The following is a 56,879-nucleotide window of genomic DNA, read 5'->3' as shown; positions in this document are numbered from 1 at the left end:
ATGTGATCAGTAGGATCAGGGCCGCGGTGAAGACCAGCTTGGCGACGAACCAGGCCAGCGGCTCGTCTTCCAGGTTGTGCTTGCGGCGTTCCGCGCGCTGGCGCAGGTCCTGGAACACGAGAGCGGCGGCGGCGACGACGCCGAGGATCACCGTCAGCGGTTCGAGGGCCGATGTTCCTCCGCCGAGGTCCGGGAGGAACCCGCTGCCGAGGGCGCGGAAGGCGTCGGGGAAGGGCGAGATCTGCTGGTTCTGCAGGGCAATCTGGGTCAAGCCGCGGAAGGTGAGCATGCCCGCCAGGGTGACGATGAAGGCTGGAATGCCGAAGTAGGCGATCCAAAATCCCTGCCACATGCCCACGACGGCGCCGAGGGCCAGGCACAGAACGATGGCGAGCCACCAGGGCAGGTGCCATTGGGTGATCATGACGCCGGACATGGAGCCGACGAAGGCGACGACGGAACCCACCGAGAGGTCGATGTGGCCGGCGATGATCACCATAACCATGCCGACGGCCAGAATCAGGATGTAGCTGTTCTGGACGATCAGGTTGGATACGTTGATTGGAGCCAGGGTGATTCCGTGGGTTGTGACCTGGAAGAACAGGATGATCACGATCAGGGCGATGAACAAGCCGATCTGGCGAAGCTGGCCGGCGAGGTAGTTGAGGGCGGTGCGAAGAGCGATCATCGGGCGTCCTGGACCTTTTCTTGAGTCATGAATTGCATGAGATATTCCGCTGTGGCTTTCCCGCGCGGGATGTCGGCAGTGATCCGGCCCTCGGCGAGGGTGTAGATTCTGTCGCAGATTCCAAGCAGTTCCGGCAGTTCCGAGGAAATAACAATGATCCCTTTCCCTTCATCCGCAAGCCTGTTGATGATGGTGTAGATCTCGTACTTGGCCCCCACGTCAATTCCCCGCGTCGGCTCATCGAGGATGAGGACATCCGGGTTGGCGAACATCCACTTCGAAAGAACCACTTTCTGCTGATTGCCGCCCGACAGTTTGCCGGTGATGGCCGCAACCGTTGCCGCCTTGACGTTCATGCTCTTTCGATAACCGTCGGCGACGATATTTTCCTTGTTGCTGTCCACCCAACCCCAACGCGAAATCTTGTCCAGGGCGGCTCCGGAGACGTTGCGCATGATGTTGTCGAGCAGGTTCAGGCCGTAGTGCTTGCGGTCTTCAGTGGCATAGGCGATGCCGTTCTTAATGGCGGCCGAGACGGTGTTGGTCCGGATCTCCTTGCCGTTCTTGTATATCCGGCCGGTGATCCTGGTGCCGTAGCTGTGCCCGAAGATGCTCATGGCAAGTTCGGTGCGGCCGGCACCCATCAGTCCGGCAATTCCGACGATTTCTCCGGCACGGACGTGGAGATTGGCCTGCTTGACCACCTGGCGGCTCTGGTCCACCGGGTGATGGACGGTCCAATCCTCCACCCTCAGGATTTCGACACCGATGCGCGGAGCGTGGTCCGGATATCGGTTGTCCAGGTCCCGACCCACCATGGCCTTGATGATGCGCTCTTCCGAGATCTCATCAGCGTGCATGTCCAGCGTCTCGATGGTCCGGCCATCGCGGAGAATCGTGACCTTGTCGGCAACCGCCTTGATTTCGTTGAGCTTGTGGCTGATGAGGATGGACGTTGTGCCCTGCTCCCGAAGATGTTTGATCAGGGACAGCAGGTGCGCGGAATCCTCGTCGTTGAGCGCCGCGGTGGGCTCGTCGAGGATCAGCAGTTTGACGTCCTTGGACAAGGCTTTGGCAATCTCGACCAGTTGCTGCTTACCCACCCCCAGATCTGTGATCTTGGTAATGGGATTGTCGTTCAGACCGACCCTGGCCAGCAACCGGGAGGCTTCCAAGTTGGTCTTGTTCCAGTCCACAAACCCATGCCTGGCCTGCTCATTGCCCAGGAAAATGTTCTCCGCGATCGAAAGGTATGGACTTAGGGCCAGCTCCTGGTGGATGATGACGACGCCGGCCGCCTCGGATCCTTTGATGTCCTTGAACTGGCAGAGCTGATCTTCGAAGCGAATTTCCCCTTCATAGGAACCGGCCGGATAAACGCCGGAGAGAACCTTCATCAGAGTGGACTTTCCCGCCCCGTTCTCGCCGCAAATCGCGTGCACCTGTCCGCGGACCACTTCCAGGGAAACGTCCTGGAGCGCTTTGACGCCCGGAAAAGTTTTGGTGATGCGGCGCATTTCGAGAATGTTTGATGTCACGATCGGTCCTAGTTCTAGCGCTTGGTTATCCGGAGTCGGCAACGCCGTGCGGAAGCAGGCGGGGGCCGCGGCGGCAACGTCCGCCGCGGCCTGTTGGCTACTTCAGGTCCGATTCCTTGTAGTAGCCGCCGTCGATCAGGATTTTTTTGTAATTATCCTTAGTCACGACCACGGGTTGCAGCAGGAACGTCGGAACGATCTTGGCTTTGTTGTCATAGCTGGTGGTGTCGTTGACCTTGGGCGTCTTGCCCTTGAGCAGGTCATCGGCCATGGTGACTGCCTGCTTGCCTAGCTCCCGGGTGTCTTTGTAGATGGTCGAATACTGCTGGCCGGCGATAATGGACTTCACGGAGGCTGCCTCGGCGTCCTGGCCGGTGATCACGGGCAGGGCATTTGTGGCGTAGCCGGAGCCAGTGAGAGCGGAAATGATCTGGCCGCTCTTGACCACCAAGGCGCCGTCGTCAAGGTACTTCTTCAGTGTCTTCATGGCACCGTTGTAGAAGAACGTGGCGTTGTTGTCATCCGGGCTGCCGGCGAACAGTTCAACGTTGAAGGGACCCTTCTTACCGGTTTCCTTGCCGTCTTTGTCCAAGACGCCAAGTCCGGTCAGCAGCGACGTAGCCTGCTGGACGCCCACTTTTTCGTTGTCGAACGTGGTGTAGTAATCCACGTTCCTATTACCGTTGATCAGGCGGTCATAGGCGATGACCTTGATGCCCGCCTTCGCCGCGCTGTCCAACTGGTCGCTCAACGCGGCTCCATCAATGGATGCGACGATGAGAACCTTGGCGCCCTTCGTAATCATGTTGCTGATCTGCTGAACCTGCTGCGGAATCTTGTCGTCGCCGTATTCGAGGTCGGTTTTGTACCCAAGCTGCTCAAGGGAGGCTTTAATGGCGTCCCCGTCTTTGATCCAGCGCTCCGACGTCTTGGTCGGCATGGCAATGCCCACCAGGGCACCGCTGTTGTCTCCTCCCGCTGCGGGGGCGGCGGCGCCGCGGGTACCGCAGGCGGCGGTTCCCAGGACCAGACCCGCGGCCAAGGCTCCAACGATCAACTTCTGAAATTTCATAGTGTTTCCCTTGATTGCTGCTGAGGATTCCGCAGCGCTGAGATAACCCCTGCGGCTTGCACACACTGGTTGCTGCTGCGAACACCGTTCTGTCCTAAGTGACAGATGACCGAGTGACCCACGCCATATTTGTTAGCGCTCACATGGATAGGCTGCAGTTTAGGCGATGGGCTCCCGCCGGTGTCGATAGGGAGGTCTAAGTTTGTTCGGCTCCGTTACCGGCCACGGACTCCCGCGACCCGCATTCGTGGTTGCCCAACCGGATCCCGCACAATTAGCCCATGACAAAAAGCATCGGGCGAGCGCCGCGGCTTGAGGACGTGGCGAAGCGGGCCGGCGTTTCCCACCAGACCGTCTCGCGGGTGATCAACAACCATCCGAGCGTGAGCGCGGTCACCCTGGCAAAGGTTGAAGCTGCCATCTCTGAACTGGACTACCGCCTCAACAGTGCAGCGCGGAGTCTCGTAACCCGGCGTTCACAGACCATCGGTGTCCTGGGCAGCGAGCTGGCGCAGTACGGGCCGGCCAGCACACTGCTCGGCGTCGAGAAGGCGGCCCGGGACGCTGGTTATTTTGTGAGCATTGCGGCGCTGAGATCTGTCAGCCGAAGGGCGATTTTCGACGCTATCAGGCACTTGATGGTCCAGGCAGTCGACGGCATCGTTGTCATCCTGCCGCATTCCGAAACCCTCCTGTCCCTTACCGAGCTCAAGCCCGGTGTTCCCGTGGTGGCAGTGGGATCGCTTGGAAATGCCGCCGTGAGCGGCGCCATGGTGAACCAGAAACGGGGAGCCCAGCTTGCCGTCGAGCATTTGATTGAACAGGGACATCGCCGCATCGGGCACATCGCTGGGCCTCTCGACTGGATAGACGGCGCCGCAAGGGCCGAGGGCTGGAGCTCGGCGCTGCTTTCCGCCGGTCTGGAAGACGACCTACTGATAAAAGGCGACTGGAGCGCCAACAGTGGCTACGAGATCGGCAGGAGACTCGTCGTCGAACGCTCTGCAACAGCAATATTCGTCGGCAATGACCAGATGGCGCTGGGACTGCTGTGCGCGCTCAATGAATTTGGCGTGCGGGTACCCCAGGACATCTCCGTGGTGGGCTTCGACGATCAGCCTGAATCAGGTTTCTTCACACCGCCGCTCACAACCGTGTGCCAGGATTTCGAGGAACTCGGGCAGCGCTGCATGGACCTTGTATTGACCGCCATCGAGGACCCCGGAGCGACCGGCAGTGTGATCGTTGAGCCACGGCTCGTGATCCGTCGAAGCACCTCCGCCCCGGGCTTCGACGACAAATCGGTACCCGCGGCGCGTTCAGCTAGATCGAATTGCGCCTAACGGTGCAATCACGGCAATGATCCCATCCATCAACTAACCAGGGGACATCTTGACTCAAATCATTCACGACAAAGCTGAGCAGCTCGCACAGATAAACGCGGGCCTGCTCCAGGGTGAAACCGTCTACGCCGTCTACGATTGCATCGGCGTCGGCACCGGCTTCGTCGGTATAACGAACATGCGGGTCATCCTGCAGGACAAGAGTTTCGTCGGCAACAAGCTCGCCATCGTGTCCGTGCCCTACAGGAACATCCGTTCCGTCTCCATGCTCTCCAACAAGTCGATGATGGGACGGTTCGCATCGACTTCCAGCATCGGGATCGATACCGGCGGGAGCGTCAAGGAAGCGGACTTCCGCGGCGACGACAAGGCCAGGCACGCCCATGACCTGATCCTCTGGAACGTGCTGAACACCAAATAGCTGTCACCACAGGAAAGGGCGGCCGGACACTCCGCCGCCCTTTCCTGTTTCCGGATCCGAGGTGGTCCGCGTCTGTAAGGCGACGAGCACCACAACCGGGACAGTCACTGGCTTGCCAGGTTCTGCAGCAACACCTAAAGGGGACAAGGTCTTCAGTATGGCGGGAGCGCGTCCTACCGTCGTTCAACAAACGATGAGTTACCTGCTTCACTCAAAACAGGACATTATCAAATGTGATAAAACGTTTCTATGGTCAAGTCCGATGAAACAAAGCACCGCCGCGGCGCTGACCAGCCCAACGAGGGCCAGTTCTCGGTGGCGGAGCACGCTGAATCGATATTCGTGCTCCCTGCCCGTGCGGCGCTGTACCCGGACCTCGCTGAAGTCTTTGAAACGGCCGCCCGGCTTCAAAAGCTGGTATCCGACGCTGTCCTTGCCGGCGGCAGCGCGGTGGCGTTGTACGTCGGACATAGGGCCTCTTGCGACCAGGACCTGACCATTCTGCGGGAGAACTTGGAAATCGTTCTGGACGCGGGGGAGGCCGACAACGGATGGGCCACCAACAGGCTCACGCCAGGGAAAATCATTCTCGGTGAGCTGGGTGGCATCGAAACGGGCCTCCGCCAGCTCATACGTCGGCGCCCACTGGAAGTCGTCGTCGTCCAGCTCCCGTCCGGCGCGACCATGAGGGCGCCCACGAACCAAGAAACCCTGCGCATCAAGGCTTTCCTCATCACCAGGCGAAACCAGACCCGGGACTACCTTGACGTTGCCGCCATGGCCGCCGGCATGGGGATCGCCGATGCAGCGCGGGTGCTGGGCGGGATGGACGACTATTACGCGGACCAGAACTCCGATGGTGCCGCAGTGTCCACCCAGGTTGTCCGGCAATTGGCCGACCCGTCGCCGAAAGACTCCCGCACGACCGCACAACTGAGCACTTACAAAGGACTGGCCGCGCGATGGCACGATTGGTCCGAAACGGTCTCGGTCTGTCGGCAGTTGGCCGTCACGATAGTGGAAGGAGTCGATGATGGTCCTGAAATTCCGTAACCTCGACATCGATCCCACTGACCCGATCGACACATGGGGCGTTGAAGGCATCCTTGCTGCCATTGACCGCGGGGACTTGAGGGACTGGAGGCGCATTGGCTCCCGCCTGCGCGCTCAGCCACGGGGAAAGGTTGCCGGCGACCTCCAGGAGGTGCTGTCCCTGGTGGAAACCCCGGCCATGGTCAACCTGTTCACCGATCTGCTGGCCCGAGCCAAGAGCCGCCAGCAGCAGCGCGAACGGGAAACCGTGGTGGGACTCCTCCGCAGCGCCCTCCAGTCCAGTGGCCTCACGCGTGCCGACTTCGCTGCACGGCTTGGCACGTCCGGATCGAGGCTTTCCACTTACCTCACCGGGAAGGTGATGCCGTCTGCGACCCTACTTGTCCGGGCGGCCAACGTCGCTGTCCGGGAACTGGAGGAGGCTACTCCGCCTCGACCACAGGGCTAGAGGACGATGTTGCTGGTGTAGCCGATCTTTGCCGCCGCCGCCACAACGTCGGCGAGGATGCCCGGTGAATTCAGTGGGTAGGAGAATTCCGGAGCCGGCGGGATTGCGTCCTCGGTCCAAAGGGTCACGACCCTCCGGCTCAGGGCCATCGCCGACAGGGAGTACACGCCGTCGGCGGCCGGCCAAGCGTCGTGAATGGCGCGTGCCCAGGCGCGCGTCCGGGCCTTCTCCCCGAAGGCGACCTGGGCCGAGGCTCCGGCGGGGAGCAGCCAGTCTCCGGTGAGGTCAACCAACTCCAGGTCGCGGGTTGTGCGAAATGCTGTCACATAGGGGCATCCCGGTCGACGTCGACGAACCGGGTCAATTGGAAGACCTCGGCCAGGCAAGTCAGCACATCTTCACCGAGGTACGCAGCGCCTAAGGGTGCGGCGTTCCCTGGAGGCAGCGGGTGCGGGTCCCAGCGTGAACCCGGAACTGGTCCCCAGGTCCGCAGCCGGTTCCACGGTACAACCCTGGCCGATGCGGTGATGTGCACCCGCCAGAGCACAGTGGAGGCCGGAATGATTTTTGTTTCGCGACCTTGGGCTCGAAGGGCAGCCGTATCCGGCGGGTACTGGTCAGCCATCAGTAGTCGGCCGTCAGGCCCTCGGCTAGACCGACGACGGGCTCCTTGCTACCGCCGGCTTCCAGCCATGTCTTGGCCGACACTGGCTCGCAGTTCAGGACCAGGTCAGGCTGGGGCGTCAGGAAGAACCCGGCCACCGCTTGCGGGTGCATGTCAGCGGAGAGCGAGTTGAGGACGACCTCCAAGGCGGGGATTGATTTGTCTCCGGCGTCGTTGAACTGCCAGTTCGGGAACGCCAGCTTTCCGTTGACGAGGTAGGAGTAGAGCTTCCGCGCCGCCTTGTAGTGCCGGATGGTGGATGCGGACAGGTGCATGCGCTCAGCGACCTCGGCGGCCGTGACGGCAGATGAGTCGGATAGAATCCGGGCGGCGGCGTTCATTACGGACGCGGTGGCGATGGCTGCACCCGCGGTTGCAATTCCTGAATTCCGGGCCCAGAAGCCACGGTCGCGAGCAGGCAGGGCAGCAGCCGTGGTGTTACGCCTCATGTCCTCGAGGGCGGCGACCAAGTCCTCTTGTGAGAAGGAGAGGTCAACGGATGCCATCCACTTGTCCAGGGTGCCGGGCTCCTTGCGCGGCTTCGCCCGGCTGTTGCTGTCTTTGACGGCCATGATGACTCCTTATCGACTCCCACAGGCTATGCCACTGCTGATGATTGTGGGAGTGGGTTCCGGGCTTCGCTGTATCTGCATCAGCCTTGCAGCGCGTCGACCGCCGCTACTGCTGAGCGAATGCTCTTGATGCCGCGCTCGGCTGCGGCGATTGTGCGGGCCTCCAGGGTAACGCCCTTGGAGAGCAGAACGGCCACCAAGGTCGCGTTCACGACGTCCCCGCGGAGTTCAGTAGGCAGGGGCCACGGACGGCTGGCATCGCAGGAATCCGGGCGGCATGGCGAATACCAGCGGGCAGTCCTGGCGCGCAAGGGTTTTAGGGCCGGAAACGGGCTGTCAGGCTAGGACATCCGAGGTCGAACGCCGAAACCTACTCTGGCTTTTCCTTGGACAAGGCGATGATCCAGTCAGGCGTGACGTCGCCGGTGAGCTTGTCCAAAGTGATCCGCGCCTTCGCGGCGGCAATTTGGACCTTGCGGTCCTCCGGACTCACCGATGCGGGGCGGCGTGAGGGCGCAATCGAGTCCACGCTGGATTCAGCGGGCCTGCGACGGGTTACCGGGTGTGCCATAGCCATCGTCGACCTCCTATCTGCCTGTGCCGTCATTGTGGTCCCCTTCATTGTCGCGCGTCGTTCCGGGGCCGTCCACCCTTGTGATCGGTGCCTCGACCGCGTCAGAGATGGCAGCAGTGTCAGCAGCTTCTGCCAGCCGTGCACTGTTTGCTGCTTCGAGTGGGTCCTCGGTGCCGATTTTCAGCAGAGCACCGTCCTCCGGGTTGCCAGCTTGCTCCTTCCCAGGAGATTGATGGCCTCCTGGCCCATCTCGGCCCGTTTCAGCTGGTCGGACATGGAAGCATCCAGGGCCCACTGGGCGCGGCGCCACCATTCCGCCCGGTTGTCCGCGCGGCGTCTCTGCCACAGCGCTGCAACGGCGATGAGTGCCGCTACGATCGCTGCGAGCAACGGAGCGAACGCAGCCCACACCTGCCAGTCGGCGGCAGGAGCAGTATGCACGAAGACATCGAGCGGGCTCGGGCTGGGTGTCGGGTTCACAGACCCAGCCTAAGCCGCCTCACCGACGGCAACCGGGGCGGAGGCCGGCGCGCATGTTCACGACCCCCACAGAGTGGTCACGGGACCAAAGTGACCCCCAAAATGAACCTTTGGCGAAGGCGGAGCAAAAAACCCCGCCTCTGCCAGCCGCTAGGCCAATAAAGACGGGGTTTTCGCTGGTGCACCCCTCGGGACTTGAACCCGAAACCCATTGATTAAGAGTCAATTGCTCTGCCAATTGAGCTAGAGGTGCAGATGGCATATTGCAGAATTTTCGGCGGAATCTCCTCCGCTGACGAACTCCGCAACGACATGTAACTCTACATGGTTTTTTCATTGCCGCGAAATCGGCTCCGGACCATTGTCCGGTGGGCCATCGTCCCGAGCGCGGCGCGCCCGGGGTCCGTTATCAGCCGTTTCACCAGTCGTTGCATCGGCCGCTCCACCGGCCTCTCCGCCGGCCGTCCGGCAGGCAGCTTTCCGACGGTGCCGCCGACAGTTACAGTCGGATCATGGCGCCCCGTTTCCCCGTGATCAAGACAGTCAGTTTTCCGGATCAGCAGCTGCTCGACGCCGTCGGACCGCTGCCGGACGGGCTCACTGCCTGCGTTTGGGATTTCAGCGCGGATCCGCTGGGCGTGCCGCTGCAGGAGCTGGATGTCGCGATCCTGCCCTACATGGCGGATAAAGGGTCGTGGCGCGAGGAGCTTCGCCGCGCTGCGGGTTTAACGCTGGTCCAGTCGCAGTCAACAGGTGTCGACGGCGTCTCAGAGGCGGCGAGGCCGGGTGTGGCGGTGGCGAGTGCGGCGGGAGTGCATGCTGCGTCGACGGCGGAGCTGGCGGTGGGGCTGATGCTCGCCTCGCTGCGGGGAATCGACGTTGCCGCGCGCGATCAGCTCACGGGTACGTGGCGGCAGCAGCGGCGCACTTCGCTGGCGGACCGCCGGGTGTTGCTGGTGGGGGTGGGCGGTATCGGCGCGGAGATTGCCAAGCGCCTGGCCCCCTTTGAGGTCAAGCTCACCCGGGTGGGGAGTACGGCAAGGGAAGACGACGGCGGCCACGTCCACGAGGCGGCCGACCTGCTCCGGTTGGCGCCGGATCACGACATTTTGGTGGTCATCACCCCGCTGACGGAGGCAACCCGGCAGTTGGTGGATGCCCCGCTGCTGGCCGCACTTCCGGACGGGGCACTGGTGGTTAATGTGGCCCGCGGCGCGGTGGTCGATTCCGCGGCGCTGACCAGCGAGGTGGTTTCCGGCCGGCTGCACGCCGCGGTGGATGTGTTCGATCCGGAGCCCATTCCCGCGGACCATCCGATCTGGCGGGCTCCCAATGCGCTCATCACCCCGCATCTGGGCGGAGACACCTCGGCCTTTCCGTCGCGCATCGTCGCACTGCTGCAGCGCCAGCTTGCGGCCTTCGCGGTGGGGGAGCTGCCGGAAAATCTCGTGGTTCCCGGCCCCTATCGCGCGGACCGAGAGTAAGCCGGATCCTCATGGTTCCCGGAACCTGTGGGATGGACGAGGCTAAGCCGCCGCGAGAAACGATTCGATGAATTCGGCGAAGTCTTCCGCGTCGTCTATCTGTTCCAGCTCCCGGGATATGCCGTGCGCGTCGGGTAGCTCGCCGTACGCCTGAACACCGAAGCGGAAGGTCTGGCCCGTGCTGGTGCTGATCTCGACGTCCCCGTTGGCCAGTCTCAGCGCCGAATGCAGGTTGGTCATATTGATGGCGACCGCCGCGCTGCCCGCGGTGAGGGTGGACGCATTGAAGGGGGCGATCACGATTTCACTTGGCCGCCACCGGTATCCGAGGACGTAGCAGCGCAGTTTCATCTCTCCGCCGCTGGCCGCCTCGGCCGCCAGAACCGCGCGGCTGTTGCTGGCGAAAACGAGGTTGTAGTCACCGTAATTGGGGATCTGGGTGTCGAAAATCCGGCGCAGGGATTCCTTGAGCACTTCGCTGGTGGTCACCTCCCCAGTCTACGAACAGCTGCCGCACAACCTGATTCGCCCTGCCGCCAGCCGTAATGTTGGACCGATTTAGGCCGTCAACGCCTTCCAGGTTGGTCCGGCGCCACGCCACAGCCCTAGACTCAAGGCATGAGCGTGGAGACGAATTCGCAGACACAAACGGCCGGTGCGTCGGACGGAAAACCAGACATTAAACCGCGGAGCAGGGTCGTCACGGACGGCATCGCAGCGGCTCCCTCCCGGGGAATGCTGCGCGCAGTGGGGATGGGCGACGAAGACTTCGCCAAGCCGCAGATCGGCGTCGCCAGCTCATGGAACGAAATTACCCCATGCAACCTTTCGCTGAACCGGTTGGCCCAGGGAGCCAAGGAGGGCGTGTTCTCCGCCGGCGGATTCCCCATGCAGTTCGGCACCATCTCCGTTTCGGACGGCATCTCGATGGGCCACGAGGGCATGCACTTCTCCCTGGTGTCCCGCGAAGTCATCGCGGATTCGGTGGAGACGGTCATGGAGGCCGAGCGCATCGACGGCTCGGTGCTGCTGGCTGGCTGCGATAAGTCGCTGCCCGGCATGCTGATGGCCGCGGCCCGCCTGGACCTGGCCGCGGTGTTCCTCTACGCCGGCTCGATCATGCCGGGGTTTGTGAAGCTCGAGGATGGCCAAGAGAAGGAAGTCACCCTGATCGACGCCTTCGAGGCCGTCGGAGCCTGCGCTGCGGGGAAGATGAGCGAGGAGGACCTGGGCCGGATTGAGCGCGCCATCTGTCCCGGCGAGGGTGCCTGCGGCGGCATGTACACCGCCAACACCATGGCCTGCATCGGCGAGGCGCTGGGCATGTCGCTGCCCGGCTCCGCCGCCCCGCCGTCGGCAGACCGCCGCCGTGATGTGTTTGCGCACCGGTCCGGCGAGGCCGTGGTGAACCTGCTCCGCCTGGGCATCACCGCCCGGGACATCATGACCAAGAAGGCGTTCGAAAATGCCATCGCCGTCACCATGGCGTTCGGCGGTTCCACCAATGCGGTGCTGCACCTGCTCGCCATTGCCCGCGAGGCGGAGGTGGACCTGACCCTGGAGGACTTCAACCGGATTGGCGACAAGATCCCGCACTTGGGGGACCTGAAGCCTTTCGGCCGGTACGTGATGTTCGATGTGGACAAGATCGGCGGCGTGCCGGTCATCATGAAGGCGCTGCTGGAAGCCGGCCTGCTGCACGGCGATTGCCTGACCGTCACCGGCAAGACGGTGGCGGAAAACCTGGCAGAAATCAATCCGCCGGATGTGGACGGGAAAATCCTGCGCGCTTTGGACAACCCAATCCATAAGACTGGCGGCATCACCATCCTGCACGGTTCGATGGCTCCGGAAGGCGCCGTGGTGAAGAGTGCCGGCTTCGACGCCGATATCTTCGAGGGCCCGGCGCGGGTTTTCGAGCGTGAGCAGGGAGCCCTGGCCGCACTCAAAGAGGGCAGCATTAACAAGGGGGACGTCGTCGTCATCCGCTACGAGGGTCCCAAGGGCGGTCCCGGCATGCGCGAGATGCTCGCCATCACCGGCGCCATCAAGGGTGCCGGCCTGGGCAAGGACGTGCTGCTGCTGACGGACGGGCGCTTCTCCGGTGGGACCACCGGGCTGTGCATCGGTCACGTTGCACCGGAAGCGGTCGACGGCGGTCCCATCGCCTTTGTGCGCGACGGCGATCCGATCCGGGTGGATATAGCGGCCCGGACCTTTGACCTGCTGGTCGATGAGGCGGAACTGGAGGGGCGGAAGATCGGCTGGGAGCCGCTGCCGGCGAAGTTCACCAAGGGCGTGCTGGCAAAGTACGCCAAGCTGGTCCACTCGGCCTCCACCGGCGCCTACTGCGGCTGACGGGCCGGCGCCTCCCGCAGCTGGGCACATCGTCCGGATGCGGGAGGCGGGAGCGCAAGAGTAATCTCAGATAGTGAGACGAGGAAGTCTCCGGTTGACACCCTGCGGCGGGAACGGAAAACTACAGATATGCAGCTCGTATCTGTAGTCCTTCTTACCAGGCGCGTGATCGGATAGCTTTACAAAAGCTACGGTCCGGCCGGTGATACAGATTTGATCACTGCCACGCGCAAACCCCTCGCAGAGCCCACCGGCTGAGGGGTTTTTTTGTTTCCACCATCAGCGGCGACTTACCAGCAACTCGAACCAGGACCACTCGAACCAGGACTATTCGAACCAGGACCATTCAGCAACCAGTGTGAACGCTTGTTCCATGAAGGAAGAATCCGATGAGTAAAGGATCGCCCATCAGTCCAGCACTGATGGCCAACAAGTCGCCAGGCCATGCCGCTCCCGCCGCGGGAACGCCGCTTACCGGCACGCAGGGAACAGTGGCCGCTGCCTCGCCGGTGCAGGGTCCCAATAACGTCGTCGGACCCACGCAGATGAGTGGCTCGCAGGCCATTGTGCGCTCCCTCGAGGAGCTCGGCGTCAAGGATATTTTCGGACTTCCCGGCGGAGCCATCCTGCCCACCTACGATCCGCTGATGGCCTCGTCCATGAACCATGTGCTGGTCCGGCACGAGCAGGGCGCCGGCCATGCCGCCCAAGGGTATGCGATGGTCACCGGAGAGGTCGGCGTGTGCATTGCCACCTCCGGCCCCGGCGCCACCAACCTGGTCACAGCGATCATGGATGCGCACATGGATTCGGTGCCCATGGTCGCCATCACCGGCCAGGTCTCCAGTTCGGTGATTGGCACCGATGCCTTCCAGGAGGCGGACATCGTGGGCATCACCATGCCCGTGACCAAACACTCCTATCTCGTCACCGATCCCAACGAGATCCCGCGGGTGCTGGCTGAGGCCTTTCACCTTGCCGGCACCGGGCGGCCCGGACCCGTGCTGGTGGACGTGGCCAAGGATGCCCAGCAGGGACAAATGACGTTCTCCTGGCCGCCCACCATCGATCTGCCCGGTTACCGTCCGGTGTCCCGTGGGCACGCCAAGCAGCTGCGGGAGGCCGCCCGGCTGATCGCCGAGGCTAAGAAGCCGGTGCTTTACGTCGGCGGCGGCGTGATCAAGGCGCACGCCTCGGTTGAGCTCCTGGCGCTGGCGGAACTGACCGGCGCACCGGTGGTCACCACGCTGATGGCCCGCGGTGCCTTTCCGGATTCGCATCCGCTGCATGTCGGGATGCCCGGCATGCATGGTTCCGTCTCGGCCGTCACGGCCCTGCAGCAGTCAGACCTGCTGATCACCCTCGGAGCGCGCTTTGATGACCGGGTAACCGGCGTGCTGCACACGTTCGCGCCCTTCGCGAAAATCATCCACGCCGATGTTGACCCCGCGGAAATTTCCAAAAACCGGCTGGCCGACGTGCCGATCGTTGGCTCGGTCAAGGAAATTATCCCCGATCTGGCCGACGCGGTCAGGGCGGAGTTCGAGCAGAAGGGCCGGCCGGAGCTGACCGACTGGTGGGCTTTCCTGACGAATCTCCGCGACACCTACTCGCTGGGCTGGACCGAGCCCGACGACGGCCTCTCCGCCCCGCAGCGGGTCATTCCCGACGCGGTCTATGTTGCAGGCGTTGGCCAGCACCAGATGTGGGCGGCACAGTTCATCAAGTATGAGCGCCCGCACTCCTGGCTGAACTCCGGCGGCGCGGGAACCATGGGGTACGCGGTGCCGGCGGCGATGGGTGCCAAGGTGGGAAACCCGGACCGGGTGGTTTGGGCCATCGACGGCGATGGCTGCTTCCAGATGACCAACCAGGAACTGGCCACCTGCGCGATCAACAACATCCCGATCAAGGTCGCGATCATCAACAATTCCTCCCTCGGCATGGTGCGGCAGTGGCAGACCCTGTTCTACGAGGGCAGGTATTCGCACACGGACCTGAACACCGGGCACAACACGGTGCGCATTCCGGACTTCGTGAAACTGGCGGAAGCCTACGGCTGCGCCGGTCTGCGCTGTGAACGTGACGAGGACATTGACGCCACCATCGAAGCCGCGCTGGCCATCAACGACCGGCCCGTCGTCATCGACTTCGTGGTCAGTCCCAACTCGATGGTGTGGCCGATGGTCCCCTCCGGAGTCAGTAACGATCAGATCCAGGTTGCCCGCAACCTGACCCCGGCGTGGGAAGAGGAGGACTAGAGATGACCAGGCACACACTTTCGGTGCTGGTGGAGGACAAGCCCGGCGTTCTGACCCGCGTGGCCAGCCTTTTTGCCCGGCGCGCCTTCAACATCAATTCTTTGGCCGTGGGCCCCACCGAGATCACCGGGATTTCCCGGATGACGGTGGTGGTCGACGCCGAGGGTGACCTGATTGAACAGGTCACCAAGCAGCTGAACAAACTGATCAATGTAATCAAGATTGTGGAGCTCGTTTCCGACAATTCCGTGCAGCGCGACCACATCATGGTCAAGGTGCGTGCGGACGCCGCCACCAGGCTGCAGGTCACCCAGGCTGCAGACCTCTTCCGTGCCTCCGTGATCGACGTTTCCACCGATTCGTTGACCATTGAGGCCACCGGCCACCCGGATAAGCTCGCCGCGCTGCTGAACGTGCTGGAGCCCTTCGGCGTCCGGGAAATTGTGCAGTCCGGCACGCTGGCCATCGGACGGGGATCGCGTTCCATGAGCGACCGCGCGCTACGGTCCGCCTGAGCACCCCGGCCATCCAAACCACCGCACCCATGTAAGCCATTCGACTCATACAAGCCACACCACCCATTCAAGCCATTCGAAACACCGTAACTATTGAGGGAGTAACAAGTGACCGAGCTGTTCTATGACGATGACGCCGATCTGTCCGTGATCCAGGGCCGCACCGTGGCCGTCATCGGATACGGAAGCCAGGGACATGCCCATGCCCTGAGCCTGCGTGATTCCGGTGTCGACGTCCGCGTCGGCCTGAAGGACGGCTCCAAGTCCCGTGCCAAGGCCGAAGCCGAGGGCCTGCGCGTGCTCAACGTGGCCGACGCCGTCGCCGAAGCGGACCTGATCATGGTCCTCACCCCGGACCAGGTGCAGCGCCATGTTTACGCCGATGACATCGCCCCGAACCTGCAGGCCGGCGACGCGCTGTTCTTCGGCCATGGCTTCAATATCCGCTACGGCTACATAAAGGCTCCGGCCGACGTCGATGTGGCGCTGGTGGCTCCGAAGGGTCCGGGGCACATTGTGCGCCGCGAATTCGAAGCCGGCCGCGGCGTGCCGGACCTGATCGCCGTCGAGCAGGATCCCTCCGGCAAGGCCTGGGAACTGGCCCTGTCCTACGCCAAAGCGATTGGCGGAACCCGTGCCGGCGTCATCAAGACGACGTTCACCGAAGAGACCGAGACTGACCTTTTCGGCGAGCAGGCCGTCCTGTGCGGCGGCGCCTCGCAGCTGATCCAGTACGGCTTCGAGACCCTGACCGAGGCCGGCTACAAGCCCGAGGTTGCGTACTTCGAGGTGCTGCACGAGCTCAAGCTCATCGTGGACCTGATGGTCGAGGGTGGCATCGCCAAGCAGCGCTGGAGTGTTTCCGACACGGCCGAATACGGTGACTATGTCTCCGGCCCGCGGGTCATTGACGCCCACGTGAAGGAGAACATGAAGGCGGTGCTGAAGGACATCCAGGACGGTACCTTCGCTCAGCGCTTCATCGACGATCAGGATGCCGGTGCGCCGGAGTTCAAGGCGCTGCGCCAGAAGGGCGAGGATCACCCGATCGAAAGCACCGGCCGCGAGCTGCGCAAGCTGTTCTCCTGGATCAAGAACGAGGACGACTACACCGAAGGTTCAGTCGCCCGCTAGTCCCGCAACTGCGGACGACGACGACGGCCATCCGCGGGTGCCGATGACTGCCCCGCCCGTCCCCAGCTGCTCCCAACACTCGCAAGCTCGTGTCGGGGCCCTCGCAGCTGTGGGCCCATCGCGGGCGCCCGAAGCCGCTCCCGGGCAGCACATCGGCACCCACTCAAAACGGGCCGTCGTCGTCGGCCACCCGTTCGGCAAGGAAGCCGGGCTCCTTCAGCAGGGGTCCGGCTTCCTCCATACTCCTGATCCACGAAAGCTAAAGAGGTTCCCGGTGACAGTTACCAAGCCCGTTGTACTCCTTGCGGAAGAACTTTCGCCCGCCACGATCGAAGCGTTGGGCCCGGATTTTGAGATCCGTCACTGCGATGGAGCGGACCGATCCGCGCTGCTTGCCGCCATAGTGGACGCCGACGCTATCCTGGTCCGCTCCGCTACGCAAGTGGATGCCGAGGCCCTTGGTGTCGCATCGAGGCTGAAGGTGATAGCGCGCGCCGGTGTGGGGTTGGACAATGTGGACATCAAGACGGCCACGCAGGCTGGTGTGATGGTGGTGAACGCGCCCACCTCCAACATCGTCTCCGCCGCGGAGCTGACCGTTGGTCACCTGTTGAGCCTGGCCCGGCACATCCCGGCTGCGAGTTCCGCGCTCAAAAACGGTGAGTGGAAGCGCTCCAAGTACACCGGAACCGAACTTTATGAGAAGAAACTCGGCATCATCGGACTGGGACGCATCGGCGCCCTGATCACCGCCCGGGCGCAGGGATTCGACATGGAGGTGCTGGCCTACGACCCGTACATCACCTCCGCCCGCGCCGCCCAGCTCGGAGTCCGGCTGGTGACATTGGATGAGCTGTTGGAGCAGAGCGACTTCATCACCATTCACATGCCCAAAACTCCGGAGACGCTGGGCATGATCGGCACGGAAGCCTTCGACAAAATGAAGGACACCGCGTACATCATTAACGTCGCCCGCGGTGGCCTGGTTGACGAGCAGGCCCTGTACACCGCCCTGACCGAAGGCAAGATCGCCGGCGCCGGGATTGATGTCTTCGTCAAGGAGCCCAGCACCGACCTGCCGTTCTTCGCGCTGGACAATGTGGTGGTCACCCCGCACCTTGGCGCCTCCACGGATGAGGCACAGGAGAAGGCGGGCGTTTCGGTGGCCAAGTCGGTCCGGCTGGCGCTGGCCGGTGAACTGGTGCCCGACGCCGTCAACGTCGCCGGCGGTGTGATTGCCCCCGAAGTTCGGCCGGGCATCCCCCTGATTGAGAAGCTGGGACGCATTTTCACCGCGCTCACGCATGACTCAGTCACCCAGATCGACATCGAAGTGGCCGGCGAGATCGCCGTCCATGACGTCAAAGCCCTGGAACTGGCCGCACTGAAGGGCGTCTTCAAGGACGTCGTCTCCGAACAGGTCTCCTACGTCAACGCACCCATTCTGGCCGAGCAGCGCGGCATCAACACCCGGCTGATCACCTCGACGGAGTCCAAGGACTACCGCAACGTGCTTACCATCCGCGGCGCGCTATCCGACGGCTCGCAGATCTCCGTCTCCGGGACGCTGACAGGTCCCAAGCAAATCGAAAAGCTGGTCGGCGTCAACGGCTACGACGTGGAGATTCCGATCAGCGAGCACCTGGTGGTGCTTTCCTACCAGGACCGTCCCGGTGTGATCGGCAGCCTGGGCCGCATTTTGGGCGAAAACGGCGTCAACATCGCCGGCATGCAGGTGGCCCGGAACTCCCAGGGCGGCCAGGCACTGTCCCTGCTCACCGTGGACAGCTCCGTCCCGCAGACCGTGCTGGACGTCATCCGGACGGAGATCGGCGCCACCATGGCCCGCGAAGTGGACCTGGAGGGCTGAATCCGGGGGCCTGGCCGTCAGCTGGACGGAAAGACCGGATTTAGAGGACAGCGTGCGCGTTAGCTCTGCGGGTTGCTATCGTCGGCTGCGGCGGGTCCGGTTGCTGCAAGGAAGACGCCGGTTCGTCGAAATTGGTGGGCCAAGGATCCGACAAGCCCAACCATAACCAACAGGACCGCGATTATCATGACATCGAAGCCGGACCTTATTCCTCGGGCCGCAGCTTGCCCGGAGAGAAAAATCACGATCCCCGGCGAGGTGAGCAACTGTTTGGCCAGTTTCTCCCGAAACTGAACAGCAGCTGCTTTGAGGACCGTTAGCTGGGTTAAATCGATTGGATCTTTTGCCAGTATCTGACGCCGGACATGCTTGACTTCGTCACCCTTCAGGCCGACTGTAACACCAATCTGCCGGGGCCGGACCATAGCTCCGACGGTCCTGCTCCTGTAGACCAAACCGACGACAGAGACACCGACACCTGCCAGCATAAGGCCCAGATAGACCCCCGTATGAAAGAAATCATCGTATATCTCGGGCCAAAAGGCTGCTAGGGCGAATCCAACTCCCAGCGCGATTACAAAGGTCAGCGGAACGATCACCAAGAAGTACCGCCGGACGGCACCGCCGATACCCAGGTCGGTCAAGCCCTCTGCCATTTGGGCTGCTCTGTCCCAGCGCGCCTGGGCACCGGCATCGGCTTCGCGCATTCGCTCCCCATTCCGTGATCGCCTTTGGTGCAATTGTAGGCAAGGCCATCGGAACCCCGCGAGCGGAAGTACCGGGGCGGGGCATCCAGCCCCACCACCGGAGCCGGTGGCTGCCCTCGGAGATGCTAATCCCGGAGATCCAGAACCGGGATTCCATAGCGGGAGAACATCTTATCTGCAGTGACCACCGTCAGATTATCCGCCTTGGCCTGCGCAATGAGCAGGCGGTCGAAGGGGTCACGATGAAGGAACGGCAGCCCCGGGAGGATTTCCAGGTGTCGGTCCTCAATACCAAGACGCAGGGCGCCATTCGCTTGGAAGCGTGATGCCAGCTCGGGAATCGGCGCGAGCTTCTTCAGGGAAACTTTAATGGCGATCTCCCACAAGGAAGCCACGGAAAAGATCACTTGTTCCGCAGTCTCCAAACTCGTGCGGACTCTCCCGCTGACGGAGGGGTCGCCCGCGGCTATCCAAAGCATGGCGTTCGTATCCAGCAGCAGCTTCATGACCGGTCTTTGCCCCGGCGGTCCAAGGCCGCCTCGAACATCCTTGCGATCTCCGCGTCGCCGTCGTCGTAGTCGGACGACAATTGGATTTTGCCCCGCAGCGATCCAAAGAGACCGCCGGTGGCGGGGCTATTTGCCGGTTTGAGCACAAACCTGTTCGAACCGGAGCCCCTGCGGGTAATGACCACTTCTTCACCCCGGTCGGCAGCATCAAGGAGTTTGGACAGGTTCGTTTTTGCCTGGTGAACATTGGCGGTGACCATGTAGCTATTCTAGCTAACTCCTGGGACGAGCGCAGGGTGTCGTGTGCTCACCGCCGCGGTCCCTCCATAAATGCGGAATTCCATCCAAAGCAGGGTAATTTCTTAACGTGACACCGACACCTGAGCCCAAGACTCCGTATTACCTCACCACCGCCATTACGTACCCCAACGGCGTTCCGCACATCGGGCACGCCTACGAGTACATCGCCACCGACGCGATGGCCCGGTTCAAGCGGCTGGACGGCTTCGACGTGATGTTCCTGACCGGCACCGACGAGCACGGCATGAAAATTGCCCAGGCCGCCGAGAAGGAGGGCATCACGTCAAAGGAGTTGGTGGACCGCAACGCGAAGGTTTACCAGGAGGCACACGGCGCCCTGGGTATTTCCTACGACCGCTTCATCCGGACCACGGACGCGGACCACTACGCCGCCTCCCAGGCCATTTGGAAGAAGATGGAAGAGGCGGGGGACATTTACCTGGGCAAGTACGAGGGCTGGTATTCGGTCCGCGACGAGGCTTACTACGGCGAGGACGAGACGGAACTGCGCGGGGACGGCATCCGTTACTCGAAGTCCACGGACACGGAGCTGACCTGGACCGAGGAGGAGAGTTACTTCTTTCGGCTGTCCAACTACCAGGACAAACTGCTGGCGCTCTACGCGGATCATCCCGAATTCGGTGCGCCGCGAAGCCGTTTCAACGAGGTCATCAGCTTCGTTAAGGGCGGGCTGGAGGACCTGTCCATCAGCCGGACCACCTTCGACTGGGGCGTTCCAGTGCCGGGCAATCCGGACCACGTGATGTACGTCTGGGTGGACGCCCTGACCAACTATCTGACCGGCGTCGGCTATCCGGATACGGACTCGGAGGGCTTCCGGAAGTACTGGCCCGCCGACGTGCACATCATCGGCAAGGACATCTCCCGCTTCCACGCGGTGTACTGGCCGGCCTTCCTGATGTCCGCCGGGATCGCGCTGCCCAAGCGGGTAATGATCCACGGCTTTCTGCAGAACAACGGGGTCAAGATGTCCAAGTCGCTTGGCAATGTCGTTGCCCCTGCGGACTGGGTGGCCCAGTACGGGCTTGACCAGGTGCGCTTTTTCCTGCTCCGCGAGGTGCCCTTCGGGGCGGACGGTTCATACAGCCACGACGCCATCGTGGGCCGGATGAACGCCGACCTCGCCAACAACCTGGGCAATCTGGCCCAGCGGTCGCTCTCGATGGTGGCCAATAACTGCGAGGCTAAGGTGCCCGAGCCGGGGGAATTCACGGCTGCGGACCAGGCCCTGCTGGATCAGGTCGGTGCGCTGCTGGAATCGTCCCGCGCCGCCTACGAGCTGCAGGATTTCCATCGTTCGCTGGAGCAGATCTGGACCGTGCTGGGGGACACCAACGCCTACTTCGCCGAGCAGCAGCCCTGGGTACTGCGCAAGACTGACCTCGCCCGGATGAACACCGTCCTGTACGTAACGCTGGAAGTGCTGCGGATCGTGTCGATTCTGGTGCAGCCGGTAATGCCCACCGCAGCGGCGAAGTTGCTGGACGTCCTGGGTCAGGGCACAGCGGACGACGACGACGCACGGCTTTTCGCGGCGGTCGCCACTCCGCTGGTGCCCGGCACGGCCCTCCCGGCTCCCGCGCCGATCTTCCCCCGGTACGAAGAGCCGGCACCGGCCGAAGGGTGATCGGGATCAAGGGCTGATGAGGCCGACCGCCGCTTGAGTCAGGCCGAGGCTTGAGCGGTCCTGCCCCGCGTATGGCATTTTTAGCTGTTGGATGCCGCATACATTTTTCGATAGCTTGAATCGTACACCTTTCAAAAAATAACTATCCGACTCCGGACCCACTATTAGCCGCCGGTTCCGGTCCACTTGTTTGCTGCCCGTTTCCGGTCAACGCGCTCGTTAGCCCATCGGGAGCCGCGTCTATTCGGCTGCGAGGCCTTCCACGGGGGGAGAGGCGGGCCGCACGCCGGGCTGGGATGACCGAGGCCGCCAAGCCGGCTCCAGCGGCAATCAGCACCACCAGCAGCACCTGGCCCCAAGGCACGGTTGCCGTAACAGTGGCAAAGGTTCCGAGGGCGGATTGAGCCCCGAGCCAGCCGTAGAGGACACCTAGAACGGATCCCATGACGGCGGCCACACCTGCAATCAGCACGGCTTCGATTGCCAGCATGGTGCGCAACTGGCTCCGCGTCAGACCCAGGGCGCGCAGCAGCGAATTTTCGCGGGTGCGTTCCAGGACCGACAAGGACAGTGTGTTGGCCACGCCAATCAGCGCGATCAGCACTGCTACCCCGAGCAGGGCCGTCACCACCAGGAGCAGGAGGTCAACTACCTGACCAAAGGTGGCCTTTTCCAGTGCCCCGCCTTGGACCTGGTAGTCATCGACGTTGAGGGTCTGGGCCAGTTGGCTGCGCAGGTCCAGCAGTTGTTGCTGGTTCAGGGAATCGTCAAGCTTCAGCCAGACCAGATTCGATGCCCCAGCTGTCGACGTGCCTGCAGCCTCAGTGCCGGAGCCCGGCGCGCTGGAGCCCGCCGCGCTGGAGTCTGCTGTACTGGCCGCGGCTGGCAGCGTCTCCAGATTGACCAGCGCCGGGAACTCCCGGGTGCTGGCTGCCTGCACCGGCAGCTGCTTGGTCACTGAGCCGGAGGTCACGGTGGTACTGGTCGCGGTGATTCCCTTCGGCGCCAGCAGGACGCCGGGTGCGACGGGGTTGGCTGAGGTCGCCAGCATGGCGGCGGCATCGGCGCTCGATATCCCGTAAACCGGCACCTGACCGCCGTCGAGCGTGGCAACACCGACGGTCGGCAGCAGGGCAGCGGCCTGCACTCCGGCCAGCCGGGAGGCGGCCAGGACTTGGTCCTGAGTGAGCGCGCGCCCGTCCCGGGCAGGACCGGACACGGAGGCATCCACTGGGTAATGGGCGTTAAGGGTACTGTCGAAGGCATTCCTCGCGGTGGCCGCGCCGGTCATCATCATGGTCACCAACGTCACGCCGATCAGCAGCGCTGCGGCAGTTGCGGCGGTTCGTGCCGGGTTTCGGACCGCGTTGACGGCGGCAAGCTTGCCTGGCACACCGAAGGGTGCCGCAACCCGCCCCGCAGCGGCCACAACGGCCGGAATGAAGAGGCTGGCGCACAGCAGCACGCCCACGAAGGATGCCGCGCCCCCGGGCAGCGCCAACAGCAGCGTGGAGCTGGCGGAACCATAGACAAGTGCCGCACCGCCGACCAGCACCAGCAGTGCCCCGCTGCTCAGCCGTAGGACGCCGCGCCTGTTCTTCAGTGACGCATCATCGAGGGGACGCAGGGCCGCCAGCGGAGCAACTGCCGTCGCCGCACGGGCCGGCACCAGTGCAGCGACCAGGGTCAGCACGGTACCGGCCACCAGTCCAGCCGCGATGGCTGTGGGCGGCACGGCCAGGGTTGCGAACTGGTAGTCCGGATTGTTGCGCAGCACGGCGATGAGGGATGCCATCACCCCGACAGCCGCGAGCACGCCCAGCACGGACGCAGTCAGGCCCACCAGCAGGGCCTCGAGCAGCACCGAACGGCGGATCTGCCCGCGCCCGGCGCCCACGCAGCGCAGCAGCGCCAACTCCCGGGTGCGCTGGGCTATCAGGACCGAGAAGGTGTTGGACACCACCAGCGCGGAGACCACAATCGCGATGCCGGCGAACGCCAGCAAGATGATGGTCAGTTGGTCAGCGCCGCCGGTGAAACCGGCCACGGCGTGGGTGGTTTGCTGGTCCGCGGTCAGCACGGTCGCTGCCGGGAATCCGGCGCCCCGCAGCGCCTGCTGTATGGCCTGGACCGCGCTCTGGTCCGCTGCCCCGGAAAGCTTGAGCTGGATGGTGCTCACCAACGGAGGAGCAGACGCAGACGACGCCGCTGAGGCTGCGGAGGACGTGGCGCCAGCAAGTTGCGTCACGGTGTCCGTACCGGCGACGAACTGGGACTCGGCAGCGAGCCGTGGATCGTGGCTGGGAGTCATGATGCCGACCACTGTTACGGGGATAGCGGCAGGGCCGGAACTGGCGCCCTCGTTGTGCAGCGCGGAGAGGCTGATCGTGCTGCCCAGCTGGAGGTGCTGCCGGGAAGCGGTGGTCGAGTCAACCACTACCTCGTCGGCGGAGGAGGGGAGCCGGCCTGAGGTAACAACGGTGGCTTCCAGCGCTGGAGTGGGCGAAGTGTTAGTGATGGTCCCGGACAGCGTACCGGAGTCCGTGTTGACTTGGATGGGGCTGGTGATCTGGGCGTAACTGGACTGCACCATCCCGAGTTTGCCTACGGCCTCTGCGGCTGCGAGGTTCAGCGTTTTGCCTGCCGGGGCGGAAATGATCAGGTCTGCCTTGGCGAAGGCCTGACCCACGCTGGCTTTTAGGGTCGCTTGGGTGGAGGAGCTCACCATCAGCGTGGCGGCAAGGAAGGCAACGGCCAGAAGCACCGCCAGCGAAATCGCGATAAAGCGCCGGGCATGCGTTTTCAGCTCGGCGAGGGCAACGGTGAGCATGCGTCAGGCCGCAGCTTCGCCAGGGCAGCCAGGACCGACTCGGCCGTTGGTTCCAGCAGCTCGCCCACCAATTCGCCGTCGTTCATCAAGACCACCCGGTCCGCGTAGGAGGCGGCGATCGGATCGTGCGTCACCATGATGATGCTCTGACCCTCCTCCCGGGAGCTGCGGCGCAGCATGCCCAAGACCTCGGCGCCCGCGCGGGAATCCAGGTTGCCGGTCGGCTCATCGCCGAAAATGACATCCGGGCGGGTCAGCAGCGCCCGGGCAACGGCTACCCGCTGCTGCTGTCCGCCGGAAAGCTGGTGCGGACGGTGTTTGAGCCGGTCGGTCAGACCCAGCGAAGTGGTCACCGAGGCAAACCATTCCCGGTCCAGCCGGCCACCGGCCAGCGACACGGGCAAGGTGATGTTCTGCTCGGCCGTCAGCGTGGGCACCCGGTTAAACGCCTGGAAGACGAAGCCCACCCGGTCCCGGCGCAGCATGGTCAGTGCCTTGTCCGACAGGGTGGTAATTTCGGTTCCGCCAATCCGAACGGATCCTGCGTCCACGCTGTCCAGACCGGCCAGGCAATGCATCAGCGTCGATTTGCCGGAGCCGGAGGGACCCATGATGGCGGTAAATTTGCCGGCATCAAAGTCGATGTCGACACCCCGCAGGGCGGCTACTTGGGTCTCTGCCCGGCCATAGGTCTTATGCAGTCCCTGGGCCGCGACGGCGGCGGAACGGGTCGTGCCATGCTGCTGAATTTGTGTGCTTCCTGTCGTCATAGCTCCACGCTAAGACGGGGGTAGTGCCCGGCGGATCGGTCCGCGGGCGGAGTTGCCGGGCTGCTGCGCCGACCGTTTTCCGCCCAGGGGATGAGAAGCCATAGAACCGGGTCAGCCGGGGGAGACCACGCCCGTCTCATAGGCGATGAGCACTAGCTGCACCCGGTCCCGCGCTCCCAGTTTGCCGAGGATGTGGCCCACATGCGTCTTGACCGTCGCCTCGGAGACAAACAGCCCGGCGGCGATCTCCGGATTGGACAGTCCCTGCGCAATAAGGATGAAAACCTCGCGCTCGCGGGTGGTCAAAGCGTCGACCACGCTGGCATGCCGGTCCTTGGTCGGGCTCGGAGTGCGCAGCAGCGGTGCCACATGTTCCAGCAGCCGCTTGGTGGTCGATGGCGCTATCACGGCATCCCCGCGGTACACGGTGCGGATCGCCTCCAGCAGCTCCTCGGGCGGGGCATCCTTGAGCAGGAAGCCGCTGGCGCCGGCCTGAATCGCGGCGAGGGCGTATTCGTCCAGGTCGAAGGTGGTCAGCACCACGATCTTCAGCTCGGCCAGCCGGGAGCCGGCTGCGGCAGTGCGGATGCGTTCCATCAGTTGGCGGGTGGTTTCGATGCCGTCCATCGCCGGCATCCGCACATCCATCAGGACGACGTCGGCGCCCGTCACCGCGAGCGCGGCAAGGGCCTCGTGGCCGTTGCCGGCCTGGACCACCACCTCCAGGTCAGGCTGGCTGTTAATGAGCATCGTGAAGCCAGAGCGAACCAGCTGCTGGTCATCCACCAGTGCCACCCGGATGGGCTGGTGGCCGGAGCCCTCGGGCGTGGGCAGGGGGGTGGAACTCAAAGTTATGCCTCCGTATAGGGGATGAATGCGCTGATCTGGAAGCCGCCGCCGGTCCGCGGCCGGGCGGTCAGTGTTCCATCGTAAAGCTTGGTGCGCTCGGCCATTCCGCGGATCCCGTTGCCGCCATGGACGCCGCCCGCGACCGAATCCGCTGCGGCGCCGCGGCCGTCGTCTAGCACCTCGATCGCCAGACCCCGGCTCTGCCAGCGCAGCGAGGCACTGGCCGTTGCGTTCGGGCCGGCGTGCTTGAGCACATTGGTCAGGGCTTCCTGGACCACGCGGTAGGCGGTGAGTTCGGCACCGGGAGGCAGTGCTCGGCGCGGCTTACCGCCCTGTTCGAAGGTGAGTTCCAACCCGGTGGCCCGGAAGCTCAGGAGCAGGTCATCTATGTCCGCCAGGCCCGGGAGCGGCCGAGTGGACGCCTCCTCGCCGCCGCGGAGCACACCCAGCAGCCGGCGCATTTCCTGCAGCGAAGCCCGCCCAGTGTCCGCGATGGTTGCCAGCGTCGCAGTGGCCACGGCGGGATCCGCCGCACCGGCGTACCGCCCGCCGTCGGCCTGGGTGATGATGACGGAGAGCGAGTGTGCCACGATATCGTGCATTTCGCGGGCTATATGCGAGCGCTCATCCGAGGCTGCCAGCGCGCGTTCCTGCTGCTGCTCAACCTCCAGCCGGTGGGTGCGGTCCTCCAGCGCCTGCAGCCGCAGCCGCCTGGTCCGCGTCAGATCTCCCAGAGCCCAAGCAAAACACACGAGGGCCCACAACAGCACCACCAGCACTGCCCCGTAGGAGAGCACGGACAGCACCGGGTAATTGTTGCGTGCGTAGAAGCGCGAGACCAGCAGGACAGCGCCGGTCAGGGCCAAAACGAATCCGCCCAGACTGGCCCACCGCGGGCCATAGGCCGCCAAGGCGTAAACCATGAGAATGACGGCGACATCGGCCGCCAGCGGAGTGATCCCCACAGCCCATTGTCCCAAGGCCACGGCGGCCACCAAGATGCCGGCGGGCACCGTTCGGGCCCGCCGCCAAGCCAGCGGCACAACCAGCAGGACCGTAGTAACCAGCACGGCTGCGCCGATGGAGCTGGCCAGCCCCACGAGGAGCAGGAAAACCAGGAGCAGGCCCATCAGGCTGACATCCACGACGAAGGCGTGCCGCCGGAACCAGTCGTAGATGCGATGCATGGCCATGTCGAACCATTTTAGGGCGCAGTCCACCGGCCCGGCGTCATGCCACAGTTGGAGTTTGCACAATCAGAGTGTGCCTCGTGGACCTGCGGCCTAGCAACGCAGGTCCATTGGGCCGATCCAGGTGTCAGTCTTTCTTCAGATTCTCGGCGAGCATCACGAGGACTCCGCTGGGACCGCGGAGGTACCTGAGTTTGTAGGCGTCGCCGTAGGTCGCCACGTGATCACTCAGCTCTTGGTCTCGTTGGGGTGCCTTGTGTGGACGTGCTCAAGAAAGACCACTTGATCCACGACGTAGAACCAGATGCGGGCATCACCCTTGAGTGTTGGCTTGTGCTGCCACCGCTCATGGGTGGCCCCGCCGCGCTTCACAAGACCCAGCTCGCCGCGAAGAGGGTAGTTGAAGGGTGTTATCTGCTCAGGGGTGTGCGTCAGAAAATCCCAGGCGTCAGCCAGGGGATTCCTGATCGTGGCTTTCAGATCTGTCCAGCCACGCTTCGCCTGGACAGAGGCGAACTGAAGTTCATACTCACTCTTCTTTGTCGGCCGCTCAACCTTTTCGTTCTTCTCACCCTTCGCCATGCTTCTACGGACGCTCGACGGCTTCTGCGTCGTCGAGCCACTCGACAGGTTCCTTGCCGAGGCCGGCTGCGGTGGCCGTGGCCGTTTCACGCCATGAGGTCAGTTCTGCAATGGCCAGATGGGGCTGATTGGTGGCAAAGGACGCCCTCGCTGCCGCTAGGACGTCATTGGCACAAGCCTCCTGGTCAGCTGGGCTCAGGGCAAGCATCCACGGGAAGCGGTCGCTCATGCGGGCTGCAAGCGTTCCCTCCGTGCTTGTTGAGACGGCAACGAGCTGGGCTGCCAGTTCCAGCAGCGAAATGCGTGCCGAATCTGCGCTCTCGGACATCAGCACGAGTGACTCGCCGTCACGGCGGGTGACCCGGACAGGGTGGTCTGCCGCTGCAGCAAATACATCAGCGGAGGAGCGGCTCAGTTCAGAAGACTGGAACGAAGTCCGGGTGTTGAAGGGCTGGGGTGCCACTGGGCTTTTGGAAGATGGGAAGGTCTTACCTGATTTTGTTACTGCACTCATTTACCAAGACTAACTCAGAACGTGTTCTGAAGTCTATGAACGCTTAGCGTCGGAGATGAACCGCTAACTCGCGTCCGTCCGCAGTGTGAGACGCGTTGCCCATCATGTGGATGGTCTGGCTACCCTGAATACCATGAGCGAATTCCTGAATCTTGCTGTCATTCCCGGTGATGGTATTGGCCCCGAGGTCATTGCCGAAGCCGTTAAGGTGCTGCGGAAGGTCACGTCGGACGCCGGCGTGGACCTGCAACTGACCGAATACCAGCTTGGTGCGGAGCACTGGCTGCGGACCGGCGAAACCCTTCCGGCCGAAACCCTTGACGCGCTGCGCACGCACCAGGCGATCCTCTTCGGGGCGGTAGGCGCAGCCCCGGGGGATACCCGGATCCCGTCCGGACTGATCGAACGCGAAATGCTGCTCAAGCTGCGCTTCAGCCTGGACCACTACGTCAACCTGCGTCCCTCCCGGCTCTATCCCGGCGTGGCTAGTCCGCTGGCGGATCCGGGCGCAATCGATTTCATCGTGGTTCGGGAAGGAACCGAGGGCCCGTACGTCGGCAATGGCGGCGCCCTGCGGGTGGGCACACCCCAGGAAGTGGCCACCGAGGTGTCCGTCAACACCGCTTTCGGTGTGGAGCGAGTGGTCCGCGATGGCTTCCGCCGGGCCAGCGCCAGGCCGAGGCGCAAGCTCACCTACGTACACAAGCACAACGTGCTGGTCCACGCCGGGCACTTGTGGAAGCGGACCGTCGAAGCTGTGGCCGCTGAATTCCCCGAGGTTTCGGTGGACTACCTGCACGTGGATGCGGCGATGATTTTCCTTGTCACCGATCCGGCCCGCTTCGACGTTATTGTCACGGACAACCTGTTCGGCGACATCATTACCGATCTGGCTGCCGCGGTCAGCGGCGGTATTGGGCTGGCGGCGTCGGGCAACCTCAACATGGACCGCACCGCGCCCTCCATGTTCGAGCCAGTGCATGGCTCCGCACCGGACATTGCCGGCCAGCAGAAAGCGGATCCGACGGCGGCCATCCTGTCCGCGGCCCTGTTGCTTGAGCACCTGGGCCACGAGGACGCCGCGCAGCGCATTGTCGCGGCAGTGACGGCGGACATCGCCGGCCGGACGGATTCACCGGCGCCACGGCGGACCGCGGAAATCGGCGACGCCATCGCCGCATCCGTCTGAGCTGGGTCCGTCCGTCCGACCGACGTCCGGCCTGAGCCGCGTGGGGCGGTCCCCCGTCTGAGCTGGGTCCGTCCGTCCGGCGCCCGGCGTCAGTGGGAGCTGTGTCCGGGAGTAGGCTTGAATCGTAAAACCGCGTGCACGCAGGCGTGCACCACGATGTGGAGGAACCATGACCCCGACAGTCAGTGAACTGGAATTCACGCAGCAGTTGTCTGCGAACCCGAAATCGGCCCAGGACCGGGACGCCATCCTGGCCGCCCCCGGCTTTGGCGACTACTTCACGGACCACACGGCCGTCGTCGACTTCAGCGTCGACGCGGACGGCCAGGGTAACTGGAAGAATGCCCGGATCGAGCCCTATGGGCCCATTACGCTGGACCCGGCGGCAGCCGTCCTGCACTACGGGCAGGAGATCTTCGAAGGCCTGAAGGCGTACCGGCATGCCGACGGCACCATTTGGACCTTCCGGCCCGAAGCTAACGCCGCACGCCTGAACCGCTCGGCCGCGCGCCTGGCCCTGCCGCAGCTGCCGGAGCAGGTTTTCCTGGACGCCATCCGCGGGCTGGTCACAGCGGACCAGGACTGGGTTCCCACCCGCGACGGCGACAGCCTCTACCTGCGCCCGTTCATGATTGCCACCGAAGCATTCCTGGGCGTCCGCCCGGCGCGCGAGGTCTCCTTCCGGGTCATCGCGTCCCCGGCTGGCAACTACTTTGGCGGCGAGCTCAAGCCGGTCTCCATCTGGATCTCCCGTAACTATGCGCGCGCCGGCCGCGGCGGAACCGGTGCTGCCAAGTGTGGCGGAAACTATGCCGCGTCCCTGGCGGCCCAGCTGGAAGCGGAAGCGAACGACTGCAAGCAGGTGCTGTTCCTAGACAGCTTCAATGACAACGCGGTGGAAGAACTCGGCGGCATGAACGTCTTCTTCGTCTTCAAGGACGGCCGTCTCGTCACCCCCGCGCTCACCGGCACCATCCTGGAGGGCGTCACCCGCTCCTCGGTGATGCAGCTCGCCAGGGACCGCGGGCTGGACGTGCAGGAGCGCGAAATCACCCTCGATGAATGGCGCGACGGGATTGCCTCCGGAGAGATCAGCGAAGTGTTTGCCTGCGGCACGGCGGCGGTCATCACGCCCATTGGCCTGCTCAAGGACGAAAGCGAAAGCATCGGCGCCGCGGACGCCAAGGCCGGCGAAGTCACCATGAGTATCCGTGAGCAGCTGCTGGGCATCCAGACCGGTACGGTCGAGGACACCCACGGCTGGTTGACCAGGCTGGCCTAATCCGTCTCGCCTGACCATACGGGCGTCACTGGGCCGGCCGCTGCGGCCGGGAGCGACCGGTCCGCTTGTCCGGGCTGGCTTTGGAAAGTACGACGGCGGCCGTCTCCCCTTCGCGGGGGAGGCGGCCGCCGTCGTCGTGCTGTGTCCGGTGTGCTCAGCCGGCGGCAGCGACGGCAAACAGACCGGCGACACCGACGGCGTAGAGGATCAATACCACCAGAGAATCGGGGCCCATCCGGGCTATCCTGCGCTTCGGACGGAACAGCAGCCCCAACAGGTAGACCAGCGTCAGCAGAATCGCCAGCGCGGTCAGGTAGATGTCGGTGGCGTGCGCCTGCGGCAGGACGGACTTGCCGGAGATCAGCACCGCCAGCAGGAACAGCACGGGCAGGAAGGCATTGCCGCCGAAAATGTCGCTCATCGCCAGTTTGTAATCGCCTGTCTTGACCGATGCAAGCCCGGTGGAAATTTCCGGCAGCGAGGTGGCCAGTGCCAGGACCGTGGCTCCAAACAGCACGCCGGAAAGGCCAATATGGTCCGCAGCGGCGCTTCCGCTTTGTTCCAGGACGACGCCGGCCACCAGTGTGGCAATGGCTGCGCCCACGAAAATCAGCACCGCGGCGGTGGTGCTTCCCTTACTGGAGTCCGTGGAGCTTTTTTTGCTGTGCCCCTTGGGTGCGGCACTGTCCGGGGCCTCACCCTGTTCCTGCCACGGCAGGCCCTTTTGTGCGCGCTGGACCAACAGCAGCCCCACGACCCAAATGGCCGCGATCAGCACCACGTCGGGCGTCAGCCTGACGAAGACCAGACCCGGGGGCAATTGGCTGCCGGCAACGACGACGGCCAGCACACCGATCACGGTAACGGCCTCGATCACCAGTGTCAGCGAAGCGGCCTTGTAGGTCAGCGGGTGCTTTCCCTTGACGCCGAAAACGTCCAGCACCACCAGGACCACCGTCTGCAGGGCAATGCCACCGAGGATATTGCCAACCGCGACTTCAAGATCCCCGGACGCCGCGGCACTGATGGTGATGGCCAGTTCTGGCAGGTTAGTGGCAATCGCCAGCAGAATCAGTCCTCCCAGGGCCGAGCCCAGATGGAATCGCTGATCGAGGATATCCGTCTTCCGGGACAGCTGAATCCCGGCAAACCAAATGACGACAGAAGCGCCCACGAAAATCAGGATAAGCAGCCACAACGGTAACGACGACATCAGACCTCCCAGTTCGTAGTATGGAAGGAGGCGCCCGGTGCACCGGTCCGCTTCCTTTTAATATTTGCAATAGCGCAATGATAGCGTTATCGCAAATACAAAATATATGTGGGCAATGCAACTCACGCCTACCGTTCACCCTAAGAATATGGAGGAAACTGCCATGGCAGGTGTCCCAGTTGCCGTTTTTGAATGGATTTGTTGGTCCATCGCCTTCGTCTGTGTGGGGATCGCCCTGATTCGGGCCGGAGTGGTCTCCAGTGGCCGGGTGGTAGGCCTCCGTCAGAAGAGCGGCATGGTCCTCGGACTGTGGGTGCTCGCCATCATCTTCGGCGTAGCAGGCTTTGTGCTGGCTGCGGCCGCGGTGCAGGCCGGCGGCGCCTAATGGAAACCCATTAGAGTATTGAGCATGCGTATAGCCCGGTTTGTTGTTGATGCTGATCCCATGTACGGCGTAGTCGAGGGGGAGCCCGGCCGTGAAGAAGTCACTGTAATCAAGGGTGACCCCTTCTTCAACGGCGTGGAGCGGACCTCGATCCGGCACAAGCTGGAAGACGTCCGCCTGCTGGCTCCCATCATTCCCCGCAGCAAGGTGGTGGGGATCGGCCGGAACTTTGTTGAGCATGCGCACGAATTGGGCAACGAGGTCCCCAAGAAGCCGTTCATGTTCCTGAAACCGAACACCTCCGTGGTCGGTCCGAACGATCCGGTGGTGCTGCCGGAATTTTCCGACGAGGTCTCCTACGAGGCTGAGCTGTGCGTCGTGATCGGCCGAATTTGCAAGGACGTTCCCGAGGAGCGGGTGGACGAGGTAATCTTCGGCTACACCTGTGGCAATGACCTCACCGCCCGTGACGTGCAAAAAACGGACCAGCAGTGGGCCCGCGCCAAAGGCTTTGACACCTCGGCTCCGCTGGGCCCGTGGATTGAAACCGAGCTGGACCCGGATGCCCTCTCCATCAAAGGCTGGCTCAATGGTGAGCTCCGGCAGAATGGCAATACCAATCAGATGATCTGGGGCGTGCGCGAACTCGTCTCCGCGGTCTCCAAAGCCTTCACTCTGCTGCCCGGCGACGTAATCATGACCGGCACCCCCGCCGGGGTTGACCTGGTCAAAGCGGGGGACCGCTACGAGATTGAGGTCGAAGGGATCGGCCGGCTCTCCAACCCGATCGTTCGCCGCTGAGCCGACAGTCATCCCCAGTAATGTAGCTGGAAAATTGCATTATCCTCTATAAAGAGCGAAAATAGCTACATTAGAGGAGGGCAAATGCTCGAAGCCAGGAAGCTCGGGGCCAACCTGAAGGGCCGTAGGATTATTCTTGGTCTGTCGCAGGAGCTGGTTGCCGTACGGGCCAACATCTCAAGGGCCACCCTCATGCGGCTGGAAGCCGGGGAGGGCGGCAAGGTTGAACACCTGATGCTTGTCGCCTCGGTGTTGGGCGTCGCCCAGGACCTCATCAATGCCGTAGATCCGCTCAACAGCGACCTGGGCAGGGCCCGCACCCATCTCCTCAACCGCCAACGCGCCCCGAGGAGGGATTAGTGGCACTCCTGTGGCTCCGGGCCGGTTCTCGCTAACGAGAACCCATCCAGGGGGGGGAGTGAATCGTAGATTTCGAAGATGGCGCGCCACGATTCTTCCTGTTCGGTAAGCATTGGGGGCAGTTTAATGCCCATGGAGGACGCGGCTAATGGCGGGGACAAGAAACCACTCGGATCTGAGATGATCCAGCTGATCTCGTGAAATGTACGCTTCAATTTCGTTACCTGGTAACAGCCCGGATCGGGGATCGGCGACGCCCGACAGCTTGATCCTGGGATCTTCTCGCAGCTCAGAGATGTCGGAGCCGCCAACAGTGTATTCCAGAGGTTGCGCACGGGCTGAAAGCCATGACTGCAGTTGGCTTTTCGGGTCACTGTGGGTGAGGAGGTTCCGGATACGTTTATGGAGTCGGTGTTTCTCGACGGCGCTCAGATCAGAAGGCTCCACGGCCTCCAGCTCTTGGGCCAAGGCTATGGCGCTCTTGGCTGACATGGGCCGTCCTGGGGACTTGAGCCAGACTTTGTCAGAGAGCGCGCTCTCGTCGGTAACCCAACGGCTGCCTACTTTTTGGGCATCTATGCGTCCGTCATGAATGAGTTTGAGCACCCGCTCCGGCCGGACGCCCATTCTCGTCGCTGCGGCTTGCTGGGTTGCTGGCTGGATCCAGCGGCGCCGCCGTCGAGCGGTAATATTAGAACCACTATGACTACCTCTGCCGCGCTTCCCCTTGTCACCGACGAAACTCCCGTCCGCGTCCGGTTCTGCCCTTCACCCACCGGCACGCCGCACGTCGGGCTGATCCGCACCGCCCTGTTCAACTGGGCCTACGCCCGGCACACCGGCGGCAAGCTGATCTTCCGCATCGAAGATACCGACGCGGCGCGGGACAGCGAGGAAAGCTACCACCAACTGCTCGAGGGGCTGCGCTGGCTGGGGATCGACTGGGACGAGGGCGTGGAGGTGGGCGGTCCGCACGGGCCGTACCGGCAGTCCCAGCGCGGAGACATCTATCAGGCCGCCATCGAGAAGCTGATGGCCGGCGGGTTCGTCTACGAGTCCTACTCGTCCCCGGAGGAAGTGGAGGCCCGGCACCGGGCCGCCGGCCGGGACGTCAAGCTCGGCTACGACAACTACGACCGCGACCTCACCGTCGAGCAGATCGCCGCCTTCAAGGCCGAGGGACGACTGCCCGCGCTGCGCCTGCGGATGCCGGACGAGGACCTTACCTTCACCGACCTGGTCCGCGGCGAGATCACCTTTAAGGCGGGGAGCGTCCCTGACTACGCCCTGGTCCGTCCCAATGGCGCCCCGCTGTACACATTGGTCAACCCCGTCGATGACGCGCTGATGGGCATCACGCACGTGCTGCGCGGGGAGGACCTGCTCAGCTCCACCCCGCGTCAGGTCGCGCTCTACCGCGCGCTGATCGCCGTCGGCGTGTCGGAGTACATGCCCCTCTTCGGCCACCTGCCGTACGTGATGGGCGCAGGCAACAAGAAGCTCTCCAAGCGGGACCCGGAGAGCAATCTGTTCCTGCACCGTGAGCGCGGCTTCATTCCGGAGGGCCTGCTGAATTACCTCTCGCTGCTGGGCTGGAGCCTGTCCGCGGATGAGGACATCTTTACCGTGCAGCAGCTGGTCGAGGCCTTCGACATCCACGATGTGCTGGGCAACCCGGCTAGGTTCGACGTGAAGAAGGCTGAGGCCATCAATGGCACGCATGTGCGCATGCTCGAGCCCGCCGACTTCCGCAACCGCCTGCTGCCCTACCTGCAGGCCTCGGGGCTGCTGGGGGAGGGGCTGACGGAGCGCCAGGAGGCGATCCTCACCGAGGCCGCCCCGCTGGTGCAGGAACGGATCACGCTGCTGGGCGAGGCGCCGGAAATGCTCGGCTTCCTGTTCAAGGCCGACGACGGCGTCGACGTCGCCGACGATGCACGCAAAGGACTGCCGGAGAACCTCCCGGACGTGCTGGACGCCGCCCTGGCTGCGCTGGAGCCGGTGCAGGACTGGACCGCGGAAAACATCCAGGCGGCCCTGCGGACCGCACTGGTGGACGATATGGGCCTGAAACCGCGCCTGGCCTTCGGTCCGGTGCGCGCTGCCGTCTCCGGCCGGCGGATCTCCCCGCCGCTCTTTGAGTCGATGGTGATCCTGGGCCGAGAGTCCTCGCTGGCACGGCTGCGGGCCTTCCGCGGCTAGCGCTGTGAGGAGCCGCCGGTTTTGTTCTCGCCGCCGGAATCGGGTAGAGTTTCTTGTCGGCGCTAGAGCAACTGAAAGGGTCCGGGAAACCGGATTTCGACGGTGAAAAAGTGCCTTTGGGGTATGGTGTAATTGGCAACACACTGGTTTCTGGTACCAACATTCTAGGTTCGAGTCCTGGTACCCCAGCGTCGGAAGCTCCGCGGTTTCAACCGCGGGAGCCACCGGCAAAATGCAGGAAAAATTGTATTAGGGCCCCATCGTATAGCGGCCTAGTACGCTGCCCTCTCACGGCGGTAACGCGGGTTCGAATCCCGCTGGGGTCACCATTTCCCCCGGAACCTCAGGTTCCGGGGGTTTTCTGTTTGACGGTGGTGCTTCAGCTTCCGGTCGCAGGACAAAGCCCTCAGCTTCAGGGCAAGCCCCAGCTTCAGGACGGCTGCATGGCGTTGGCCGCATCGGCAACCTTTATCAGGGTGCGGAGATTGCGCGTCGTGGTGACGGCCTTGAATTTCGCCTTGGAGGCGATCTTGCTGAACGGGCTGTCCAACGTTCCGCCCACCGGAGCCAACCACGCCAGGGCTTCCGGGCCGAGGCGAACCCCGGTTCCGCCGTCGAGCTTTGCCGCCGCAGCGTCGAGCTCGTCAAGGACCCCAAGATCCGAGCTGAGTGTCACGTAGCTATGCTGCTCGGCGGAATCTGCGGGAAAGGGACAGGCGGCGACCAGCTCCTTCAGGCGTGCGGCCGTCAGAACCACAACCCAAGCGTCATAGCCAAAGCTGCTTCGCAGGCAGTCCTCCACCAGCGACTTCACCTCAGGGGCGGATGACTCCGCTTCGCAGACAATATTGCCCGTGGCCAGCAAGGTGGAATAACGGTTCAGGGGAAGCGTACCCAGAGCCTTGCGCAGGTCCGCCATTTTGATGTTGACGCCACCAACATTTATGCCGCGCAGGAAGATCGCGTAGATAGTCGCAGAAGCCATGAAGGCAGACTACTCTGCTGATTTGCCAACGGTCTCGCTCAGGCCACGCGCGGCATTACAGACTACTTCCGCGTGAAGGCGGCCGGGCTGGCGGGTTAGGCGCTCAATCGGGCCCGAAATGGACACAGCGGCGATGACGCGCCCAGAGGGCCCCCGGACCGGGGCGGAAACGGATGCGACCCCGAGTTCACGCTCACCAAGGCTTTGGCCCCAGCCGCGGCGGCGCACGCCGGCCAGGACGGTGGGGGTGAAGCGGGCATTCTGCAGACCTTCGAGCAATCGGTCGTGATCCTCCCAGGCCAGCAGGACCTGGGCGGCCGAGCCGGCCTTCATGCTCAGTTGAGTACCCACGGGGATGGTGTCGCGCAGCCCAATGGGCCGTTCCGCCGAGGCTACACAGACCCGCCAGTCGCCCTGCCGCCGGAAAATCTGCGCACTTTCACCCGTACTGTCCCGCAGTTGGAGCAGCACCGGACCGGCGGCGGCAATCAGCCGGTCCTCGCCGGCCGCGGAGGCGAGTTCCACCAGCCGGCTCCCGAGTACAAAGCGGCCTTGCATGTCCCGGCTGACCAGCCGATGGTGGATTAGGGCGAGCGCCAGCCGGTGAACGGTGGGTCGGGCCAATCCGGTGGCGGCAACGAGCTGCGCCAAGGTGGTGGGACCGGCCTCCAAGGCATCGAGAACCTGAGCCGCTTTATCGATGACGCCAACACCGCTAGAATTGTCCATGTAATGATATTGCCGTCTCAACATATGAGATGCAAGTCAATTTGCTGGCGCCGCTTAAGGTGCTGCTGATTGAGTGGACGGCATAAAGCCACAGGATTGAGCCGCTGCCGACGCGACAACGCGGCACGGTCGTAGCCATCGATGAAGGGAGCTGGCCGGAATGAATGCAGGGACATTTGCAGCGCGGACCGCCAAAACACTGGCCGAGAAGGTCTGGGATGATCACGTTGTCCGCAAGGGCGAGGGCTTGGGCGAGGCAGCTCAACCCGACCTGCTCTACATCGATCTTCATCTGATCCATGAGGTGACGTCTCCGCAGGCCTTCGAGGGCCTGCGCCTGGCCGGCCGCCCGCTGCGCCGCCCGGATCTCACGATCGCCACTGAGGACCACAACACACCCACGCTGGAAATCGATAAGCCGATCGCGGATCTGACCAGCCGCACGCAAATTGAGAAGCTGCGGGAAAACTGCGCGGAGTTCGGCGTGCGGCTGCACTCCCTCGGTGACGCCGAGCAGGGGATTGTGCACATCATCGGACCGCAGCTGGGTCTGACTCAGCCCGGCATGACGGTGGTCTGCGGCGATTCGCACACCTCCACGCACGGCGCGTTCGGCGCGCTGGCCATGGGTATCGGCACCTCCGAGGTGGAGCATGTAATGGCCACCCAGACGTTGCCGCTGAAGCCGTTCCGCACCATGGCCATCAACGTTGAGGGCACCCTGCGTCCCGGAGTGAGCTCCAAGGACATCATTCTGGCCGTCATCGCCAAGATTGGTACCGGTGGCGGCCAGGGCTATGTGCTCGAATACCGGGGCTCGGCTATTCGGGCGCTGTCCATGGAAGCGCGGATGACCATCTGCAACATGTCTATCGAGGCGGGTGCCCGTGCGGGCATGATCGCCCCGGATGAGACCACCTTCGAATTCCTCAAGGACCGTCCGCACGCGCCGCAGGGCGCTGACTGGGATGCCGCCGTCGGCTACTGGAAAACGCTCCGGACCGACGACGATGCCAGCTTCGACGCCGAGGTGGACCTGGACGCTGACACGCTGGAGCCGTTCGTGACTTGGGGGACCAACCCCGGCCAGGGCGTGCCGCTGAATGGCAGCGTGCCCTACCCGGAGGACATTGCCGACGAGAACGCGAAGGCCGGCGCCGAGCGCGCGCTGGCGTACATGGATCTCAAGGCCGGGACTCCGATGAAGGAAATTCGGGTCGACACCGTGTTCCTGGGCTCGTGCACCAACTCCCGGATCGAAGACCTGCGCGCCGCGGCGGACATTGTCCGCGGCCGGGAAAAGGACCCGGACATCCGCATGCTGGTGGTGCCCGGATCCGCGCGGGTCCGGCTCGAGGCGGAGGCCGAGGGGCTGGACATCGTGTTTAAGGACTTCGGTGCGGAATGGCGGTTCGCCGGCTGCTCGATGTGCCTGGGCATGAACCCGGACCAACTCGCAGAAGGGGAGCGGTGCGCCTCCACATCGAACCGGAACTTCGAAGGCCGTCAAGGTAAGGGCGGACGCACCCACCTGGTCTCGCCCGTCGTCGCTGCGGCGACGGCCGTGCGCGGAACACTCAGTTCACCCTCCGATCTTCCGCCGGTGGCCGAACCCGCCTTGTCCAAAGCCAGCTAGGAGAGCAGCATGGAAAAATTCACCACTCATACCGGCATCGGCGTTCCGCTTCGGCAGAGCAACGTGGACACGGACCAGATCATCCCCGCGGTGTACCTCAAGCGGATCGCGCGGACCGGATTCGAGGACGCCCTTTTCTCCAGCTGGCGCAAGAACCCGGACTTCATCCTCAATCAGGAACCATTCAGCCGCGGCTCAGTGCTTGTGGCCGGGGCCGATTTTGGCACCGGGTCCTCGCGCGAACATGCTGTGTGGGCGCTGAAGGACTACGGTTTCAAGGCCGTGCTCTCCTCCCGGTTTGCTGACATCTTCCGCGGCAACTCCGGCAAGCAGGGATTGCTGGCGGCGCAACTGGCGCAGGACGACATCGAGCTCATCTGGAAGGTGTTGGAGAACGCTCCGGGTACCGAGGTCACCGTTGATCTGGAGTCCAAGATGGTTCACTGTGGGGCTGTGGTGGCTCCCTTCGAGATTGATGACTACACGCGGTGGCGGCTGTTGGAGGGTTTGGACGACATTGGGCTGACCCTGCGGCACGAGGAGGACGTTACGGCCTTTGAGGCAACCCGACCGGCCTTCAAGCCCACCACCCTTCCCGCCCGGCCATAGCGGCGATGCCGTTTTTGCGCCCCGCCGTGCGGCGGGGCGCATTTCAGTCTGCTTGGAGGAGAAACTATGCTTAGCTTTGGCTTCCGCCGTCTCCGGAAAGCGGCTAAGAACGAGGAATTGGGTTTTTTATGAGCAGTGTTCTGACGATCCGCGGTGGCGTCCCCTTAGCTGGAAGGGTGCAGGTGCGCGGAGCCAAGAACCTGGTGCCGAAGGCGATGGTAGCTGCTTTGCTTGGAAGCGAGCCATCGGTGCTGCGCAACGTCCCGGAAATCAAGGACGTGGAGGTTGTCACCTCACTGTTGCGGCTGCACGGCGTCACGGTGCTCAAGGATCCCGATACGGGCGACCTGACCCTGGACCCGAAGGACGCCAAGACCGCGTCGAGCACGGCCATCGACGCGCATGCCGGTGACTCCCGGATTCCCATCCTCTTCTGTGGTCCGCTGATCCACGCCATCGGTGAGGCCTTCATTCCGGATCTGGGCGGCTGCAAAATCGGTGACCGCCCCATCGACTACCACCTCAATGTGCTGCGCCAATTCGGCGCTGTGGTGGAAAAACGCCCCGGCGGGATCCATATTTCCGCTCCCAAGGGGCTGCACGGAGCGCGGATTTCACTGCCCTACCCCAGCGTCGGCGCCACCGAGCAGGTGTTGCTGGCCGCCACCCGCGCGGAGGGCATCACCGAGTTGACCGGGGCCGCCACCGAGCCCGAAATAGTTGACTTGATCGCCGTGCTGCAGAAAATGGGCGCCGTCATCAATGTCGAGTCGGACCGCACCATCCGGATCGAAGGCGTGCGGGAACTGCGCGGATACAGCCACCGGGCGCTGGCGGACCGCAATGAGGCCGCCTCCTGGGCCTCCGCAGCGTTGGTGACCCGCGGTGACATCTACGTCGACGGCGCCACGCAGCGGGACATGATGACGTTCCTGAACACCTACCGAAAGGTGGGTGGAGGTATGGACATCGATGACCAGGGCATCCGCTTCTACCACCGGGGCGGCAAGCTAAACCCGCTGGTGCTGGAAACGGACGTGCATCCCGGCTTCATGACTGATTGGCAACAGCCTCTCGTGGTGGCCCTGACGCAGGCCGAGGGCGTGTCGATTGTGCACGAAACGGTCTACGAGAACCGCTTCGGTTTCACCGACGCGTTGGTGCGGATGGGAGCCAATATCCAAGTGCACCGGGAGTGCCTGGGCAGCGTCCCGTGCCGCTTCGGGCAACGAAACTTCCTCCACTCCGCCGTCATCTCCGGGTCGTCCCAGCTCAAGGGCACCGCCATCGACGTGCCGGATCTGCGCGGGGGCTTCAGCCATCTCATCGCGGCCCTCGCAGCCACCGGAACGTCAACCGTCACAGGCATCGACATCATTAACCGCGGGTACGAGCGCTTCGCCGACAAGCTTGCCGGTCTGGGCGCCGATTTTGACGTCAGCGACAGCCGCAAGATATCGGTCTAGGACGGCCGCGGTGGGCATTTCAAGGTCGACGCGGTTATTCATCGGTGTGCTCGCCTGGACCCTGCGTCCAGTGGCCAATGCCATGATGGGCAAGGAATGGCTGGATTTGGCCAAACTGCCCCGGGACCGGGGCATCATCGTTTGTCCCAACCACTGCACCGAGATTGATCCGGTGGTGGTGGGTCACATGCTCTACAACCAGAACATCATGCCGCACTTCCTGGCCAAGGAGGGCCTGTTCAATACCCCCATTGTCGGCGCTGCGCTGCGCCATGCCATGCAGATACCCGTGGACCGCTCCGGCGCCGGCGCCGGGAAGTCGCTGGAAGTGGCGCGCCAGGTGCTGGACAACGGCGGCGCGGTGATTATCTATCCGGAGGGAACCTTGACCAGGGATCCGGATTTGTGGCCGATGAAAGGCCGCACCGGCGCGGCACGCCTGGCGTTGCTGACCGGGGCGCCGGTCATTCCGGTGGCACATTGGGGGGCTCAGGAAGCCTTCCCCCGGTACGCACGGTGGATCCGTTTCTTCCCGCGCAAACGGGTCAGAGTGCTGGTAGGCGATCCAGTTGACCTGAGCCGGTATGACGGCTCCAAGGTGGACAAGGCGACTCTCGAGGCGGCCACCAACCTCATTTTGGATGACATCACAGTCCTGGTAGCCCAATTGCGCGGCGAATCGCCCCCGGCGGCGCGCTGGGACCCGAGCGTAAATCAGCAAACTTCCCACGGACGCATCATTCAGGGCGACGACGGCGGTCCAGGACTTGGGCCTAACCTTCCGCAAGATTCGGCCGGTCCTGCCGCTCCTGCCGCTCCTGCCGGTCGTGCCGGTCCAGCCGGCCAAACAGGGGAAGAGCAATGACCGAATTGGGGAATTCACCTGGCAATAGCGCAGCCGCCAGAATGGCACCCGCCAAGGTAGCCATTCTCGGCGCGGGGAGCTGGGGAACCACGTTCGCCAAAATTGTGGCGGACGCGGCCGAGGGCACCGAGCGTCGGGTGGTGATCTGGGGCCGGCGTCAAGCCGTTGTTGATCAGATCAACAAGAATCGCCGTAACGGCCAGTACTTGGCGGGCATTGACCTGCCGGCGAACATTTCGGCGTCCACCGATGTCGTCGAGGTCCTTCGCGGCGCGGAGCTGGTGGTTCTCGCTGTACCGGCGCAGTCCCTTCGCTCGCAGCTGAAAGCCTGGGCTCCGTTGCTGAGCCCGGAGGCGGTGGTGGTCTCCCTGATGAAGGGACTGGAAGTCGGCACGGACGCCCGTATGAGCCAGGTGATTGGTGAGGAACTGGATTTGCAGCCGCATCGGATCGCGGTGATCTCGGGTCCCAATCTGGCCATGGAAATTGCGCGCCAGGAGCCCACGGCCTCCGTGGTGGCCTGCACCGATGAAAGCGTGGCTGCCTGGATCGCCGGTGTCTGCACGGCGGCCTATTTCCGGCCGTACACCAATACCGACGTCGTGGGCGTTGAGATTGGCGGCATTGTCAAGAACGTCATTGCTTTGGCCGTGGGAATCTGCGAGGGCCGGCGGATGGGAGACAATACCAAGGCATCGGTCATCACCCGCGGATTGGCTGAAACTACCCGACTGGCGCTGGCGCTGGGCGGGCGGGCCGAGACCATGTCCGGATTGGCAGGACTCGGCGACCTGGTGGCGACGTGTTCATCCCCCCTGAGCCGCAACCATACGGCCGGCCGGCTGATTGGACAGGGGCTGACCATGGATGAGGTGGCCCAGCAGATGACTCAGACGGCCGAGGGCATTAAATCCGGACAGGCGGTGCATGACTTGGCCCGTCAGTACGGTGTGGAGATGCCGATTACTGCCGCCGTCGTCGCCGTCCTGGCCGGCAAGATGTCCGTTGATGATTTGGGGCCGAACTTGCTGGCCCGCGAACTGAAGTCCGAAGGTGGTTACTGAGCTTGGAAACACCGACCCAGACTCGATCCGGCGGGGGGACAGCCCGTCCCCGCGTCGCTGTCCTCTTCGGCGGGAGGTCCAGCGAACACGCTGTGAGCTGTGTGACCGCCGCCGGGGTGTTGGCGGCGGTTGACAGGGAGAAGTACGACGTAATCCCCATCGGTATCGCTAAATCCGGCCAGTGGGTGTTGGCGGCCGGGGATTCTTCCGAGTGGTCGCTTAGCTCGGGTTCCCTTCCGGAGGTGGTTGCAGTTGCGGAGACGGTTTCCTTGACGGAAATTAATGGCATTCACCAGTTGGTGGTGACGGCTCCCAACCAGATCCCGCGGGAACTCGGTTCCGTCGATGTCGTGTTCCCTCTGCTGCACGGACCCTTCGGTGAGGACGGTACTATTCAAGGCCTGTTGGAACTCTCCGATACACGTTACGTCGGCGCCGGAGTGCTGGCCTCCGCCGTCGGCATGGATAAGCACTTCATGAAGGTCGTTTTCGCCTCGGCCGGCTTGGACGTGGGCCCGTACGTCGCAGTCACCGACCGGCAGTGGCTCACTGACCCGCAGACAGTCCGGGACAGCGTGTCTGCGTTGGGCTTTCCAGTCTTCGTCAAGCCCGCCCGCGCTGGCTCGTCAATGGGAATTTCCAAAGTGGATTGTCTGGAACAGCTGGAAGCGGCGGTTGCGGAAGCGCGCCGGCACGATCTAAAGCTGGTGATCGAGGCTGGCATTGAAGGCCGCGAGATCGAATGCGCCGTTCTCGAAGGCCGCGGCGGTGATTCTCCCCGCACGTCCATGCCGGGTGAGATCACAGTGACCGACTCCCAGCATGCCTTTTATGATTTCAACGCCAAGTATGTCCAGGATGATGCCGCGGCCCTCAGCTGTCCGGCGGACATCCCGGCCGATGCCATGGCCAAGGTCCGTTACTTGGCAGCAGCAGCCTTTGACGCCGTGGGGGCGGAAGGTCTTTCCCGCGTCGACTTCTTCTATACCCCCGCCGGAGAACTGATCATCAACGAGATCAACACCATGCCCGGATTTACGCCCAAGTCCATGTACCCGCAGATGTGGGCGGCTTCCGGAATGACGTACCAGGAACTGATTGATGAACTCATCCAATTGGCTTTGAACCGGAAAACAGGCCTCCGCTAGAAGTTGCCAAGAGGTAAGCGGGGCCTTGTCACCGCAAGTATTACCGGATCGCGCCCTGCCGCATGACACACCTCAGAAGCTGAAATCCAGAACCGTAGCTGTTCCCGCGGTGATCGGAAGCTTCAGAGTGGAGGATCCGGTTTTGAATCCTGGAATCCGTGCGCGGTAATCCACAGGAACTCCGGCGGATTCTTGCCCGTCGATGCGAGTCGCCTTCTCGGCACGCAGGTCCGGTCCGGTGAGCTGACTCATGGTACCTGTCCGTGCTTTGGCGGGAAGTTTGACCGTCACCGCCGACTGGCCGAAGCGTGCCGGATCGTTTTCGTTGATCAGGATCACGCTCAGCTTTCGAGCGGACTGCCGGACGGCGTAGGCGTGGACGTTTTCCCCGCCGAAGGTTGCAACTTTTTGGAACCCGCCGGGAGCAATGTTATTGACCAGCATCATGCCGTAGTACAGCGGTTTCATGGCCAAAGCGTCCTGGGGCTGCTGATGGCGACCCTGGTCACACAGCGGCGATGCGGGCGGGGAACCCTCGCAGTTCTGCAGGGCTCCATGCCAGTCCACTTGCGAGGTGCCCTCGGATGCAGCGCCTAATGAATAGTTCACGGCCCAGAGAGAGTCCAGATGCTTTTCCGTCACAGCGTTCCCGCCGAAACACGATGAGAGGTTCGTCTCCGTCAGCCACACCGGAACTCCAGCCCCTCGGCCGATGTCGTTGACTGCCCCGCCATTTTCCAGGACGTGAGCTGCCATTGCGGCAGACATGGCGTTGGCAACGCTGGGCACAGCAGGACCCGTATCGCCGGAAGAACAAGCCGAAAGGGGGTAATTATGGTAGGCCAGAGCACCAAGGTTGGGAACATCGAGCGAGGCGAAGTCCGTCAGCCACTTTTGGGCATAGACGTCCGGTCCAATAATGCGGATGCCGGGAGCCGCTTTGAGGATGGCGTCCACCATCGGGCGGTATTCGCTGGCGTAGGACTGGAAGTTGTAGGACTTGTCCCGAATGCCAAGATAGTCATCGCTGTTCACGTAGCCGTTGGGCTCGTTGCCTATGCTGATCCCCAGCAGGCTGCTGCCCAGGATGTGCTTCGCGTGAACGGCGAAGTCCGCGGCCCGGGCCGGCTCATGGTGGCCTAAATCGGCGCTGACTATGACCTTTGCCGAGGTAGCCCCCGCCAGCCTTTTCAGCCGCTCCAAGTCCACCGGCGTAACTTTCGCCACGCCTTCCTCCGCTGGCACGCTCCAGTGCGGCAGGGGCTCATCGGTTGAGGTCCAAAAGAAGCGCCGGTCAACGGTGTTACCTCCAAAGCGCAGGACCGGTGAACCAAGATAGCTGAGCGTCTGGGCAATATTGGAATTTTCGGGATCCAGCAGACCCTCGGTCAGCACGTCGGCCTCAAAGGAAAGGCCGTTGAGGCTGTCGGGCAGTTTCGTACCGAGCGCTGCCTCCTGCACGCTTACGGTGGTGGCAGGTGCGGCCGCGTGCGAGCCCGGTCCCGTATCAATCTGGACGTACTCCGGCCGGTCAGCCCACGGCAGCGGCTTCGGAGGCACGGCGAACGGCTTCGCTGCCACTGACGTTGAAACGAAGGAGGCAGCCGCAGAGGATTCGGCAGGACTGGGTCTTTGGTTCAGTGGAGAACATCCGCTAAGGCAGAGCATCAAGACCGCCCCCGCGGCCGCGATGGTGCTCAAATGCCCGCCCCTGAAACGATTACTTTGGACCACTTGGGTGCGCCGCATCGTAACCTACTTGTCCGGCACAGGTATGGTGTCCGCTGGTCCCACGCACTTCCTACTCTGCGGAATCTTGCTAACCGCGCTGGAAAGTTCCGCCAGCACCGTGCTGGAGGTAATTTTGTTGGGATCGAGCAAGATTTCGGCAGCAGGGGTCCGTCCGAACGTGGTCAACGTCCAAGTGGGGTGGCCCTCTTTGATGACCCAGTCCACACCGTTGACACTGACGCAGCGGTCGGTCGTTGGTCCCGGGGGATTCACGCCACAGCGCAGGATCACGAGGGACGGATCGCCCCATGCGGCTGTGGCCTGACTTGTCGTGTCGCGCAGAGGCGCGTCCGCCAGCGCGTCCGGCAGGGCCACCATCATAGGCGCGCAGGCTGGGTTGGCGGAGTCTTCGGCGGGGGCGATCTCAACGGCTGGGGAGCAACCGGTCAGGGTGAGAAGAACGGCGATGCACACAATAGGCAGGATTCGACGTAGGAAGCATTTTTGGACCGTTGAGCGCACCCTTACGACGATACCTGCTCTTAGCGTGCCTTCGTGCTGCCCGATGACCCTCTAGCCGAACCGACATGGTCTGTGGTGCCGCTCAGCAGTCCGCTTGAAATCCGGATCTTGTATGATCAGTAGCTAACGACTTTGCCCAGGCGCGCGGCCGTCCGTCGTGGCTACGGCTAATGCGTGGGCGGGACAAGTTGTTGCTGATTGGGACCGCGGCCCCCCTCCCGGGACCGCAGTCAACGCTTGGCCCGCGGCTCTTCCGCGTGGCCGGGTCCGGATACCCGGCTATTAAATGGGGAATTGTGAGGACGGTTATGCGTGGAACGTCAGGGGTGGGGAGCGCCGTTTCCGCTGCGGTCTGGAAGTGGGCGCGCATGTTTGCCGCCGGTCAGCCGGCTATCGCTGCGATTGGCTCCGGATGCGCTTGCCGCACAAATGATTGATCTGTACCGCAACGCGCAACTGGTCCGTACGACCTTGACTGAACACCTGTCGGACGATCCCGTTGTCCTGGCTCTGCAGATCTCCCGCCGACTGCCAGCCAGACTTACCATCCGCCCGGCAGCCTTTGTGGCCAAACTCATGCCCAACTCCGGTTCCCTTGTCGCGCTGGTTGCGTCTCGGATGGCGGGGGATGCCAGTGGCCTCGAGCGGCGTTTCCAATTGGCGATTAGCGCCCCGGGGGCGGGCAGGCGTACGGCGGCTGCCGATGTTGCGCTGGCCGCTGGCCGGCCGGATTGGGCGGATCGTTTCCTCGCACACGGAGGGCGGGATTCCGCAAAGGCAGCAGGCACTATCGCCCGCAGGCAATGGTACGACGGCGATATGTCGGGCGCGGTGAGAACGCTCGGCGGCGGTGGGCGGCGCGTTGAAGGACAGCGCAGGCGGCTTGCCGCCGAGCTGCAGGTGTTTCAAGGCTGGACGCCGAGCCTGCCGCGACGCTATGAATTCGTGCCGCAGCCAAGCAAAGTCCTGCATGTCCTGACCAATTCCCTTCCGCATACCGGCAGCGGCTATGCCCAACGCACGCACTCGATCCTCCTGGCTCAACAGGCAGCAGGCTGGGAGACTCTGGCCGTGACCCGCGTTGGATACCCCGTCCAGGTGGGAAAGGTGTTGGCAAGGGACGCCGACATGGTTGATGGCGTGCGGTATGAGCGTCTGCTGCCCTTCCGCCTGTCACCCGGTAGGCACGGGCGGCTCCAACAGCAGGCCGAGATGTTGCTGGATGTGGCGTTGAGATTTCGTCCGTGCGTCCTTCACACCACGACGCACTTCGTCAACGCGATTGTGACCCGCGCAGTGGCGGACGCGCTGAACATTCCCTGGGTGTACGAGGTCCGGGGACAGCTGGCGGACACCTGGGCATCCACCCGGGGAAACGCCGCACGCGGCAGCGAACGCTATCGGCTATTCCAGGAGCGTGAGGCAGAAGCTATGCGCAGCGCAAACCTCGTTATCACCCTTGGCGATGCCATGAAGGAGCGAATCATGGCGGCCGGGGTCGATGAGGACGCCATCCTGATCGCGCCGAATGCAGTGGGCGGGGACTTCCTGAAAGAACCGGGCAGCCCGGAGGACGCCCGGCTGCAGCTTGGCCTGGATCCGGGCGGCCTCTACATCGGTACCGTCAGCAGTCTGGTGGACTACGAAGGCCTGGATGACCTCATCACGGCCTTCGGACTTCTTGCCCCGCAATTCCCGACGCTGAAGCTGCTCATAGTTGGCGACGGCAGCGTCCGGACCAGCCTTCAGTCCCAAGTCCGGGAGTTGGGCCTTGAACACCGGGCTGTTTTCACCGGGCGAGTTCCGCGCGAACGGACACCCCTGTACCACCAAGCTTTGGACGTGTTTGTTGTGCCCCGCAAAGGCCTTGAGGTCACCCGCTCAGTCACCCCGCTCAAGCCGGTCGAGGCTATGGCCAGTGCACGTCCCGTGGTCGGCAGCGACCTGCCTGCCCTGCGTGAGATAATTAAAGACGGTGTCACTGGACGGTTAGCCGTCGCGGGTGCGCCGGAGATCCTTGCGGAACGCTTGGCTGAAATTCTTACCGACCACCGGCTCAGGATCGGGTACGGCGAAGCAGGCCGCTGTGCCGTGCTAGATAAACGGACGTGGGCCTCAAATGCAGAACAGTATGGCATTGCCTATAACAACCTGAGGAGAGCCACCTAGTGTCGGCAAAAAAATCTACGCTTCCAGACCCGGCGGCGGTGCAGCCTCTGTCCGTGGACATGCGTCAGCTGACGCGAGTCGGGGCGCGTCCAGGGTTTTTGGACTATCTGGTGGAGCTTTGGGACTACCGACACTTCGTTTTCTTCGATGCCCGGGCTCGCGTACTCAATGGAACCCGGCGTGACCGATTGGGAAGTGCGTGGCTTGTCCTCAACCCGGTCTTCAACGGGCTCACCTACTACCTAATCTTTGGTCTCCTGCTCCATACGAGCAAAGGCATCAAAGACTTTATTGGCTATTTGGTCATCGGAATTTTCCTTTTCCAGTTCAGCTCCGGCTCCATCACCTCGGGTGCTCGTGCGATACACAATGGGAAACGTGTCATCCAGGCTTTTAACTTTCCGCGGGCGACGCTGGTCATCGGGGCAAATATCAGGGAACTCTTGACGGGTGTTCCAATGCTGTTGGCAATGCTGATTATTGTCGCTGTTCTGCCTCCAGAGGAAAAGATCTCGTGGATGTGGATATTGATCGTTCCCGTGGTTGGACTGTTATTTGTCTTTAACCTTGGCGTTGGGCTGATCCTGGCGAGGATCGTGTCGAAAGTTCACGACATTACGCATCTACTGCCCTTTGCCATCCGGGCGTGGATGTATGGGTCAGCGGTCTTCTATTCCTTCGACCGCTTCATCACCCACCCTGGTGTCTTGGCTGCGGTAAAAATCAATCCCCTCTTCGTTGCCCTAGATACGGCCCGCAGCGCGATTTTGTATGAGCAGCTGCCTTCTTGGCGATCGTGGACAATCCTCGCTATTTGGGCGTTTGGTGCCCTCGCCGTCGGGATGGCATTCTTCTGGAAAGCGGAGGAGTCGTATGGTCGAGGATAAGCGCGCCGTGGAGCTGGACGACGTCCCCTGCGTTGTAGTTGACCAAGTCGCTATGAGGTACAGGGTAGCTTCCACTGAAATTCCTCGGGCGGCCACTCCGGACGTTCGCTTTCTTCGGAAGCTGAAACGATCCTCCAATCTCGTAACGGTGTATGCCCTCAATGAGTTGTCCTTGGTCGTGGAGCGAGGCGAATCAGTCGGCATTATCGGTCGGAACGGATCTGGTAAAAGCACACTCATGAAAATCGTAAGTGGCCAGGCGAAACCTTCAACCGGTGCCGTCTACGCTTCGAGTACGCCTGTCATGTTGGGAGTGAACGCGGCGTTAGTCCCCGAGTTATCAGGCGACCAGAATATTGTCCTCGGTTGCCTGGCAATGGGTTTGTCCCGTGCTGAAATTGATCAAAAGTTTGGTCAAATCCTCGAGTTATCCGGACTGGAGAGATCGATCCACCTTCCTATGAGGTCGTACTCCTCTGGCATGTCCTCTCGCTTGCGTTTCGCTATCGCGGCAAGTTTGGATCCGGAGATCCTGCTGATTGATGAAGCCCTGAATACCGGAGACGCGCAGTTCAGCGACCGCAGCAGGCAACGGATGGACGAGTTGCGGTCGCAGGCCGGCTGCGTCTTCTTAGTCAGCCACAGCTTGTCCACCATCACGGAAATGTGTACGCGAGTCCTCTGGCTTGATAAGGGCGACCTCATTATGGACGGAGTAGCACGGGATGCTGTGGGAGCCTACCGGGACTTCACCAAGCACCTGTCTAAAGGTAACAACATTTCTGCAACGAAAATCAAGGATGAAGCCCGTGCGCTGCTGGTGGCGACCGAGGTTCAGGACCGCCGAAATAGCAGAGGGAAGGCCGGAGTTTGATGTATGGTCTCAACTTTGTTCGTAGTGCCATTTGGCACTACCGACGCGGTGGTATGCGCCAGGTTCGCACGTGGCGTTCGCGCCAGCGTGTCCTTGACCGGCTTGCATCTCCTCATGGCCTAAGCGAGGCAGCGTCCATGTGGACCGGACGGGGGCAAAAGCGCAGACTTGCATTCGCTGAAGCCATCCTTCCACTGCGGGAGCCGCGGCGGACGGACGTCAAGGTTGCGGTGATTCTCGATGATTTTTCCCTCCTCGCGTTTGCCTACGAGTGGGACACCGTTTTGGTGAATCCGGCCACGTGGCGCCGGGACCTCGAGAACGCTGGAATCGACCTCTTATTCGTTGAGTCCGCATGGTCAGGAAATGGTGGGCTGTGGCGGGGCAAAATATCGGCAGACGGTGGCCCGGATGACTCCTTCAAACAGTTGTTGGAATGGTGCGGAACTCGCGAGATCCCGACGGTCTTCTGGAACAAGGAGGACCCACCGCATTATCGCGATTTCCTCCCGGCCGCAAAGCTGTTCGACCATGTTTTTACCTCCGATCAGGGCCGAGTCTCGCAGTACCGATCGGACCTCCAACATGATCGGATAGCTGTCTTGCCGTTCGCCGCGCAACCGGCCATTCACAATCCCATTCGTCCAACAAGTGGATGGCATCATCGTGACGTTGCCTTCGCCGGAATGTATTTTGTGCATAAATATCCAGAGCGGCGTCAACAGATGGAGTTGGTTCTGGGCGGCGCCCTGGATGCTTCTGCCAGGATGCCTATAGGTTTGGAGATATTCTCCCGCCAGCTAGGCGGCGGCGCTGACTATCAGTTCCCGCCTCCCTTGACTAAGCGGGTTGTGGGAGCTCTGACGTATCCACAAATGCTTACCGCCTACAAGGCCTACAGAGTCTTCCTTAATGTCAATTCGGTCGCCGATTCCACCAGCATGTGCGCCCGGCGTATCTTCGAAATTTCAGCGTCGGGAACACCGGTCATCACTGCGCCCAGCGCGGCCGTTGGGAATTTTTTTTCCCCGCGGGAAGTCGCGGTCGCGGAGACGCGTTTGGAAGCAGAACATCTTTGCCGCGCGTTCGTTGAAAACGTGGAGCTCAATGACCGTACTTCGCACATGGCACAACGACGGATTTGGCAGCAACATACATACGCCCATCGCGCTGAACATGTGCTTATGAAGGCGCTGCCGGGCAAATCGCGGCAGATCCAACTTCCTACCGTTTCTGTTCTCGTATCAACAATTCGTCCGAATCTTTTGGATGATGTTTTCGGGACGGTCGCCAGACAGCGGGGCGTTGACGTACAGCTCGTACTTTTGACCCATGGGTTCGAATTGTCTGCATCACGGTTTGCTGAACTCAAGCGGCAGCACGGATTGGACAATGTGGTTTTGCTTTGTGCGCCGCGCAGTGTGCCCCTTGGAGACTGCCTCAACACCTGCGTCGAGGCGTCGGCAGGCGAGGTCCTGACAAAGATGGATGATGATGACCACTATGGTCAGTACTACCTCCAGGACCAATTGTTCGCGCTCGAATATGCGAATGCCGATATTGTGGGTAAGCAGGCGCATTACATGCATCTGAAAGCGACGGGAGCCACAATCTTGCGCTTCGCTTCGATGGAGCACCGATTCACTGACTTCGTGGTGGGACCGACCATCATGGCACGGAGAGAAGCGATGAGAGCTAACCCCTTTCCCGCTTTGGGATTGGGTGAGGACACTGGCTTCCTGAGAGCGGCCGGCAATGCTGGAATGAAAATCTACTCATCGGACCGTTTCAATTACTACCAGCTGCGATCTGGCTCAGGTCACACTTGGAAAATGGACGATGCCGCATTGCTGGCGGCGGGCCACGTCAAATTTTATGGGGAGCCGCGTGAGCACGTTGATTTTTAAACCCGGAGAGACACCAAGCTCGGTAACTAGAGTAGCTGTCATCGGGCTGGGATACATCGGGTTGCCAACCGCTGCAATTCTAGCCGGTAAGGGGCTGGAGGTTATCGGAGTTGACGTAAATGCTGCAGTTGTCGACGCCGTGAATCAAGGAATAGTTCCTTTTGTTGAGCCGGACCTTGGGATACACGTAGCAGGCGCCGTTAGCCAAGGGCTGCTGAGCGCTCAGCTGAAGACTCCAGTGGCGGACGCCTACATCGTTGCCGTTCCCACGCCGTTCACGACGGAGAAGACAGCGGACCTGAAATTTGTCCAGGCGGCGGCGGAAAGTATTGCGCCTAATCTCCGGGGAGGAGAATTGATAATTCTTGAATCCACTTCCCCTCCGGGAACTACGCAGCGCATGGCTGATTATGTCTTGGATCTTAGGCCGGACCTACGCGCCTCTGGCGAGGGCGGTCGGACTAAAGTCATGTTCGCTCATTGTCCGGAACGTGTGCTGCCTGGGCGCATAATGATCGAATTGGTCACTAACGACCGCATAGTCGGCGGCCTTACAGCCGAAGCTGCGAATGTGGCAGCGGCACTTTACAGCACTTTCTGTCAAGGCGACATTCACTTGACCGACGCGACGACGGCAGAAATGGCCAAACTCGTCGAAAATGCTTATCGTGATGTCAATATAGCCTTCGCTAATGAGCTTTCCATGATCAGCAGTAAATTAGGGATCGACGTTTGGGACCTCATTGATTTGGCCAACCACCATCCCCGCGTGAATATCTTGGAGCCTGGGCCGGGGGTAGGAGGACACTGCATTGCCGTCGATCCGTGGTTTATCGTCGCTGCAGACCCAACTAATTCCAGTCTCATTCGAACTGCACGTATGGTCAATGATTCCAAGCCAGCGTTCGTCGAAAAAGAAGTTGCTGAAAATCTGATAGGCCTAGAGCGGCCAACAATTGCAGCACTTGGGCTTGCATTTAAAGCGAACATCGACGACATGCGCGAGTCAGCCGCTGTCGAGATAGTACGTAGGCTCGCTAGAAGCTATCCGGAGTCTACAATTTTGGTAGCCGCACCGCACGAAATGGGATTACCCGCGGATCTTGCCTGTGAAGCGAATGTGCATCATGTTGAAACCGACGTAGCCGTAGCCGAGGCCGATGTCGTCGTCCTATTAGTTGACCATGACAGATTTCGTGAAATCGATGCCAGGCAACTGCATGGCAAACGTGTCGTGGATACTCGCGGTTTTTGGCGCTGATAGGGTGCAAGGACGCCCACGCGGTAGGCTGGGAAGAGACCGACCTCTGATACGGATTTCCCATCCCAGACGCGGGTCTCGTCTCACGACGAACAGGCGTGGCAGTAGCCGCAGGTTGAAAGTTAGGCAGTTGTCTCACCATGTCTATTCTGCCGTTGAATCAAATGGAAACAGCTCATCATTGACGTAGGAGTAACGGCATGTCGGCAGCGACGCTAGATGGCAGCACTAAGGACCTCGGAAAAGGAGAGCGTCCGGCGGTCTGCGTTATTGTTCCTGTTTACAATGCCATGCCCTATCTCGATCAGCTGCTTGAATCGCTCGTAGAGCAAGAACTTGAGGCGGAGAAATTTGAGGTTATTCTAGTCAATGACGGTTCTACGGACGGTGGCCCCGCTGTTCTCGACTGGTATGCCAGTACGCACCTGAACTTTAGGGTGGTGCATCAGGAAAACCATGGCTGGCCGGGGCAGCCTAGAAACCTCGCTTTAGACATGACAAGCGCTGAGTTCGTCTTCTTCGCGGATGCGGACGACGTCCTGGCGCCAACGGCGCTACGCAAGATGCTTGATTTCGCCCAGCTTCACGAATCGGACGTCCTCATACCGTCGATGGCAGGCACGCACGGACGACTCGTTCCTCCTTGGCTGTACCGCAAAGATGATATCGATGCCGAGTTGCCTAAAGTCTTTAAGACCCTCGCGCCCCAAAAAATGTATCGACGGAGTCTTTTGGCTGATCATGGAATCCGCTTTCCTGAGGAAAAGGTGCGCTTGGAGGATGGCATCTTTAATGCTCACGCGTATCTGCGAGCTCGGCGGGTCTCAATTTTGGGCGGTGAGAGTCTCTATTTCCTGCGGGCGCGGGACGACGGCCGGAACATCAGCTCCGGGGGATTGGAACCTGCAGGCTACACCAGTTCTGTTGCAACGATATGCAGAATAGTGCGGGAAAACGGCCTGAACCCAGCCATTGCAGACTCGGTTATCCTCGGGTTATATCGTCGCAAGTGTCTGAAAATCTATACGCCCGGCCGGTTTGAACGGTATGGGTCGGAACGTCAGGAAGCGTGGCTGGCCGCGCACGCCAAGTTCATCAAGGAGTTCATTCCGCTCGATTTGGAAAAGAATCTGGCGGAGCCCTACCGGAGTCGATCTGCTTTAGTCCGCATTCAGGATACCGAGGGGCTTCTAAATCTGGGACGCCGGGAGGAGGATCCCTTTATTGACGCGGAATTTTGGGGTGGCTCCTGTAACGGCGCAGAAGGCTATGACTTGCTGTTTCAGGCGTCGATAACCGGACGTGTAACCATGCCGGAGATGGTATGTGAGCTTCGTAATAGGGATGGCGATGGTTTCGTTGCCTTTTCGCTCACTCGGGATCACAGAATTACGGGGTCTTATGGTAAAGCAGGGCTTTTTAGAGGCCATCTCCCTCGAGAATTAGTGCGGTCACTAGGAGAAGGCGTGCACGATATTTTCTTGTCGACGTACGTTGCCCGAAAATATCTCGCAAAGCGTCTCAGCAATCCGTCGCACGGTGTTCTTCCCTCAGACTACGAGGGTGTTAAATTCTATAGCACTGCGCACAACAACCTCAGCGTGTCAGTGCAGCATTAGCCTGGCCCGACCACTGGTAAGGCGATTTTCGAAGACATCGATGCAGCACACGGTGACTTGATGTGAAGTTTGTCTCATTAGCTGGACAGATTTTGCTTGATTTAGTTCTTTGTGGCAGGGTGTTTTCCGTCTGTTATGGTCTCTCGGTCTCCCTACTCACTTTGAGGTTCTCTTGTCCAAAATCAATCATCGCGCGTGCCCAAAACGGTTCGTCGTTGCCATTGCAGCAGGTTTCGCAGTTCTGTCGCTGACATTGCCTGCAACGTCCGCCAGCGCGGCGTCTTACCCGTCATCTGTCTCCACCTACGCGGTACCTTCAGGCCTAATGGCCGTCTCTCCAACAGCGTCCTCACTCAATTTTTCCTGGAAGGCAGTGTCGGGGGCTCCCCAGTATCGGATCGCAATCGCAACATCCGCGAGCATGTCAGATGCCGTATTCCACTGGTTCACGACGCCGTCGGGACAGGTTCGCGGCCTCAAGTCAGGAACCACCTATTATGCTAAGGTCCGCGTAATCACTGCCACTGGGGCAAGCCTCAGCGCATATTCGGGAGCGGTCGCCGGGAAGACGTCTTCTGCGCCGACTCCCCTTCCCGCAATATCGCACCCTCTGTTGGTAGCGAGCTACAACATCAAGTGCGCCAACTGCAACGATGGGCTGGCTAACGAGCTGACATGGTCCGGACGTCGGGCTGCGGTGGTGGCCACGATCAAGTCCAAGGCCCCCGATGTCATCGGCCTTCAGGAGGCTTCCCAGGGTTGGCTAAAGGACGACTCCCGTCCGGGTGGACTCGCGCAATTTGAAGACCTCCAACAGCGATTGAAGTCCGCAGGCGTGCCATACGCCCTGACGAACGCCAAGCGCAATAACTGTGTCAAGGACACGACGCCCACCAACTGTGTGTACTCGAATAATGGTGCGTCCCAGGGGACGAAGATCATGTACAACGCGAACACCGTTTCCTTAGTTAGCCAAGGTTCCATCAAGCTGCCGGCGTTGAAGGCGGCGGATAACCAACGTTATCTGGCGTGGGCCGTTCTGAAACAAAAGTCGACAGGCAAGACGTTTTTCTTCGGAGACACCCAACTCGACGCCAGCAAGACCTCCGGGTACTACGATCTCCGCAAAAGGCAGACACAGGCCATCGTTGCGGACATTGTCAAATTGAACGTCAACCACCTGCCAGCTCTGATGGTCGGCGACTTTAACTCCCACAAGTGGACTTTGCCCTCCAATGCGCCATACGACGTGATGATGGGCGCCAATTTTGTCGATCCCTTGGGGAATACGTATCAGAACGACATACCGTCAGCCGCTGCTACGGCAGAGGTGAGGATCCGTAGCAACTACGACAGCTTCAACGGATTCGAACGCAGAGCGCGTGCCCGGAATACGTCGGGTAATGGAACCTACCTAGATTACATATTCACTTCTAAGATGCGCGTGTCGAAGTGGGAAACCGTCCTGAACATCGATACCAACGGGAACTTCATTGGTACCATTCCGTCCGACCACAATATGGTTGACGCAACCGTTCAACTGCCGTAGCTCCGAGGTAGCGCAATGGACGAGGCGCTTTCACCGGGCAAATGACCGGTGA

Annotated in this window: 55 protein-coding genes and 3 tRNA genes (1 of these 58 running past the window's edge); 32 read left to right on the top strand and 26 right to left on the bottom strand. The window is 62.1% G+C overall.

What is annotated here, in order from left to right; translation table 11 throughout:
• The 3 genes from mmsB to IV498_RS08070 all read right to left on the bottom strand — a co-directional run.
• Window positions 1-688 carry the 5' portion of a multiple monosaccharide ABC transporter permease gene (gene mmsB, locus IV498_RS08080; protein WP_269046048.1) on the bottom strand. The gene continues 560 nt to the left of window position 1, outside the view, so the window shows 688 of its 1,248 coding nt (coding positions 1-688); it begins with the start codon at window positions 686-688; its stop codon lies beyond the left edge, outside the window.
• The gene (mmsA, locus tag IV498_RS08075) at window positions 685-2,205 is read right to left on the bottom strand and encodes a multiple monosaccharide ABC transporter ATP-binding protein (protein WP_442951320.1); all 1,521 of its coding nucleotides are present in this window, start codon (window positions 2,203-2,205) and stop codon (window positions 685-687) included. Before mmsA ends, mmsB begins: the two co-directional genes overlap by 4 nt.
• 118 nt (window positions 2,206-2,323) lie before the next feature.
• Window positions 2,324-3,298 (bottom strand): substrate-binding domain-containing protein, encoded by a 975-nt coding sequence (locus tag IV498_RS08070; RefSeq protein WP_269046046.1) that lies wholly within the window; start codon window positions 3,296-3,298, stop codon window positions 2,324-2,326.
• A 281-nt stretch (window positions 3,299-3,579) separates the two neighbouring features.
• On the opposite strand from IV498_RS08070, the gene IV498_RS08065 reads away from it, so the two are divergent.
• From IV498_RS08065 to IV498_RS08050, 4 genes are all read left to right on the top strand, one after another.
• Window positions 3,580-4,641 (top strand): LacI family DNA-binding transcriptional regulator, encoded by a 1,062-nt coding sequence (locus IV498_RS08065; RefSeq protein WP_269046045.1) that lies wholly within the window; start codon window positions 3,580-3,582, stop codon window positions 4,639-4,641.
• Window positions 4,642-4,690: 49 nt separating this feature from the next.
• Entirely contained in the window at window positions 4,691-5,062 is a 372-nt protein-coding gene (locus IV498_RS08060) for a PH domain-containing protein (RefSeq protein WP_269046044.1), read from the top strand.
• Between the two features lie 249 nt (window positions 5,063-5,311).
• A complete protein-coding gene (locus IV498_RS08055) occupies window positions 5,312-6,115 on the top strand; it encodes a hypothetical protein (RefSeq protein WP_269046043.1) in 804 nt (267 codons plus the stop codon).
• Window positions 6,093-6,563 carry a helix-turn-helix domain-containing protein gene (locus IV498_RS08050; RefSeq protein ID WP_269046042.1) on the top strand — a complete coding sequence of 157 codons (471 nt, stop codon included), beginning with the start codon at window positions 6,093-6,095 and terminating at the stop codon, window positions 6,561-6,563. Before IV498_RS08055 ends, IV498_RS08050 begins: the two co-directional genes overlap by 23 nt.
• Here IV498_RS08050 and IV498_RS08045 read toward each other — a convergent pair.
• The 7 genes from IV498_RS08045 to IV498_RS08015 form a co-directional block, all read right to left on the bottom strand.
• The gene (locus tag IV498_RS08045) at window positions 6,560-6,889 is read right to left on the bottom strand and encodes an RES domain-containing protein (RefSeq protein WP_269046041.1); all 330 of its coding nucleotides are present in this window, start codon (window positions 6,887-6,889) and stop codon (window positions 6,560-6,562) included. The two genes, IV498_RS08050 and IV498_RS08045, sit on opposite strands and share 4 nt — an antisense overlap.
• Entirely contained in the window at window positions 6,886-7,188 is a 303-nt protein-coding gene (locus IV498_RS08040; RefSeq protein ID WP_269046040.1) for an RES domain-containing protein, read from the bottom strand. The genes IV498_RS08045 and IV498_RS08040 overlap by 4 nt, the downstream gene beginning before the upstream one ends.
• Window positions 7,188-7,799, bottom strand: a complete 612-nt coding sequence (locus IV498_RS08035) for a hypothetical protein (protein WP_269046039.1) — start codon at window positions 7,797-7,799, stop codon at window positions 7,188-7,190. Before IV498_RS08035 ends, IV498_RS08040 begins: the two co-directional genes overlap by 1 nt.
• 80 nt (window positions 7,800-7,879) lie before the next feature.
• On the bottom strand, window positions 7,880-8,011 hold the full coding sequence (locus tag IV498_RS08030; RefSeq protein WP_269046038.1) for a hypothetical protein: 132 nt from the start codon (window positions 8,009-8,011) through the stop codon (window positions 7,880-7,882).
• A 158-nt stretch (window positions 8,012-8,169) separates the two neighbouring features.
• Window positions 8,170-8,376 carry a hypothetical protein gene (locus tag IV498_RS08025; protein WP_269046037.1) on the bottom strand — a complete coding sequence of 69 codons (207 nt, stop codon included), beginning with the start codon at window positions 8,374-8,376 and terminating at the stop codon, window positions 8,170-8,172.
• Window positions 8,377-8,553: 177 nt separating this feature from the next.
• Window positions 8,554-8,853 (bottom strand): hypothetical protein, encoded by a 300-nt coding sequence (locus IV498_RS08020; protein ID WP_269046036.1) that lies wholly within the window; start codon window positions 8,851-8,853, stop codon window positions 8,554-8,556.
• Between the two features lie 177 nt (window positions 8,854-9,030).
• Window positions 9,031-9,106, bottom strand: a tRNA-Lys gene (locus tag IV498_RS08015).
• A 259-nt stretch (window positions 9,107-9,365) separates the two neighbouring features.
• Here IV498_RS08015 and IV498_RS08010 point away from each other — a divergent pair.
• A complete protein-coding gene (locus IV498_RS08010) occupies window positions 9,366-10,337 on the top strand; it encodes a 2-hydroxyacid dehydrogenase (RefSeq protein ID WP_269046035.1) in 972 nt (323 codons plus the stop codon).
• A 42-nt stretch (window positions 10,338-10,379) separates the two neighbouring features.
• Here the strand turns inward: IV498_RS08010 and IV498_RS08005 are convergent, their stop codons facing one another.
• On the bottom strand, window positions 10,380-10,826 hold the full coding sequence (locus IV498_RS08005) for a hypothetical protein (RefSeq protein ID WP_269046034.1): 447 nt from the start codon (window positions 10,824-10,826) through the stop codon (window positions 10,380-10,382).
• 129 nt (window positions 10,827-10,955) lie between these two features.
• Between IV498_RS08005 and ilvD the strand changes: the two genes are divergently transcribed.
• The 5 genes from ilvD to serA all read left to right on the top strand — a co-directional run bounded on the left by ilvD (window position 10,956) and on the right by serA (window position 18,475).
• Window positions 10,956-12,695, top strand: coding sequence for a dihydroxy-acid dehydratase (ilvD, locus tag IV498_RS08000; protein ID WP_269046033.1), 1,740 nt, complete (start codon window positions 10,956-10,958; stop codon window positions 12,693-12,695).
• 389 nt (window positions 12,696-13,084) lie between these two features.
• Window positions 13,085-14,956, top strand: a complete 1,872-nt coding sequence (locus IV498_RS07995; RefSeq protein ID WP_269046032.1) for an acetolactate synthase large subunit — start codon at window positions 13,085-13,087, stop codon at window positions 14,954-14,956.
• Window positions 14,957-14,958: 2 nt separating this feature from the next.
• Entirely contained in the window at window positions 14,959-15,471 is a 513-nt protein-coding gene (gene ilvN / locus IV498_RS07990; protein ID WP_269046031.1) for an acetolactate synthase small subunit, read from the top strand.
• A 108-nt stretch (window positions 15,472-15,579) separates the two neighbouring features.
• Window positions 15,580-16,605, top strand: a complete 1,026-nt coding sequence (gene ilvC, locus IV498_RS07985) for a ketol-acid reductoisomerase (RefSeq protein WP_269046030.1) — start codon at window positions 15,580-15,582, stop codon at window positions 16,603-16,605.
• Between the two features lie 274 nt (window positions 16,606-16,879).
• A complete protein-coding gene (serA, locus tag IV498_RS07980; protein ID WP_269046029.1) occupies window positions 16,880-18,475 on the top strand; it encodes a phosphoglycerate dehydrogenase in 1,596 nt (531 codons plus the stop codon).
• Between the two features lie 59 nt (window positions 18,476-18,534).
• Here the strand turns inward: serA and IV498_RS07975 are convergent, their stop codons facing one another.
• From IV498_RS07975 to IV498_RS07965, 3 genes are all read right to left on the bottom strand, one after another.
• Window positions 18,535-19,182, bottom strand: a complete 648-nt coding sequence (locus IV498_RS07975) for a hypothetical protein (RefSeq protein ID WP_269046028.1) — start codon at window positions 19,180-19,182, stop codon at window positions 18,535-18,537.
• A 125-nt stretch (window positions 19,183-19,307) separates the two neighbouring features.
• Window positions 19,308-19,688 (bottom strand): type II toxin-antitoxin system VapC family toxin, encoded by a 381-nt coding sequence (locus tag IV498_RS07970; RefSeq protein WP_269046027.1) that lies wholly within the window; start codon window positions 19,686-19,688, stop codon window positions 19,308-19,310.
• Window positions 19,685-19,951, bottom strand: a complete 267-nt coding sequence (locus IV498_RS07965; RefSeq protein WP_269046026.1) for a type II toxin-antitoxin system Phd/YefM family antitoxin — start codon at window positions 19,949-19,951, stop codon at window positions 19,685-19,687. The genes IV498_RS07970 and IV498_RS07965 overlap by 4 nt, the downstream gene beginning before the upstream one ends.
• 107 nt (window positions 19,952-20,058) lie before the next feature.
• Here IV498_RS07965 and metG point away from each other — a divergent pair, with 107 nt between their 5' ends.
• A complete protein-coding gene (metG, locus tag IV498_RS07960; RefSeq protein WP_269046025.1) occupies window positions 20,059-21,639 on the top strand; it encodes a methionine--tRNA ligase in 1,581 nt (526 codons plus the stop codon).
• Between the two features lie 142 nt (window positions 21,640-21,781).
• On the opposite strand, the gene IV498_RS07955 is transcribed toward metG, so the two are convergent.
• The 6 genes from IV498_RS07955 to IV498_RS07925 form a co-directional block, all read right to left on the bottom strand.
• Window positions 21,782-24,469: an ABC transporter permease gene (locus IV498_RS07955; protein ID WP_269046024.1), complete on the bottom strand. Its 2,688-nt coding sequence runs from the start codon at window positions 24,467-24,469 to the stop codon at window positions 21,782-21,784.
• Window positions 24,442-25,239: an ABC transporter ATP-binding protein gene (locus tag IV498_RS07950; protein WP_269046023.1), complete on the bottom strand. Its 798-nt coding sequence runs from the start codon at window positions 25,237-25,239 to the stop codon at window positions 24,442-24,444. The genes IV498_RS07955 and IV498_RS07950 overlap by 28 nt, the downstream gene beginning before the upstream one ends.
• Before the next feature lie 111 nt (window positions 25,240-25,350).
• Entirely contained in the window at window positions 25,351-26,088 is a 738-nt protein-coding gene (locus tag IV498_RS07945) for a response regulator (RefSeq protein ID WP_269046022.1), read from the bottom strand.
• Window positions 26,089-26,090: 2 nt separating this feature from the next.
• Complete coding sequence (locus IV498_RS07940) at window positions 26,091-27,281, bottom strand: sensor histidine kinase (protein WP_269046021.1); 1,191 nt, start codon at window positions 27,279-27,281, stop codon at window positions 26,091-26,093.
• 225 nt (window positions 27,282-27,506) lie between these two features.
• On the bottom strand, window positions 27,507-27,860 hold the full coding sequence (locus IV498_RS07930; protein ID WP_269046020.1) for a hypothetical protein: 354 nt from the start codon (window positions 27,858-27,860) through the stop codon (window positions 27,507-27,509).
• Window positions 27,861-27,864: 4 nt separating this feature from the next.
• Window positions 27,865-28,323 carry a prevent-host-death protein gene (locus IV498_RS07925; protein WP_269046019.1) on the bottom strand — a complete coding sequence of 153 codons (459 nt, stop codon included), beginning with the start codon at window positions 28,321-28,323 and terminating at the stop codon, window positions 27,865-27,867.
• 184 nt (window positions 28,324-28,507) lie between these two features.
• On the opposite strand from IV498_RS07925, the gene IV498_RS07920 reads away from it, so the two are divergent.
• Window positions 28,508-29,563 carry a 3-isopropylmalate dehydrogenase gene (locus tag IV498_RS07920; RefSeq protein WP_269046018.1) on the top strand — a complete coding sequence of 352 codons (1,056 nt, stop codon included), beginning with the start codon at window positions 28,508-28,510 and terminating at the stop codon, window positions 29,561-29,563.
• Between the two features lie 169 nt (window positions 29,564-29,732).
• Window positions 29,733-30,845, top strand: coding sequence for a branched-chain amino acid aminotransferase (locus tag IV498_RS07915; RefSeq protein WP_269046017.1), 1,113 nt, complete (start codon window positions 29,733-29,735; stop codon window positions 30,843-30,845).
• 154 nt (window positions 30,846-30,999) lie between these two features.
• Here IV498_RS07915 and IV498_RS07910 read toward each other — a convergent pair whose 3' ends face one another.
• The gene (locus IV498_RS07910; RefSeq protein ID WP_269046016.1) at window positions 31,000-32,058 is read right to left on the bottom strand and encodes a sodium:calcium antiporter; all 1,059 of its coding nucleotides are present in this window, start codon (window positions 32,056-32,058) and stop codon (window positions 31,000-31,002) included.
• A 163-nt stretch (window positions 32,059-32,221) separates the two neighbouring features.
• Here IV498_RS07910 and IV498_RS07905 point away from each other — a divergent pair, with 163 nt between their 5' ends.
• From IV498_RS07905 to IV498_RS07895, 3 genes are all read left to right on the top strand, one after another.
• Window positions 32,222-32,443, top strand: a complete 222-nt coding sequence (locus IV498_RS07905) for a hypothetical protein (protein WP_269046015.1) — start codon at window positions 32,222-32,224, stop codon at window positions 32,441-32,443.
• Between the two features lie 24 nt (window positions 32,444-32,467).
• Window positions 32,468-33,244 (top strand): fumarylacetoacetate hydrolase family protein, encoded by a 777-nt coding sequence (locus IV498_RS07900; RefSeq protein ID WP_269046014.1) that lies wholly within the window; start codon window positions 32,468-32,470, stop codon window positions 33,242-33,244.
• Window positions 33,245-33,328: 84 nt separating this feature from the next.
• Window positions 33,329-33,604, top strand: coding sequence for a helix-turn-helix domain-containing protein (locus IV498_RS07895; protein ID WP_269046013.1), 276 nt, complete (start codon window positions 33,329-33,331; stop codon window positions 33,602-33,604).
• 123 nt (window positions 33,605-33,727) lie between these two features.
• Here IV498_RS07895 and IV498_RS07890 read toward each other — a convergent pair whose 3' ends face one another.
• Window positions 33,728-34,096 (bottom strand): hypothetical protein, encoded by a 369-nt coding sequence (locus IV498_RS07890; RefSeq protein ID WP_269046012.1) that lies wholly within the window; start codon window positions 34,094-34,096, stop codon window positions 33,728-33,730.
• Window positions 34,097-34,306: 210 nt separating this feature from the next.
• Here IV498_RS07890 and gltX point away from each other — a divergent pair, with 210 nt between their 5' ends.
• From gltX to IV498_RS07875, 3 genes are all read left to right on the top strand, one after another.
• Window positions 34,307-35,806, top strand: coding sequence for a glutamate--tRNA ligase (gltX, locus tag IV498_RS07885; RefSeq protein ID WP_269046011.1), 1,500 nt, complete (start codon window positions 34,307-34,309; stop codon window positions 35,804-35,806).
• Between the two features lie 117 nt (window positions 35,807-35,923).
• Window positions 35,924-35,995, top strand: a tRNA-Gln gene (locus tag IV498_RS07880).
• 64 nt (window positions 35,996-36,059) lie between these two features.
• A tRNA-Glu gene (locus IV498_RS07875) sits at window positions 36,060-36,135 on the top strand.
• 101 nt (window positions 36,136-36,236) lie between these two features.
• On the opposite strand, the gene IV498_RS07870 is transcribed toward IV498_RS07875, so the two are convergent.
• Window positions 36,237-36,791: a DUF1697 domain-containing protein gene (locus tag IV498_RS07870; RefSeq protein WP_269046010.1), complete on the bottom strand. Its 555-nt coding sequence runs from the start codon at window positions 36,789-36,791 to the stop codon at window positions 36,237-36,239.
• Between the two features lie 9 nt (window positions 36,792-36,800).
• A complete protein-coding gene (locus tag IV498_RS07865) occupies window positions 36,801-37,520 on the bottom strand; it encodes an IclR family transcriptional regulator (protein WP_269046009.1) in 720 nt (239 codons plus the stop codon).
• Between the two features lie 160 nt (window positions 37,521-37,680).
• Between IV498_RS07865 and leuC the strand changes: the two genes are divergently transcribed.
• The 6 genes from leuC to IV498_RS07835 all read left to right on the top strand — a co-directional run bounded on the left by leuC (window position 37,681) and on the right by IV498_RS07835 (window position 44,308).
• On the top strand, window positions 37,681-39,156 hold the full coding sequence (gene leuC / locus IV498_RS07860; protein ID WP_269046008.1) for a 3-isopropylmalate dehydratase large subunit: 1,476 nt from the start codon (window positions 37,681-37,683) through the stop codon (window positions 39,154-39,156).
• 9 nt (window positions 39,157-39,165) lie between these two features.
• On the top strand, window positions 39,166-39,765 hold the full coding sequence (leuD, locus tag IV498_RS07855) for a 3-isopropylmalate dehydratase small subunit (protein WP_269046007.1): 600 nt from the start codon (window positions 39,166-39,168) through the stop codon (window positions 39,763-39,765).
• Between the two features lie 128 nt (window positions 39,766-39,893).
• A complete protein-coding gene (murA, locus tag IV498_RS07850) occupies window positions 39,894-41,231 on the top strand; it encodes a UDP-N-acetylglucosamine 1-carboxyvinyltransferase (RefSeq protein WP_269046006.1) in 1,338 nt (445 codons plus the stop codon).
• Window positions 41,232-41,241: 10 nt separating this feature from the next.
• Entirely contained in the window at window positions 41,242-42,096 is an 855-nt protein-coding gene (locus IV498_RS07845) for a lysophospholipid acyltransferase family protein (protein WP_442951319.1), read from the top strand.
• A gap of 41 nt (window positions 42,097-42,137) precedes the next feature.
• Window positions 42,138-43,160, top strand: a complete 1,023-nt coding sequence (locus IV498_RS07840) for an NAD(P)H-dependent glycerol-3-phosphate dehydrogenase (RefSeq protein ID WP_442951318.1) — start codon at window positions 42,138-42,140, stop codon at window positions 43,158-43,160.
• A gap of 2 nt (window positions 43,161-43,162) precedes the next feature.
• The gene (locus IV498_RS07835) at window positions 43,163-44,308 is read left to right on the top strand and encodes a D-alanine--D-alanine ligase family protein (protein WP_269046004.1); all 1,146 of its coding nucleotides are present in this window, start codon (window positions 43,163-43,165) and stop codon (window positions 44,306-44,308) included.
• A 72-nt stretch (window positions 44,309-44,380) separates the two neighbouring features.
• Here IV498_RS07835 and IV498_RS07830 read toward each other — a convergent pair whose 3' ends face one another.
• Window positions 44,381-45,868 carry a hypothetical protein gene (locus tag IV498_RS07830; protein ID WP_269046003.1) on the bottom strand — a complete coding sequence of 496 codons (1,488 nt, stop codon included), beginning with the start codon at window positions 45,866-45,868 and terminating at the stop codon, window positions 44,381-44,383.
• Between the two features lie 195 nt (window positions 45,869-46,063).
• The gene (locus tag IV498_RS07825) at window positions 46,064-46,525 is read right to left on the bottom strand and encodes a DUF3515 domain-containing protein (RefSeq protein ID WP_269046056.1); all 462 of its coding nucleotides are present in this window, start codon (window positions 46,523-46,525) and stop codon (window positions 46,064-46,066) included.
• Between the two features lie 465 nt (window positions 46,526-46,990).
• Here IV498_RS07825 and IV498_RS07820 point away from each other — a divergent pair, with 465 nt between their 5' ends.
• From IV498_RS07820 to IV498_RS07790, 7 genes are all read left to right on the top strand, one after another.
• Entirely contained in the window at window positions 46,991-48,730 is a 1,740-nt protein-coding gene (locus tag IV498_RS07820; protein WP_269046002.1) for a glycosyltransferase family 4 protein, read from the top strand.
• On the top strand, window positions 48,730-49,617 hold the full coding sequence (locus tag IV498_RS07815; protein ID WP_269046001.1) for an ABC transporter permease: 888 nt from the start codon (window positions 48,730-48,732) through the stop codon (window positions 49,615-49,617). Before IV498_RS07820 ends, IV498_RS07815 begins: the two co-directional genes overlap by 1 nt.
• Before the next feature lie 148 nt (window positions 49,618-49,765).
• Window positions 49,766-50,491, top strand: a complete 726-nt coding sequence (locus IV498_RS07810) for an ABC transporter ATP-binding protein (RefSeq protein ID WP_269046055.1) — start codon at window positions 49,766-49,768, stop codon at window positions 50,489-50,491.
• A gap of 137 nt (window positions 50,492-50,628) precedes the next feature.
• Window positions 50,629-52,398, top strand: a complete 1,770-nt coding sequence (locus IV498_RS07805) for a glycosyltransferase family protein (protein WP_269046000.1) — start codon at window positions 50,629-50,631, stop codon at window positions 52,396-52,398.
• Entirely contained in the window at window positions 52,379-53,659 is a 1,281-nt protein-coding gene (wecC, locus tag IV498_RS07800; RefSeq protein ID WP_330059301.1) for a UDP-N-acetyl-D-mannosamine dehydrogenase, read from the top strand. Before IV498_RS07805 ends, wecC begins: the two co-directional genes overlap by 20 nt.
• A gap of 200 nt (window positions 53,660-53,859) precedes the next feature.
• Entirely contained in the window at window positions 53,860-55,278 is a 1,419-nt protein-coding gene (locus IV498_RS07795; protein ID WP_269045999.1) for a glycosyltransferase family 2 protein, read from the top strand.
• A 325-nt stretch (window positions 55,279-55,603) separates the two neighbouring features.
• Complete coding sequence (locus IV498_RS07790; RefSeq protein ID WP_330059317.1) at window positions 55,604-56,827, top strand: endonuclease/exonuclease/phosphatase family protein; 1,224 nt, start codon at window positions 55,604-55,606, stop codon at window positions 56,825-56,827.
• Window positions 56,828-56,879: the final 52 nt, after the last annotated feature.

The sequence above is a fragment of the Paenarthrobacter sp. Z7-10 genome (assembly GCF_026932795.1).
GTDB lineage: Bacteria > Actinomycetota > Actinomycetes > Actinomycetales > Micrococcaceae > Arthrobacter_M.
Note: the sequence above shows the minus strand (reverse complement) of the source record. Positions and strands in the feature narration are given on the sequence as shown.

Bases quoted from the DNA above. Each gene is read 5' to 3' on its own strand.
- murA (WP_269046006.1), top strand. From the start codon at position 39,894: ATGAGCAGTGTTCTGACGATCCGCGGTGGCGTCCCCTTAGCTGGAAGG.
- IV498_RS07820 (WP_269046002.1), top strand. From the start codon at position 46,991: ATGATTGATCTGTACCGCAACGCGCAACTGGTCCGTACGACCTTGACT.
- IV498_RS08065 (WP_269046045.1), top strand. From the start codon at position 3,580: ATGACAAAAAGCATCGGGCGAGCGCCGCGGCTTGAGGACGTGGCGAAG.
- IV498_RS07895 (WP_269046013.1), top strand. From the start codon at position 33,329: ATGCTCGAAGCCAGGAAGCTCGGGGCCAACCTGAAGGGCCGTAGGATT.
- mmsA (WP_442951320.1), bottom strand. From the start codon at position 2,205: ATGCGCCGCATCACCAAAACTTTTCCGGGCGTCAAAGCGCTCCAGGAC.
- IV498_RS07870 (WP_269046010.1), bottom strand. From the start codon at position 36,791: ATGGCTTCTGCGACTATCTACGCGATCTTCCTGCGCGGCATAAATGTT.
- IV498_RS08040 (WP_269046040.1), bottom strand. From the start codon at position 7,188: ATGGCTGACCAGTACCCGCCGGATACGGCTGCCCTTCGAGCCCAAGGT.
- IV498_RS07970 (WP_269046027.1), bottom strand. From the start codon at position 19,688: ATGAAGCTGCTGCTGGATACGAACGCCATGCTTTGGATAGCCGCGGGC.
- IV498_RS07865 (WP_269046009.1), bottom strand. From the start codon at position 37,520: ATGGACAATTCTAGCGGTGTTGGCGTCATCGATAAAGCGGCTCAGGTT.
- leuD (WP_269046007.1), top strand. From the start codon at position 39,166: ATGGAAAAATTCACCACTCATACCGGCATCGGCGTTCCGCTTCGGCAG.
- ilvN (WP_269046031.1), top strand. From the start codon at position 14,959: ATGACCAGGCACACACTTTCGGTGCTGGTGGAGGACAAGCCCGGCGTT.
- IV498_RS08070 (WP_269046046.1), bottom strand. From the start codon at position 3,298: ATGAAATTTCAGAAGTTGATCGTTGGAGCCTTGGCCGCGGGTCTGGTC.
- IV498_RS07900 (WP_269046014.1), top strand. From the start codon at position 32,468: ATGCGTATAGCCCGGTTTGTTGTTGATGCTGATCCCATGTACGGCGTA.
- IV498_RS07805 (WP_269046000.1), top strand. From the start codon at position 50,629: ATGTGGACCGGACGGGGGCAAAAGCGCAGACTTGCATTCGCTGAAGCC.
- IV498_RS07905 (WP_269046015.1), top strand. From the start codon at position 32,222: ATGGCAGGTGTCCCAGTTGCCGTTTTTGAATGGATTTGTTGGTCCATC.
- IV498_RS07940 (WP_269046021.1), bottom strand. From the start codon at position 27,281: ATGGCCATGCATCGCATCTACGACTGGTTCCGGCGGCACGCCTTCGTC.
- IV498_RS08025 (WP_269046037.1), bottom strand. From the start codon at position 8,376: ATGGCTATGGCACACCCGGTAACCCGTCGCAGGCCCGCTGAATCCAGC.
- IV498_RS07840 (WP_442951318.1), top strand. From the start codon at position 42,138: ATGGCACCCGCCAAGGTAGCCATTCTCGGCGCGGGGAGCTGGGGAACC.
- IV498_RS08055 (WP_269046043.1), top strand. From the start codon at position 5,312: ATGGTCAAGTCCGATGAAACAAAGCACCGCCGCGGCGCTGACCAGCCC.
- IV498_RS08050 (WP_269046042.1), top strand. From the start codon at position 6,093: ATGATGGTCCTGAAATTCCGTAACCTCGACATCGATCCCACTGACCCG.
- IV498_RS07965 (WP_269046026.1), bottom strand. From the start codon at position 19,951: ATGGTCACCGCCAATGTTCACCAGGCAAAAACGAACCTGTCCAAACTC.
- IV498_RS08010 (WP_269046035.1), top strand. From the start codon at position 9,366: ATGGCGCCCCGTTTCCCCGTGATCAAGACAGTCAGTTTTCCGGATCAG.
- IV498_RS07790 (WP_330059317.1), top strand. From the start codon at position 55,604: ATGGCCGTCTCTCCAACAGCGTCCTCACTCAATTTTTCCTGGAAGGCA.
- IV498_RS07910 (WP_269046016.1), bottom strand. From the start codon at position 32,058: ATGTCGTCGTTACCGTTGTGGCTGCTTATCCTGATTTTCGTGGGCGCT.
- IV498_RS07890 (WP_269046012.1), bottom strand. From the start codon at position 34,096: ATGTCAGCCAAGAGCGCCATAGCCTTGGCCCAAGAGCTGGAGGCCGTG.
- IV498_RS07950 (WP_269046023.1), bottom strand. From the start codon at position 25,239: ATGACGACAGGAAGCACACAAATTCAGCAGCATGGCACGACCCGTTCC.
- IV498_RS07915 (WP_269046017.1), top strand. From the start codon at position 29,733: ATGACCCCGACAGTCAGTGAACTGGAATTCACGCAGCAGTTGTCTGCG.
- IV498_RS07920 (WP_269046018.1), top strand. From the start codon at position 28,508: ATGAGCGAATTCCTGAATCTTGCTGTCATTCCCGGTGATGGTATTGGC.
- IV498_RS07975 (WP_269046028.1), bottom strand. From the start codon at position 19,182: ATGCGCGAAGCCGATGCCGGTGCCCAGGCGCGCTGGGACAGAGCAGCC.
- IV498_RS07930 (WP_269046020.1), bottom strand. From the start codon at position 27,860: ATGGCGAAGGGTGAGAAGAACGAAAAGGTTGAGCGGCCGACAAAGAAG.
- IV498_RS07955 (WP_269046024.1), bottom strand. From the start codon at position 24,469: ATGCTCACCGTTGCCCTCGCCGAGCTGAAAACGCATGCCCGGCGCTTT.
- IV498_RS07995 (WP_269046032.1), top strand. From the start codon at position 13,085: ATGAGTAAAGGATCGCCCATCAGTCCAGCACTGATGGCCAACAAGTCG.
- ilvD (WP_269046033.1), top strand. From the start codon at position 10,956: ATGAGCGTGGAGACGAATTCGCAGACACAAACGGCCGGTGCGTCGGAC.
- leuC (WP_269046008.1), top strand. From the start codon at position 37,681: ATGAATGCAGGGACATTTGCAGCGCGGACCGCCAAAACACTGGCCGAG.
- gltX (WP_269046011.1), top strand. From the start codon at position 34,307: ATGACTACCTCTGCCGCGCTTCCCCTTGTCACCGACGAAACTCCCGTC.
- IV498_RS08035 (WP_269046039.1), bottom strand. From the start codon at position 7,799: ATGGCCGTCAAAGACAGCAACAGCCGGGCGAAGCCGCGCAAGGAGCCC.
- IV498_RS07795 (WP_269045999.1), top strand. From the start codon at position 53,860: ATGTCGGCAGCGACGCTAGATGGCAGCACTAAGGACCTCGGAAAAGGA.